The sequence below is a fragment of the Azospirillum sp. TSO22-1 genome (genome assembly GCF_003116015.1).
Classification (GTDB): domain Bacteria; phylum Pseudomonadota; class Alphaproteobacteria; order Azospirillales; family Azospirillaceae; genus Azospirillum.
Map to the genome: position 1 here is coordinate 1 of NZ_LGQZ01000107.1, position 57,671 is coordinate 57,671.

Annotated in this window: 46 protein-coding genes and 1 tRNA gene (1 of these 47 running past the window's edge); 26 read left to right on the forward strand and 21 right to left on the reverse strand. The window is 69.9% G+C overall.

Going from position 1 to position 57,671, the window contains the following annotated elements; all coding sequences use genetic code 11:
* The 4 genes from TSO221_RS25230 to TSO221_RS25245 all read left to right on the forward strand — a co-directional run.
* The coding region (locus TSO221_RS25230; protein WP_109121275.1) for a deoxyribodipyrimidine photo-lyase at positions 1-1,282 on the forward strand (1,282 nt) is incomplete at its 5' end.
* 79 nt (positions 1,283-1,361) lie between these two features.
* Entirely contained in the window at positions 1,362-3,356 is a 1,995-nt protein-coding gene (locus TSO221_RS25235; protein WP_109121276.1) for a PhoX family phosphatase, read from the forward strand.
* Positions 3,357-3,613: 257 nt separating this feature from the next.
* Positions 3,614-4,099, forward strand: coding sequence for a Fur family transcriptional regulator (locus TSO221_RS25240; RefSeq protein WP_109121277.1), 486 nt, complete (start codon positions 3,614-3,616; stop codon positions 4,097-4,099).
* Between the two features lie 8 nt (positions 4,100-4,107).
* Positions 4,108-5,259 carry a GTP-binding protein gene (locus tag TSO221_RS25245; protein ID WP_109121383.1) on the forward strand — a complete coding sequence of 384 codons (1,152 nt, stop codon included), beginning with the start codon at positions 4,108-4,110 and terminating at the stop codon, positions 5,257-5,259.
* 172 nt (positions 5,260-5,431) lie between these two features.
* Here TSO221_RS25245 and TSO221_RS25250 read toward each other — a convergent pair whose 3' ends face one another.
* The 9 genes from TSO221_RS25250 to TSO221_RS25290 all read right to left on the reverse strand — a co-directional run bounded on the left by TSO221_RS25250 (position 5,432) and on the right by TSO221_RS25290 (position 17,344).
* Positions 5,432-6,415 carry a kinase gene (locus TSO221_RS25250; RefSeq protein WP_109121278.1) on the reverse strand — a complete coding sequence of 328 codons (984 nt, stop codon included), beginning with the start codon at positions 6,413-6,415 and terminating at the stop codon, positions 5,432-5,434.
* A complete protein-coding gene (locus TSO221_RS25255) occupies positions 6,412-7,131 on the reverse strand; it encodes a nucleotidyltransferase family protein (RefSeq protein ID WP_109121279.1) in 720 nt (239 codons plus the stop codon). The genes TSO221_RS25250 and TSO221_RS25255 overlap by 4 nt, the downstream gene beginning before the upstream one ends.
* A 20-nt stretch (positions 7,132-7,151) precedes the next feature.
* Positions 7,152-8,669: a radical SAM protein gene (locus tag TSO221_RS25260; protein ID WP_109121280.1), complete on the reverse strand. Its 1,518-nt coding sequence runs from the start codon at positions 8,667-8,669 to the stop codon at positions 7,152-7,154.
* A 10-nt stretch (positions 8,670-8,679) separates the two neighbouring features.
* Positions 8,680-9,624 carry an NAD(P)-dependent oxidoreductase gene (locus tag TSO221_RS25265; RefSeq protein WP_199229620.1) on the reverse strand — a complete coding sequence of 315 codons (945 nt, stop codon included), beginning with the start codon at positions 9,622-9,624 and terminating at the stop codon, positions 8,680-8,682.
* A 25-nt stretch (positions 9,625-9,649) separates the two neighbouring features.
* Entirely contained in the window at positions 9,650-10,819 is a 1,170-nt protein-coding gene (locus tag TSO221_RS25270) for a DegT/DnrJ/EryC1/StrS family aminotransferase (protein WP_109121281.1), read from the reverse strand.
* 195 nt (positions 10,820-11,014) lie between these two features.
* Entirely contained in the window at positions 11,015-12,103 is a 1,089-nt protein-coding gene (locus TSO221_RS25275) for a transketolase C-terminal domain-containing protein (protein ID WP_109121282.1), read from the reverse strand.
* Positions 12,084-13,055 (reverse strand): thiamine pyrophosphate-dependent dehydrogenase E1 component subunit alpha, encoded by a 972-nt coding sequence (locus tag TSO221_RS25280; protein ID WP_109121283.1) that lies wholly within the window; start codon positions 13,053-13,055, stop codon positions 12,084-12,086. The genes TSO221_RS25275 and TSO221_RS25280 overlap by 20 nt, the downstream gene beginning before the upstream one ends.
* Before the next feature lie 97 nt (positions 13,056-13,152).
* The gene (locus TSO221_RS25285; protein ID WP_109121284.1) at positions 13,153-14,979 is read right to left on the reverse strand and encodes a HAMP domain-containing sensor histidine kinase; all 1,827 of its coding nucleotides are present in this window, start codon (positions 14,977-14,979) and stop codon (positions 13,153-13,155) included.
* Between the two features lie 112 nt (positions 14,980-15,091).
* Positions 15,092-17,344: a helicase-related protein gene (locus TSO221_RS25290; protein WP_109121285.1), complete on the reverse strand. Its 2,253-nt coding sequence runs from the start codon at positions 17,342-17,344 to the stop codon at positions 15,092-15,094.
* Between the two features lie 319 nt (positions 17,345-17,663).
* Here TSO221_RS25290 and TSO221_RS25295 point away from each other — a divergent pair, with 319 nt between their 5' ends.
* The 5 genes from TSO221_RS25295 to TSO221_RS25315 all read left to right on the forward strand — a co-directional run bounded on the left by TSO221_RS25295 (position 17,664) and on the right by TSO221_RS25315 (position 26,014).
* Positions 17,664-18,431 (forward strand): WecB/TagA/CpsF family glycosyltransferase, encoded by a 768-nt coding sequence (locus TSO221_RS25295; RefSeq protein ID WP_247878270.1) that lies wholly within the window; start codon positions 17,664-17,666, stop codon positions 18,429-18,431.
* A 3-nt stretch (positions 18,432-18,434) separates the two neighbouring features.
* On the forward strand, positions 18,435-20,810 hold the full coding sequence (locus TSO221_RS25300) for a polysaccharide biosynthesis tyrosine autokinase (protein ID WP_247878271.1): 2,376 nt from the start codon (positions 18,435-18,437) through the stop codon (positions 20,808-20,810).
* 129 nt (positions 20,811-20,939) lie between these two features.
* Positions 20,940-22,169 (forward strand): endo-1,4-beta-xylanase, encoded by a 1,230-nt coding sequence (locus TSO221_RS25305; RefSeq protein ID WP_109121287.1) that lies wholly within the window; start codon positions 20,940-20,942, stop codon positions 22,167-22,169.
* A gap of 127 nt (positions 22,170-22,296) precedes the next feature.
* The gene (locus TSO221_RS25310; RefSeq protein ID WP_247878272.1) at positions 22,297-23,217 is read left to right on the forward strand and encodes a class I SAM-dependent methyltransferase; all 921 of its coding nucleotides are present in this window, start codon (positions 22,297-22,299) and stop codon (positions 23,215-23,217) included.
* A 334-nt stretch (positions 23,218-23,551) separates the two neighbouring features.
* Complete coding sequence (locus TSO221_RS25315; RefSeq protein WP_109121288.1) at positions 23,552-26,014, forward strand: carbohydrate-binding domain-containing protein; 2,463 nt, start codon at positions 23,552-23,554, stop codon at positions 26,012-26,014.
* Positions 26,015-26,065: 51 nt separating this feature from the next.
* Here the strand turns inward: TSO221_RS25315 and TSO221_RS25320 are convergent, their stop codons facing one another.
* A complete protein-coding gene (locus tag TSO221_RS25320) occupies positions 26,066-27,388 on the reverse strand; it encodes an RsmB/NOP family class I SAM-dependent RNA methyltransferase (RefSeq protein WP_109121289.1) in 1,323 nt (440 codons plus the stop codon).
* Between the two features lie 283 nt (positions 27,389-27,671).
* Between TSO221_RS25320 and TSO221_RS25325 the strand changes: the two genes are divergently transcribed.
* The 3 genes from TSO221_RS25325 to TSO221_RS25335 are packed head-to-tail and all read left to right on the forward strand — an operon-like array spanning position 27,672 to position 30,151.
* Positions 27,672-28,892, forward strand: coding sequence for a murein transglycosylase A (locus tag TSO221_RS25325; protein WP_247878273.1), 1,221 nt, complete (start codon positions 27,672-27,674; stop codon positions 28,890-28,892).
* Positions 28,893-28,898: 6 nt separating this feature from the next.
* Entirely contained in the window at positions 28,899-29,414 is a 516-nt protein-coding gene (locus TSO221_RS25330; RefSeq protein ID WP_109121290.1) for a GNAT family N-acetyltransferase, read from the forward strand.
* Positions 29,411-30,151, forward strand: a complete 741-nt coding sequence (locus TSO221_RS25335; RefSeq protein ID WP_146208904.1) for a polysaccharide deacetylase family protein — start codon at positions 29,411-29,413, stop codon at positions 30,149-30,151. Before TSO221_RS25330 ends, TSO221_RS25335 begins: the two co-directional genes overlap by 4 nt.
* Before the next feature lie 139 nt (positions 30,152-30,290).
* Here TSO221_RS25335 and guaB read toward each other — a convergent pair whose 3' ends face one another.
* From guaB to TSO221_RS25350, 3 genes are all read right to left on the reverse strand, one after another.
* The gene (gene guaB, locus TSO221_RS25340; protein WP_109121292.1) at positions 30,291-31,769 is read right to left on the reverse strand and encodes an IMP dehydrogenase; all 1,479 of its coding nucleotides are present in this window, start codon (positions 31,767-31,769) and stop codon (positions 30,291-30,293) included.
* A gap of 267 nt (positions 31,770-32,036) precedes the next feature.
* Positions 32,037-32,753, reverse strand: coding sequence for an RlmE family RNA methyltransferase (locus TSO221_RS25345; RefSeq protein ID WP_109121293.1), 717 nt, complete (start codon positions 32,751-32,753; stop codon positions 32,037-32,039).
* Between the two features lie 21 nt (positions 32,754-32,774).
* Entirely contained in the window at positions 32,775-33,734 is a 960-nt protein-coding gene (locus tag TSO221_RS25350; protein ID WP_247878274.1) for a Ppx/GppA phosphatase family protein, read from the reverse strand.
* A 274-nt stretch (positions 33,735-34,008) separates the two neighbouring features.
* Between TSO221_RS25350 and TSO221_RS25355 the strand changes: the two genes are divergently transcribed.
* From TSO221_RS25355 to TSO221_RS25385, 7 genes are all read left to right on the forward strand, one after another.
* A tRNA-Gln gene (locus TSO221_RS25355) sits at positions 34,009-34,082 on the forward strand.
* 253 nt (positions 34,083-34,335) lie between these two features.
* The gene (locus TSO221_RS25360; RefSeq protein ID WP_109121295.1) at positions 34,336-35,376 is read left to right on the forward strand and encodes a LacI family DNA-binding transcriptional regulator; all 1,041 of its coding nucleotides are present in this window, start codon (positions 34,336-34,338) and stop codon (positions 35,374-35,376) included.
* Positions 35,370-36,380, forward strand: a complete 1,011-nt coding sequence (locus TSO221_RS25365) for an ABC transporter substrate-binding protein (RefSeq protein ID WP_109121296.1) — start codon at positions 35,370-35,372, stop codon at positions 36,378-36,380. The genes TSO221_RS25360 and TSO221_RS25365 overlap by 7 nt, the downstream gene beginning before the upstream one ends.
* Positions 36,381-36,514: 134 nt before the next feature.
* Positions 36,515-37,300 carry an ABC transporter permease gene (locus TSO221_RS25370; RefSeq protein ID WP_109121297.1) on the forward strand — a complete coding sequence of 262 codons (786 nt, stop codon included), beginning with the start codon at positions 36,515-36,517 and terminating at the stop codon, positions 37,298-37,300.
* A 5-nt stretch (positions 37,301-37,305) separates the two neighbouring features.
* On the forward strand, positions 37,306-38,106 hold the full coding sequence (locus TSO221_RS25375; protein ID WP_109121298.1) for an ABC transporter permease subunit: 801 nt from the start codon (positions 37,306-37,308) through the stop codon (positions 38,104-38,106).
* On the forward strand, positions 38,103-39,152 hold the full coding sequence (locus tag TSO221_RS25380; RefSeq protein WP_109121299.1) for an ABC transporter ATP-binding protein: 1,050 nt from the start codon (positions 38,103-38,105) through the stop codon (positions 39,150-39,152). Before TSO221_RS25375 ends, TSO221_RS25380 begins: the two co-directional genes overlap by 4 nt.
* A gap of 5 nt (positions 39,153-39,157) precedes the next feature.
* Complete coding sequence (locus TSO221_RS25385; RefSeq protein ID WP_109121300.1) at positions 39,158-39,976, forward strand: phosphodiesterase; 819 nt, start codon at positions 39,158-39,160, stop codon at positions 39,974-39,976.
* A gap of 47 nt (positions 39,977-40,023) precedes the next feature.
* Here the strand turns inward: TSO221_RS25385 and TSO221_RS25390 are convergent, their stop codons facing one another.
* On the reverse strand, positions 40,024-40,980 hold the full coding sequence (locus TSO221_RS25390; protein ID WP_109121301.1) for a LysR family transcriptional regulator: 957 nt from the start codon (positions 40,978-40,980) through the stop codon (positions 40,024-40,026).
* Positions 40,981-41,192: 212 nt separating this feature from the next.
* On the opposite strand from TSO221_RS25390, the gene leuC reads away from it, so the two are divergent.
* The 4 genes from leuC (at position 41,193) to TSO221_RS25410 (ending at position 45,860) form a co-directional block, all read left to right on the forward strand.
* The gene (gene leuC / locus TSO221_RS25395; protein WP_348770293.1) at positions 41,193-42,611 is read left to right on the forward strand and encodes a 3-isopropylmalate dehydratase large subunit; all 1,419 of its coding nucleotides are present in this window, start codon (positions 41,193-41,195) and stop codon (positions 42,609-42,611) included.
* Positions 42,612-42,623: 12 nt separating this feature from the next.
* Positions 42,624-43,235 carry a 3-isopropylmalate dehydratase small subunit gene (leuD, locus tag TSO221_RS25400; RefSeq protein ID WP_109121303.1) on the forward strand — a complete coding sequence of 204 codons (612 nt, stop codon included), beginning with the start codon at positions 42,624-42,626 and terminating at the stop codon, positions 43,233-43,235.
* Positions 43,236-43,312: 77 nt separating this feature from the next.
* Entirely contained in the window at positions 43,313-44,653 is a 1,341-nt protein-coding gene (locus TSO221_RS25405; protein WP_199229623.1) for a 2-hydroxycarboxylate transporter family protein, read from the forward strand.
* Positions 44,654-44,735: 82 nt separating this feature from the next.
* Positions 44,736-45,860: an AbrB family transcriptional regulator gene (locus TSO221_RS25410; protein WP_109121305.1), complete on the forward strand. Its 1,125-nt coding sequence runs from the start codon at positions 44,736-44,738 to the stop codon at positions 45,858-45,860.
* Positions 45,861-45,959: 99 nt separating this feature from the next.
* Here TSO221_RS25410 and TSO221_RS25415 read toward each other — a convergent pair whose 3' ends face one another.
* Together TSO221_RS25415 and TSO221_RS25420 are read right to left on the reverse strand one after the other, a co-directional pair.
* A complete protein-coding gene (locus TSO221_RS25415) occupies positions 45,960-47,441 on the reverse strand; it encodes a PAS domain S-box protein (protein ID WP_109121306.1) in 1,482 nt (493 codons plus the stop codon).
* Positions 47,438-48,781: a globin-coupled sensor protein gene (locus TSO221_RS25420; RefSeq protein ID WP_109121307.1), complete on the reverse strand. Its 1,344-nt coding sequence runs from the start codon at positions 48,779-48,781 to the stop codon at positions 47,438-47,440. Before TSO221_RS25420 ends, TSO221_RS25415 begins: the two co-directional genes overlap by 4 nt.
* A 278-nt stretch (positions 48,782-49,059) precedes the next feature.
* Between TSO221_RS25420 and TSO221_RS25425 the strand changes: the two genes are divergently transcribed.
* Positions 49,060-50,187, forward strand: a complete 1,128-nt coding sequence (locus TSO221_RS25425; protein WP_158284206.1) for a helix-turn-helix domain-containing protein — start codon at positions 49,060-49,062, stop codon at positions 50,185-50,187.
* 282 nt (positions 50,188-50,469) lie between these two features.
* Here TSO221_RS25425 and TSO221_RS25430 read toward each other — a convergent pair whose 3' ends face one another.
* Together TSO221_RS25430 and TSO221_RS25435 are read right to left on the reverse strand one after the other, a co-directional pair.
* Entirely contained in the window at positions 50,470-50,808 is a 339-nt protein-coding gene (locus TSO221_RS25430; RefSeq protein WP_109121309.1) for a cupredoxin family copper-binding protein, read from the reverse strand.
* 11 nt (positions 50,809-50,819) lie between these two features.
* Complete coding sequence (locus TSO221_RS25435) at positions 50,820-51,764, reverse strand: metallophosphoesterase (RefSeq protein WP_109121310.1); 945 nt, start codon at positions 51,762-51,764, stop codon at positions 50,820-50,822.
* A gap of 157 nt (positions 51,765-51,921) precedes the next feature.
* Between TSO221_RS25435 and TSO221_RS25440 the strand changes: the two genes are divergently transcribed.
* Positions 51,922-52,506 (forward strand): sigma-70 family RNA polymerase sigma factor, encoded by a 585-nt coding sequence (locus TSO221_RS25440; protein WP_199229624.1) that lies wholly within the window; start codon positions 51,922-51,924, stop codon positions 52,504-52,506.
* A complete protein-coding gene (locus tag TSO221_RS25445) occupies positions 52,503-53,345 on the forward strand; it encodes a zf-HC2 domain-containing protein (RefSeq protein WP_199229625.1) in 843 nt (280 codons plus the stop codon). Before TSO221_RS25440 ends, TSO221_RS25445 begins: the two co-directional genes overlap by 4 nt.
* 66 nt (positions 53,346-53,411) lie before the next feature.
* Here TSO221_RS25445 and TSO221_RS25450 read toward each other — a convergent pair whose 3' ends face one another.
* The 3 genes from TSO221_RS25450 to TSO221_RS25460 all read right to left on the reverse strand — a co-directional run.
* A complete protein-coding gene (locus tag TSO221_RS25450; protein WP_109121312.1) occupies positions 53,412-53,663 on the reverse strand; it encodes a hypothetical protein in 252 nt (83 codons plus the stop codon).
* A 32-nt stretch (positions 53,664-53,695) separates the two neighbouring features.
* Positions 53,696-54,568, reverse strand: a complete 873-nt coding sequence (locus TSO221_RS25455) for a DUF4344 domain-containing metallopeptidase (RefSeq protein ID WP_109121313.1) — start codon at positions 54,566-54,568, stop codon at positions 53,696-53,698.
* Positions 54,569-54,850: 282 nt separating this feature from the next.
* A protein-coding gene (locus tag TSO221_RS25460) for a transporter substrate-binding domain-containing protein (protein ID WP_158284207.1) crosses the window boundary here: on the reverse strand, positions 54,851-57,671 show its 3' portion. 164 nt of this gene lie beyond the right edge of the window; the window shows 2,821 of its 2,985 coding nt (coding positions 165-2,985); its start codon lies off the right edge, out of view; it ends in the stop codon at positions 54,851-54,853.

Consider the following 57,671-nt stretch of genomic DNA (forward strand, 5'->3'; position numbering starts at 1 on the left):
GGGCGCCGCGCCCCGCCGCTGGCTGCACCGCAGCCTGGAGGCGCTGGCCGTCGGCCTCGCCGCGCTGGGCTCGCCGCTGGTCCTGCGCCGCGGCGAGCCTTCGGCGGTGCTGGCCGAGCTGGCGGCCGAGACCGGCGCCGGCGCCGTGCTGTGGAACCGCCGCCCCGACCCCGCCGCGGAGGACGCCGACCGCCGCGTCGCCGCCGCGCTGGAGGCCCGCGGCGTGCGCGGCGAGGGCTACGACGCCGCCCTCCTGTTCGACCCCGCGGCGGTGCGCACCAAGGCCGGCGAGCCGTACCGCGTCTTCACCCCGTTCTGGCGCGCCTGCCGCGCCCTGCCCGAGCCGTACAGACCGCTGCGCGCGCCGGAGCGGCTGCCCGCCCCGCCCGCTCCCGTCCGCTCCGACCGCTTGGCCGACTGGGATCTCACCGACGGCGCGGACGACGGCTGGACGCCGGGAGAGGCGGCGGCGCGCGCGCGGCTCGCCGGCTTCCTCGACGGCCCGGTCACCCGCTACGCCGCGGACCGCGACATCCCCTCCCTGGACGGCACCTCGCGGCTGTCGCCGCACCTGCATTGGGGCGAGATCGGCCCACGGCAGGTCTGGCACGCCGCCCGCCACACCGCCGACGCCCACCCCGAACGCGCGCCCGGCATCGAGGCCTTCCTGCGCGAGCTGGGCTGGCGCGAGTTCTGCCAGCACCAGCTGCGACAGGCCCCGGACCTCGCCGAGAAGCCGCTGGACCTGCGCTTCACCGCCTTCCCCTGGCGCGAGGATCCGGACCTGCTGTCGGCGTGGAAGCACGGCCGCACCGGCTATCCGCTGGTCGATGCCGGCATGCGCCAGCTGCTGGCGACGGGGTGGATGCACAACCGGGTGCGCATGGTGGTGGCCTCCTTCCTGGTGAAGGACCTGCTGCTGCCCTGGCAGGCCGGCGAGGCGTGGTTCCGCGAGGCGCTGGTCGATGCCGACCCGGCCAACAACCCGGCCAACTGGCAGTGGGTCGCCGGCAGCGGCGCCGACGCCGCGCCGTTCTTCCGCATCTTCAACCCGGTCGCCCAGGGCGAGAAGTTCGACCCCGACGGCGGCTACGTCCGCCGCTGGGTGCCGGAACTGGCCGAGATGCCGGAGGAATGGATCCACAAGCCCTGGCAGGCGCCGGCCCCGACGCTGGCGGCGGCCGGCGTGCGGCTCGGCGTCACCTACCCGCGCCCGGTGGTCGACCACGGCCTGGCGCGCCAGCGTGCGCTGGCCGCCTTCTCCGCCATCCGCGGGAATTAACCGGGGCGTCACCGAGCCGCAAAGAAACCGTCATGCGCCGCCGCTAACGTGCCGCTCAAGCAACAAGGGAGAGGCACACATGGACACCCGCGGCAGCAAGTTCCTGGCCGCCGACGCCCTCGAGGACATCGGCAGCAACCCGACCGGCAACCCGACGCTGGCGGACGTGCTGGAGGAACGCTTCGGCCGCCGCGACGTCATGCGCGGCCTGTTGGCCGGCGCTCTGGCCGGCCCGGCGCTGCTCTCCGTCCGCCCGGCCGAGGCCGCCGAAAAGGGCATGGCCGCGGCCGAGGGCAAGCCCGCCTTCACCTTCACCGAGATCGCCCACGGCGTCGACGCCACCCACCACGTGGCGCCGGGCTACGACGCCCGCGTGCTGATCCGCTGGGGCGACCCGATCCTGCCCGGCGCGCCGGCCTTCGACCCGATGAAGCAGACCGCCGCCACCCAGGCGCAGCAGTTCGGCTACAACAACGACTTCGTCGGCTTCGCGCCGCTGCCGCGCGGCTCGAAGAGCGCCGACCGCGGCCTGCTCTGCGTGAACCACGAGTACACCGACGAGGAGGTGATGTTCCCCGGCCTCGGCGGCGAGCAGGGCAAGGCCAACTTCGCCAAGATGACCAGGGAGCTCGTCGACATCGAGATGGCCGCGCACGGCGGCTCGGTGGTGGAGATCCGCAAGGTCAAGGGTGTGTGGACCTACGACGCCAAGTCGCCGTTCAACCGCCGCATCACGGCGGAGACGGAGATCGCCGTCAGCGGCCCCGCCGCCGGCCACGCGCTGCTGAAGACCGCCGGCGACCCGACCGGCCGGCGGGTGCGCGGCATGCTGAACAACTGCTCCGGCGGCGTGACGCCGTGGGGCACCTGGCTGTCGTGCGAGGAGAACGTCAACAGCTACTTCTGGGGCAAGCTCGCCGACGACCACCCGCAGGCCAAGGCGTTCAAGCGCTACGGCATCCCGGCCAACGTCTTCAACTGGGGCCAGCACCACGACCGCTTCGACGTGAACAAGGAGCCGAACGAGGCCAACCGCTTCGGCTGGGTGGTGGAGATCGACCCCTACGACCCGAACGCCACGCCGAAGAAGCGCACCGCGCTCGGCCGCTTCAAGCACGAGGCGTGCACGCTGGCGGTGGGCAAGGACGGCACCGTGGTCGCCTACACCGGCGACGACGAGCGCTTCGACTACGTCTACAAGTTCGTCGCGAAGAAGAAGTTCAACGCGAAGAACCGCGCCGCCAACATGGACCTGCTCGACGAGGGCACGCTGTATGTGGCGAAGTTCGGCGCCAACGGCACGGTGGACTGGCTGCCGCTCGTCCACGGCCACGGCCCGCTGACCGCAGAGAACGGCTTCCCCGACCAGGCCACGGTGCTGGTGCACGCGCGCCTCGCCGGGGACGCGCTCGGCGCCACCAAGATGGACCGCCCGGAGGACATCGAGGTCAACCAGAAGACCGGCCGCGTCTACGTCGTGCTCACCAACAACGACAAGCGCAAGCCGGAGCAGATCGACGCCGTCAACCCGCGCGCCGCCAACGAGTGGGGCCAGATCGTCGAGATCCTGCCCATCGACGGCGATCACGCGGCGATGAAGTCGGAGTGGCGGATGCTGGTGCGCGGCGGCTCACCCGCCGTGGGCGGGCAGTTCCACGCCGAGACCACGGACAACGGCTGGTTCGCCTGCCCCGACAACCTCGCGGCGGACAACCATGGCCGCCTATGGGTCGCCACCGACCAGGGCACGGCCTGGGCCAAGGCGTCGGGCACCGCCGACGGCATCTGGGCGATCGAGACCGACGGCCCCCGCCGCGGCCTGTCGAAGATGTTCTTCCGCGTGCCGGTGGGTGCCGAAATGTGCGGCCCCTGCTTCACGCCCGACGACAGGACGCTGTTCGTCGCCGTGCAGCACCCGGCCACCGACGGCGTGGATCTGTGGGAAGGCTTCAAGGGCAAGGTGTCCACCTTCGAGGACCCGGCCACCCGCTGGCCCGACTTCAAGGACGGCACGCCGCCGCGCCCCTCGGTGGTGGCGATCACCAAGACGGGCGGTGGTGTGATCGGGTCGTAAGTTTTTTCAAGGACGGCGGAACAACCGCCGCGAAGGGCGAAGGGCGGCTCCCTGTGGGGGCCGCCCTTTCACGTTTGAAGGGTGGACAGCCGGGAGGGCTCTCTTCCGGGCGTGCACCCGGCACCTCCACGCGCTCACCGGCAAGCCGGGACTACGGCCGAGAGTTTCACCGTGTTTCGGCCGCCCACGAAAAGCATAGCACGGTTCCGCTGCTTGTGTGCTGTCGCCGGCCGCATAGAGTGTTATATCATAACACCATGCTGCATGCGCACGACCACGCCCACTGCATCGCCGATGCCCTCACCCGCGCCGACGCCCTGTGCGCCGAGCGCGGCGCGCGGCTGACCAGCCTGCGGCGCCGGGTGCTGGAACTGGTGTGGTCGGGCCACCAGCCGCGCGGCGCCTACGCCATCCTCGACGACCTGACGCAGCGCGACGGCAAGCCGGCCGCGCCGCTGACCGTCTACCGCGCGCTGGAGTTCCTGGTCGAGCAGGGGCTCGTGCACCGCATCGAGAGCCTCAACGCCTACATCGGCTGCGCCGAACCGGGTGCCATGCACGCCGGCCAGTTCCTCGTCTGCGAGGCCTGCGGCAACGCGGTCGAGCTGGACGACCCGCGCGTCGACGACGCCATCCGCACCGCCGCCTCCGAACGCGGCTTCCAGGTCCGCCGCCCGACCGTCGAGGTCCGCGGCACCTGCCCCGATTGCCAAAAGCCTGACTTGCAGGAGAAGTCCCCGTGAGCGACGCCATGACGCCCGCCACCCGTTTCCCCGTCTCGGTGCTGACCGGCTTCCTCGGCAGCGGCAAGACCACGCTGCTGCAGAAGCTGCTGCACCACCCGGGCATGGCGCGCACCGCCGTGGTCATCAACGAGTTCGGCGAGGTCGGCCTCGACCACCTGCTGGTCGCCAAGGCGTCGGAGAACATGGTGGTGATGGACAGCGGCTGCGTCTGCTGCACCATCCGCGGCGACCTGGTGGACACGCTGCGCGACCTGTTCCTCAAGCGCGTCAAGGGCGTGATCCCGGAGTACGACCGCGTGGTGGTGGAGACCACCGGGCTGGCCGACCCGGCGCCGATCATCCACACGCTGATGAGCGACCCGCTGCTGGCCGCCCGCTTCCGCCTGGACGGCGTCATCAGCACGGTGGACGCGGTGCACGGCTCCGACCAGCTCGACCGCAACCCGGAGAGTGTCAAGCAGGCCGCCGTCGCCGACCGCATCGTGCTGACCAAGACCGACGCGGCATCCCCGCCGGCGACGGCCGAACTGCTGAAGCGTCTGGCGGTCATCAACCCGGCCGCCCCGGTGATCCCCGCGGCGTTCGGCGACGTGGACCCGGCGCAGCTGTTCGACGCCGGTCTCTACAACCCCGCCACCAAGGCCCCGGACGTCGCCCGCTGGCTGAAGGAGGAGGCCTACCGCGCCGAGGGGCACGGCCACCATCATCACCACGAGCATGACCACGAGCACGGCGAGGCCTGCGGTCCCGACTGCGGGCATGACCACGATCATGACCATGGGCACGACCATCACCACGATGTGAACCGCCACGACGACCACATCCGCGCCTTCTGCATGGTCGAGGAGCAGCCGATCCCCTGGGACCGCTTCGTCGATTTCATGGAGGCGCTGATCACCACCCGCGGCCCCGACCTGCTGCGCATCAAGGGCATGCTGAACGTGCCGGAGAGCGAGCTGCCCATCGTCGTCCACGGCGTGCAGCACATGTTCCACCCGCCGGTGCGGCTGGACGCGTGGCCGACCGACGACCGCCGCTCGAAGATCGTCTTCATCACCCGCGACGTCGGCCACCAGGTGATCGAGGATCTGTTCAACGGGTTCGTGCGCGGCGAGGGAACGGCGCCGGAGGTGCCGGAAGGCGCACGGCCGGAGTAGGCCGTCACCACGTTTAACCCTCCCCCGCCTCCGGCGGGGGAGGAAGGGGCCCGCGCCGCAGGCGTGGGAAGGTGGGAGCTACGGCGGAGATGGCAGGCATTGATTCTCGGGCACGCCGCTACCCCCACCCAACCCTCCCCCACCAGAGGCGGGGGAGGGCTTTGGCAAAGCCTTACGGCTCGTACACCACGATCTTCGAGCCGCCGTCGAAACGGAAGTTCACGGCGATCAGGTTCTTCAGCCGCTCGCGCACGCGCGCCTGCGCCGCGGGCGGGGCGTAGACCAGCAGGAAGCCGCCGCCGCCCGCCCCCAGCAGCTTGCCGCCCAGCGCACCGGCCGACATCGCCGCCTCGTACAGCTCGTCGATCTTGCCGTTGGACACCGCGGGGGAGAGTTCGCGCTTCAGCAGCCAGCCCTCGTTCAGCAGCTGGCCGAGCTGGTCGAGCGGCTGGTTGGGCGAGCCGAGGATCGCCGCCGCCTCGTCCACCATGGCGCGCAGCGTGTGCAGCTGCGTCTTGCGCTGGCCGAGGTTCTTGATCTTGTCCTTCTCGATATCCGACGCGATGCGCGAGAAGCCGGTGAAGTACAGCGTCAGGCTGTCCTCCAGCTCGGCGCGGCGCTCCGGTGTGATGATCAGCGGGTTGACGTCGATGCCGCCATCGGTGCGGAAGTCGATGCGGTTCAGCCCGCCGTACGCCGCCCACACCTGATCCTGCGAACCAACGCTCTCGCCGATCACCTCCTGCTCGATGCGGATGGCGGTCTCGGCCAGCTCCTTCTTGGTCGCCATGTGACCGCGGTAGGCGTACAGCGCGTTCAGCAGCCCCACCGTGAACGACGAGCTGGACCCCAGGCCGGAGCGCGCCGGCAGGTCCCCGTCGTGGTGGACCTCCAGCCCCTCGGTGATCTCCATCTCGCGCAGCACGGCGCGCACCGAGGGGTGGCGGATCTCGCCGATCTCCTTCACCAGCTCGATGGCGGAATAGACGATGCGGTGCTTGTGCTCGAAGAAGGGCGGCAGCGGGCGGACGTTGATGTAGCAGTACTTGTCGATGGCGCCGCCGATCACCGCGCCGCCGTGCTTGCGGTACCATTGCGGGAAGTCGGTGCCGCCACCGAACAGCGACACGCGGAACGGGGTGCGGCTGATGATCATTTGCCTTCTCCGGCGATGACCGCCGGCGCCCGCGCCAAGCTGTCCGGGGTGCCGATGTCGATGAAGCGGCCATGCACCACGGCGGCGTGCAGCGTTCCCGCCGGCAGCTTTTCCAGCACGTCGCGCTCCAGCGACACCGCCTCCGACGCGGCGAGGCGGTCGAGGAAGGCGGCCGAGAACAGGTAGACGCCGGCGTTGACGGTGCCGTGGCCCGGCGCCTTCTCGGCGAAGCGGATCACGCGGCCATCGGCGCCGATCTCGACGCGGCCGTAGCGCGCGGCGTCGTCCACCTCGACGCACAGCACGGAGGCCTCGGCGCCGGAGAGCCGGTGCGACGCGACGAAGGCGCGCAGGTCGGCGTCCAGGAAGGTGTCGCCGTTCATCACCATGACCGGGTCGGTGGTCAGCTCGCCGCGCACGAAGCGGATGGCGCCGGCGGTGCCGAGCGGCCGCGGCTCGATCTCGCAGACCACGTCCAGGCTGTGACCGCCCTGCGCCAGCCACGCGGTGACGCGGTCGGCGAGGTGGCCCAGGCACAGCACCACGCGCTGCGTGCCGAACTGCGCCAGATAATCCAGCAGGTGGCCGAGGAAGGCCCGGCCGGCGATGGGGGCGAGCACCTTGGGCGTGTCGCCGAGGACGCCGCGGATGCGGGTGCCGAGGCCGCCGGCCAGCACCGCGACGTCGATGTTGCTCAGGGCCTCTTTGGGCTGCACCGCCGGTCCTTTCCCCCGGGTTACGCCGGAGCGTCCACCGGTTCCAGCAGCTTGCGGCGCAGCGAATGGCGCGTCATCTGCCGGATGTGGACGCTGGTCGAGGCGCCGAAGCGCTGGTCGACCATCTTCAGGTACCGCGGATTGGTGAAATATTCGTTGAAGGCGCTGTCGCGGAACGCCAGCACCTCGGCCGCCGACGCCTTCTCGGTCGCCAGCGGCTTGCAGTCGTAGCTGTGCTGCGAGAAGCCGCTCCAGGCGTCCGGCAGCTCCCAGCCCTTCTCCACCGCGGTGTTGTAGAGCGGCGAGCCGGGGTAGGCCATGGCCGAGTAGAAGTTGGCGAACTCGCAGTTCAGCTCCTTGGCAAGGTCCAGCGTCTCGCGCATCGACTGCGCGTCGTCGTCGGGCAGGCCGAAGATGTAGTTGCCGATGACGTTGATGCCGGCTTCCTGGATGGCGCGGACGATGCCGACGATGTCCTCGCTCTTCAGCGCCTTCTTGGCGCCGTCGCGCACGTGCTTGGAGCCCGACTCGATGCCCAGCGCCAGCCAGCGGAAGCCGGCGCGGCGCAGCATGTCCAGCATCGCCGGCTTCACCGTGTCGACGCGGGCGTAGGCCCAGAAGTTCAGCGCGCCGCCGAGCTTCTCGTTGCGCGGGATCAGCCCTTCGCAGATCGCGGTGACGTGCTTCTCGTTCAGCACGAACATCTCGTCGACGATCTTGAAGGTGCGCACCCCGAATTTCTCGATCAGGATGTCGATTTCCTTCAGCACCGCCTCCGGGCTGCGGAAGCGGTAGCCGTTCTTGCCGAAGGGCGCGTTGATGCAGCAGAAGCTGCATTTGTACGGGCAGCCCAGCGTCGTGTAGATCGACGCGTACGGCTTGCGCGATCCCAGGTCGCCGAAGCACTGCCAGTTGTGCGCCCGGTAGCGGTCCATCGGCAGCAGGTCCCAGGACGAGCCCGGCAGGTCGCGGTCGAGGTCCTCGATCAGCGGCGCGCCGGGCGTGCGGCGCACCTCCCCGCCGTCCCAGTAGACGATGCCCGGCACCTGGGACACATCGGGGACCTCGTCGCCCAGCGCGCGCAGCAGCGTCTCCACCGTCACCGGCCCCTCGCCGGTGCAGGCGAAGTCCACCGCCTCCTCGCGCAGCGTGCGCTCGGGCAGCGCGGCGACGTGGCCGCCGACGATGATCACCGGCACCTCCGGCGCCTCCGCCTTGATGGCGCGGCAGGCCGGACCGGCGGCGGTCATCATCTGGGTGGAGGCGGAGGGCTGGTGCCCGTAGACGATCATGCCGACCAGCCGCGGCTTCAGCTCGGCGACCTTCTTCGCCACCGTCTCCGGCCCCCAGCGCTCCGCCTCGCTGTCGATGATGGCGACGCGGTGGTCCTTCAGGCGGCAGTAGGTGGCGATCAGGCCGGCCCACAGCGGCGGCTCCACCGCCGTCAGCTCCTCGCCCAGCTCCTGGTAGATGGCGTCGCGGCCGCCGGGGGTGATCAGCAGAAGGTCGAGGGGCTGGCCGGAAATGGGCGTGGTCATGGCCGTGGTCCTAGACGTTGCCGTGCACGGCGTTGCGGATCATCCGGTAGCCCTTGATCAGCTCCCGGATGCCGTCGTCCAGCGAGAAGGCGGGCTTGTAGCCGGTGCCCTCGATGCGCTCGTTGGAGACGATGTAGTCGCGCTTGTCCGGGTCCTCGCCGATCGGCGATTCGATGAAGACGAACTTCGGCAGGTGCTCGCGGATCTTTTCGCACAGCTCCCACTTGGAAATGTTCGCGTCCGACAGGCCGACGTTGTAGGGCCGGTCCTTCATGGTCTCGAAGTTGTCGAGGCCGTGGACGAAGGCGCGCGCCACGTCGCGGATGTGGATGTAGTTCCGCTTGAAGTGCGGCTCGAACAGGATGACCGCGCGGTCGAACACGGCGCGGTAGACGAAGTCGTTGACCAGCAGGTCGATGCGCATGCGCGGCGCCATGCCGAACACGGTGGCGAGGCGGAAGGAGATGGCGTTGCCGCGCTCCAGCACCGCCGCCTCGGCCTCCACCTTGGTGCGGCCGTACAACGAGATGGGACGCAGCGGCGTCTCCTCGGTGCAGAACTTGCCCTTCTCGCCGACGCCGTAGCCGGAGTTGGTGACCGGCATCATCAGGCGCTGGTCCTTCGACAGCAGGCGGATCAGCGTCAGCACCGCATCGCGGTTGGTGGTGGTGGCCGCGGTCTTGTCGATGTCGCACAGCGGCGCGCCGACCAGGGCGGCCAGCGGGATCACCACGTCGGCGCTCTTGATGAGCGGCGCCAGCGTCGCCTCGTCGCGGCAGTCGCCGCGCGCCACGTCGAAGTTGGGGTGCGCGCAGACATGCGCCAGCGGGTTCTGCTTGAACATGAAGTTGTCGAGCACGGTCACCTTATGACCGGCGTCGAGCAGGGCCGGCACCAGGATGGAGCCGAGATAGCCGGCGCCGCCGGTGATCAGGATGTTCATCGTCTCAGCCATATCAGCGCCCTCAGCGGCCAGAAAATTAACGGCAGGTGGTGTCGAGGACCTCGCGCAGGCGCGTGATCTGCGCCGAGAGGTCGTGCGGGTGGTTGCCGACGAAGAAGCCCAGGTCGTGCGCGAGGTACGCGTTCTCGATGGGGCCCACCGTGTCGTAGTCGTAGTGCTTCAGCACGTCGTGGCGCAGGAAGCAGCCGCCGGTGATGATGCGGAAGCCGATGTCGGCGTCCTTCAGCGCGGCGAAGACCTTCTCGCGGTCCGGGTTGCGGGCCGGGTTGAGGATGATGGTGAAGCTGAACGACGAGGACTTCCCGTTCTCGCGCTGGATGATGAAGCGCTCGTCGCCGGCGAACAGCTCCTGGAACAGCTTGAGGTTCTTCCGGCGCGCCGCGGTCATGGCCGGCAGTTTCTTGAGCTGCTGGCGCCCCACCGCGGCCTCCAGCTCCAGCGGGCGGACGTTGTAGCCGGGCAGGATGAAGCGGTACGCCTCGAAATGGTCCGACGAGCGGCGCTCGTACAGCGGCGTGTCGGCCGGCAGATCGCGGGTCCAGCCGTGCGCCCGCATGGAGCGGCAGAGGTGCGCCAGCTCCGTGTCGTCGGTCAGGATCATCCCGCCTTCCATCGTCGAGATGTGGTGCGAGAAGAAGAAGCTGAAGGTGTTCAGGTCGCCGAAGGTGCCGGTCTTGCGGCCGTCCAGTTCGGCGTCCATGGATTCGCAATTGTCCTCCAGCACATACAGGCCGTGCGCGTCGGCGAAGGCACGCACCACGTCGAGCCCGGCCGGGTTGCCGAGGATCGACACCGGCACGATGGCCCCGGTCCGCGGCGTCAGCGCCTCTTCCAGCTTGGAGACGTCCATGTTGAGCGTGTCCAGCTCGACATCGACGAAGCGCAGCTTCAGCCCGTACTGCTGAAGCGGATGGTAGGTGGTGGCCCAGGAGATCGCCGGGACGATGACCTCGTCGCCGCGCTGCAGCGGCCGGTCCTTCTTGTAGGCGAGCGCCGCCACCCCGACCAGATTGGCCGAGGAACCGGAATTCACCATGATGCCGTGCTTCATGCCGAAATAGGCGGCGAACTCGCGCTCGAAGGCCGCGACCTCCGCCCCCATCGTGAACTGGCCCGACGCGATGACTTTTTGCATCGCCTCGACTTCTTCCGGTCCCCAGGAGGACGCCGCCAACTCGTAGAACATCCGCACCACCCCTGCACGTCGGCCGCGGGCCTATTACCCGCCGCGGAACGGTAGGGGAATATTGGTCAAGAGATCATTAATGGGGCGGAGAGTGCTCGCACCGATCCCCCATCCCGACCTTCCCCCGCTGGGGGGGAAGGAGATGAAGCTCTCCCCCGCCGAGCGGGGGAGGGTTGGGTGGGGGTATTCCTCGTCTCAGAACGGCCCGCGGAACTGCGTCTGGTAGGCCAGCTTGGTGCGCTCCGGATCCGGCGTCCACGGCGCGTCCTTCGGCCGCACCATGGCGTGGATGGTGGCGGCCACCGTGCCGGGGTTCGGGTAGAACTTCGCCTCCAGCACCGGCGACGGCGGGCAGGTCGTCGGCTCGAAGCCGATGCGCTTCACCGCGATGCCGGCGTCGCCGGCGCGCTCCAGCACCTGCGCGACGATCTCGGCGCTGGCGCCGCAGCTGGTCCAGCCATTGTCGGCGACCACCAGCCGCTTGGTGCGGCGAGCGGACTCGACGATGGTGTCGATGTCCAGCGGCGCCAGCCAGATCGGGTCGATGACCTCGGCCGAGACGCCGGCCTCGGCCAGCAACTCGCGGGCGCGCAGGCACTCCACCACCATGTTGGAGATGCCGACCACCGTCACGTCCTCGCCCGGCGCCACCACGCGCGCCTTGCCGGGGCGCACCTCGTAGGCGGCCTCGGGCACGTAGGCCTCGGTCGGGTAGAGCAGGCGGTGCTCCATGAAGATGACCGGGTTGTCGTCGCGAATCGCCGCGATCATGCAGCCCTTGACGTCGTGCGCGTTGGAGGGCGCCACCACCTTCAGCCCCGGCACGTGCATGAACATGGAATGCAGCGCCTGCGAGTGCTGGGCGCCCTGCCCCCAGCTCTTGCCGATCATCGAGCGCACGACCAGCGGCACGCTGACCGAGCCGCCGTACATGTAGCGGGCCTTGGCGGCGATGTTGACCAGCTGGTTCATGCACAGCAGCAGGAAGTCCATGCGGATGTGCGTGTGGACCGGGCGCATGCCGGCCATGGCGGCGCCGATGGCGACACCGGTCATGGCATCCTCGGACAGCGGCGTGGTGAACACGCGCTCCGCCCCGAACTCCTGCAGCAGGCCGCGGGTCGAGCCCTGGATGCACTTGTGGTCGTCGACGTCGAGGCCGAAGACGAAGACGCTCTCGTCGCGCCGCATCTCCTGCGCGAAGGCCTCGCACAGGGCGTCGACGTAGCGGAGCAGGCGCCCCTCACCCGGATTAGGCCCCTTTTCAGGCGTAGACGTGGTCATAGAGATCCTCGGGATCCGGGAAGGGGGTTTCCTCCGCGAAGGCGAAGGCGGCGGCGACGGCCAAGCGCACCTCGGCGTCGATGCGCTCGACCACCGACGCGTCGAGCATGCGGGCGAGGCGCGGCACCTGGTCGTCCTCGATCCAGGGGATCAGCTCGGCCTGCGAGCGGTAGCCCTGGTCGTAGTCCTGGTTGGGGCCGACGTGCTCCTGCCAGCGGTAGCAGTCGACCTCCAGGAACACCGGACCGCCGCCGCCGCGCATGGCGCGCACCGCCTCCTCGGCCCGCGCGCGCACCTCGAAGACGTCGCCGCTGGTGACGTGGTGGGCCGGCATGCCGTAGGTGGCCGCCCGCTCGCACAGGCGGTCGGTGGCCCAGCGCTTGGCGCGCGGCTCGTGGATGGCGTAGCCGTTGTTCTCGCAGACGAACAGCACCGGCAGCTTCTGCAGCGCCGCGAAGTTCAGCGTCTCGGCCAGACAGCCCTCCTCCGAGGCGCCGTCGCCGAAGAAGCAGGCGACCACGCCACCCGTCCCCTTGCGCCGGTCGGCCAGCGCGAAGCCGGCGGCGATCGGAATGCTGGTGCCGACCACGGCGGAGCCGCCGATGACGCCGGCCTTGCTGTCCACCAGGTGCATGGAGCCGCCGCGGCCCTGCGCGCAGCCGGCCTTCCGGCCGTACATCTCCGCCACCATGGCGGCCATGTCGCCGCCCTTGGCGATGTAGGCGGCGTGGCCGCGGTAGGTGATGGAGACGTGGTCGCGCGGCTGCAGCACGTCGCAGACGCCGACGGACACGAACTCCTGCCCGATGGACAGGTGGACCGGGCTCTTGATCTTGTCGGTGGGGTAGACCCGCGCCACCTCCTCTTCGAGCACCCGGATCAGGCGGAGCTGGTGGTACAGGCGGGTCACCGTCTCCAGCGACGGCGTGCCCGCGGCGACTGCGTTCTGCATTGGCGACACCCGGAAGTTCAGGCGCAGTATACCGGGCTACCCCGAAGGAACAAGTCTTCGCCCCGTGTCTTCTGGGGGACTTCGCGCTGGAGGAGGCTCAGGCCGCGCTGTCGGCCTCGACCGGTTGCGGCGCCGGCTGCGGGGCGACGCGCGGGAAGCGGACGACGAAACGCACGCCGGCGCGCGCCGGGCTGTCCAGCTCGATCCAGCCGCCCAGCCGCGCCGTCACCAGATTGAACACGATGTGCAGGCCGAGGCCGGTGTTGCCGGAGCTGCGCTTGGTGGTGAAGAACGGGTCGAACACCTTGGCGCGGCAGTCCGCCGGGATGCCACGGCCGTCGTCGGTGTAGACCACCTCGACCGTCCGCGGATCCGGCGTGGAGACGGTGACCAGCAGGTTGCCGGTCTGCCCCTCGGCGAAGCCGTGGTCGAGCGAGTTCATCACCAGATTGGTCAGCACCTGCGCCAGCGCGCCGGGGTAGCCGTCGATCTCGACGCCGTCCGGGCAGTCGATGGACATGACGTGGCCGGCCTTGCGCCACGCCGGCTTGAGGCCGGTCGCCAGATCCTCCAGCCACTCCCGCAGGCGGAAGCGGCGGCGGTCGTCGGCGACCTGATCGCTGGCCAGCTGCTTGAAGCTCTGCACCAGCCCGGCGGCGCGGGCGATGTGCGACTGCACCAGCCCGGTGGTCTCGCGCGCGATGCCGACGTAGCGCTCGAAGTCCACCTTGCGCAGCCGGGCTTCGCCGGACAGCTTCTCCAGCTTCACCGTCTCGTCGCCGAGGTGCGAGGTGGCGGTCAGCGCGATGCCCAGCGGCGTGTTGATCTCGTGCGCCACGCCGGCCACCAGGGATCCCAGCGAGGCCATCTTTTCCGCCTGCACCAGATGCGCCTGCGCGGCCTTCAGCTGCTCGTGCGCCACCCGCTCGCTGTCCAGCGCGGCGGTCAGCGCCTCGGTCTGCTCCGCCAGACGGGTGTTGGCGGCCGACAGCTCCTCGGTCGAGCGGGTCACCGACGTCTTCCACTGGGTGAACAGCTGGTAGCCGAAGTACGAGGCGAAGACGATGATCACCGTCATCACCCAGTAGATCGCCCGGGTCGACTCGACCAGCGTCGCCGCCCCGGTCGCCGCCCCGGTCGCCAGTGGCCTCTCGAATGCATCGACGTTCAGGCGCACCGACAGGTAGAGGAACAGCAGCACGCCGCCGAGGATCAGCGCGGCGCCGCCCAGCGTGTGGCGCGCCGTCACGTCGGCGTGGCCCGCGCCGGTCCAGCGCGCCGAGCGCCAGCGCGTCACCGCCGGCCCCAGCAACGCCAGCACCGGCGCCACGATCCCGAGATTCTGCAGGAAGGCGCCCAGCCACCAGCCCTGCCAGATCGGCAGCACCTGCTGGGCACCGACGTTGCTGGTGGTGATCCAGATGAACGACCCCGTCGAACCGAACACGCCGCCGACGAAGGACAGCAGCACGAAGAACAGCACCGCGTTCAGCGAGCGCAGATCGTGCGGCACGGGAATCGCCCGGTAGGCGATGGCGAACACCGCCAGCCCGACCGGATCGGCGAAGGCGAAGATCAGCGACCACCCCACCGGCATGCCGGAATACAGCGCCAGCGCCAGCGTCGACAGGTAGGCCGGCAGGAAACCCCACCAGAAGCCGAACCACAGCACCCAGAAGGCGGCGAAGACCAGCGGCGGGTAGATGGTGACGTACACGTCGGTGCCGCCGAAGTGCAGTGGCACGCCCGACCATTCGTAGATGATGGAGGCCAGCCCCAGGCCGATGCTGGCGGCGATGGTGGCGAGCCACAGCGCGACGACCAGGATCCGGTCGGGAAGACTCCCACCGTTCCGGAACCCCCGGAGGGACACCGGCCGGTAGATGGTCAGCGCGCTCGGATCTTCCCCGCCCCGCTCGAACATTGTCCCCCGAATGCCAGCGCCGGACGCGATCCGGCGTGCCGCAACGCGTGCGGAACGTGTGCGGCAATACTACTCATATTCAGAAAGGGGATCAAAGGCTTTGCGGGCCGTACTACGGCTGCGTGCCTTTGCCGCCGCGCCGACGCGAGGGCGGACGGCCGCGCCCCGGCTGGGCCGGCGGCGGCTTCTGGGCGTGGTGGAAATGCGGATGCGCCGCCCCGCCGGCCTCCGCCGGGCGGCCGCGGCGGTCGCCGCGCGGCCCCGCCGAGCGGTCGACTCGCTGCCCGTAGCACGAATCGCACACGCGGAACCGGTGGTTCGCCTTCAGCCGGGTGCCGCACACCGGGCAGGCGCGGGCCAGGCTGCGCTCGGCCAGCGTGCGCTCGATGAAGGCGTTCAGCATGGCCCGGCGCTCCAGGCACAGGTCCATCTCCGGGTACGCCTCGGGGAAGCGGTAGGACAGCCACGCGTAGGCGGTGAGGTCCTTCACCGCGCGCTCCGCCGCCTCCAGCTCGACGTCGGTGCCGACGCGGTGGTGGAAGCGCTCGGCCGCCTCCGGCGCGGTGTTGGGCTTTTCGCGGCCCTGGTTGAACGCCCACTGCGCCAGCAGGCGCAGCTGGTTCTGGTCGCGCACGTCCACCGGGCAGCGCGCCAGCATGTCGCGGGTGGCCAGCGGCAGCTTCGCCTTGTCCACCGCGGCGGCGGCCTGGATGCGCTGCTCCAGGTCGGTCATGCGGAAGGTCTGGCTGGCGCGCAGCAGCTCCTGCCCGGCGGTGCGCAGCACCTTGGTCAGGCTGTCGGTGTCCAGCTCGCGGGCGATCGCCTCGACGTGGATCAGGTTGGGCGAGATCCAGGAGCGCGGGTCCTCCGGCGGCACCGGCGGCGAGGTCAGCGCGCGGCGGACGGAATTGATGCTCTCGCCCTCCAGCACGGCGACGCGGCCCTCCTCGTGCATGCCGAAGCGCCCCGCCCGCCCGCCGATCTGGCGGATCTCCGAGGCGTTCAGCTCGCGCTCCTCCCGCCCGTCGTACTTGCGGGTGACCGACAGCACGACGCGGGCGATGGGCAGGTTGAGGCCCATGCCGATGGCATCGGTGGCGACCAGCACGTCGGCCTGCCCCTCGCGGAACCGCCGCGCCTCGGCGCGCCGCACCTCCGGCGACAGCGCGCCGTAGATCACCGCCACGGTGTGGCCGCGCGCCAGCAGGTCGCGGCGCAGCCCCATCACGTCGCGGCGCGAGAACGCCACGACGGCGTCGTTCTGCTTCACGGCGGAGAGCGCGACCGGTTCCTCCTGCACGCGCAGCGGCGACTTGCGGGTGAACTCGACCACCTCCAGGTCCTCGCCCATGGCGTCGGCGAGGCGCTTGACGTAGGGGATGGCGTCGGCCGAGCCGGTCATCAGGATCTCCGGCGCCGCCACGCCGGCCACCGCCTGGGTCCACGCCCAGCCTCGGTCGGGATCGCCGATCATCTGGATCTCGTCGATGACGCAGGCGCCCCAGACGCGGACGGTGTTGACCATCTCGATGGTGGAGGACACGAAGGTCGCGCCGGGGCGCACGTCGCGCTCCTCGCCGGTGACGAGGCTGCACGCCTTGCCGCGCGTCTCCAGCGCCTCCTGCCCCTCCAGCGCCAGCAGGCGCAGCGGGGCGAGGTAGCAGCCGCTCTCCGCCACCGCCAGCCGGTCCATGGCGGCGTGCGTCTTGCCGGAATTGGTCGGGCCGACGAACAGCCGCAGCTTGCGCACCATGGCGCGGGCGGCGGCGAAGCTGTCCAGGTAGACGCCGAGGCCCGACGCGTTCTCCAGCTGCTGGCGCCGCACGCGCTGGCCGATGCGCGCGGCGGCGGTGGAGAACCCCTCCTCCAGCGCGTCGAGCAGCGCCTGAAGCCGGGGAATGCGCCCGCCGAAGGTGGCGGCGCGGCCGAGGTCGTCGGCCACCGCCTTGGGCCGCCACGCCTCACCGAAGCCGGCGGCGCGCTCCTCCATGGACCGGAACCAGGCATCGACGCGCGCCTTGGCCTTGGCGATGGCGGAGGAGCCGAGCACCGCCGTCTTCACCTGCTTGCCGAGCAGCTTGGCCTGCGGCCGGCCGAAGCCCTCCGGCGCCACCAGCAGGCCCCACAGCTCCGCCTCGACGTCGGGCAGCGGGCCGACCGGCACGCGGAAGCGCAGGCGCAGCCGGCGGTCGGTGCCGGGCACCGTCACGTCGTGCACCACGGTGACCGACCAGCGCGCCGGCGTCGAATCGGCGTCCACCTCGATGCCGTCGCCGCGCACCACCGCGGCGACCGCGCGCAGCGCGTCGCGCCGGTCCCATTCGTCGGCGGTGCCGGGAGTCTTCGGGGTGTCGTCGGAAGCCATTTTTCGTCCTTGGGGCGCGGCCGGGTTGCCCGCGGAAAGTAACCCTATATGGGCGGCGGACGCACGCGCAGCAAGCCGAATCCCGCCGGGGTAAGCGGGACCTCCGCCGCGGGCTAACCCGCAAGTCCCCGGGTTTCGCCGATCCCGCCGCGGCACCGGAGCCGCCCCTTCCCAACATGACGCCCGGTGCGGCCGACCGACCGGCGCGATCGAAGGGGGTAGTAACGAATCCCGTCTCTCCGAACGCGGCGGCGTCATGCAAACTTGAGTAATTGGGACAAGAACACAGTGGGCGCGACTGATTGGTCAGGAGATGCGAATGACAAATCCGCGTGAGGTCCTGACGCTGATCGACAACATCCGGCTTATACATTCGGACGAGCAGCGGCGCGACTTGATTAGATCGTTGGGAAAGGTGGACAGGCCGACGATCCTGTCGTTCGTCAATGTCCACGCGGTGAACCTGTGCTGGTCGTCGGCGACGGTCTACGACGCCTTCCGGGCGTCGGACGTGGTGCTGCGCGACGGCATCGGCCTGTCGGTCGCCCTCAAGGCGCTGGGCATCGGGCCCGGGCTGAACATGAACGGCACCGACTTCATCCCGCTGCTGCTGCAAACCCTGCCCAAGCGCCGGCTCGCCGTCTACGGCACCGCCACGCCCTGGCTGGAGCGCGCCCGCATCCACCTGGAGAACACCACGCCGCACATCATCGCCGACATGCTGCACGGCTTCCACCCGGCCGAGCGCTACCTGGAAAGCGCGCGGCGGCACCGGCCGGACGTCATCGTGCTGGCGATGGGCATGCCGCGCCAGGAGGAGATGGCGGTGCGGCTCCGCCAATCCCTGGACCACCCCGTGCTGATCGTCAACGGCGGGGCCATCGTCGATTTCATGGCGCGCCGCTTCGACCGCGCCCCGGTGGTCTTCCAGCGCCTCGGCCTGGAATGGGCCTACCGCATGGCGCAGGAGCCGCGCCGCCTCTACCGCCGCTACGTCCACGGCGGCTTCCGCTTCGCCCGCAATCTCATGCTGCTGCGTCGCGCCGCCAGCGCCCGCCAGAGCGGCGCCCAAGCACAAGGAGTCTGAGCCTTGGAACAGCTTCCCTCGCCCCACCGCGGCGGCCTGCCGTCGATGCAGTCGGCCTGGCCGGCCGCCCCGATGCCGTACCAGCCGGGCGCTGCTGACCAGACGCCGCCGGCGGCCGGGCCTGACATGCGCTTCATCGGCCGGGTGCTGGCCGGGCGCAAGTGGATGATCCTCGGCCTGATGACGGCGGTGACCGGGCTGACCGCCTTCGGCGTGTCGACGCTGTCGGACACCTACACCTCCGAGGCGCTGCTGCTGGTGGACAGCCGGCAGGTGCGCATCGTGCGCGAGACCGAGCAGGTGGTCGGCGCCATGCCGGCCGAGGACGCGGCGATCCTCTCGGAGATCGAGATCCTCAAGTCCGACCACATCCTGAAGACGGTGGTCGCCGACCTCGGCCTGATGGGCAATCCCGAGTTCATCAAGCCCGCCAGGGAGGAGGCGCAGGGCGAGCCGCTGGCCGCGCAGGCGCTGGGCTTCGTCCGGGGCAAGGTCGGCGAGGTCTGGGGCGACGCCCCGCCGGAGCAGGTGAAATCGGCGCTGGACTGGACCGGCGGCTACATCGCCACGCTGCGCGAGCGCGAGCAGAAGGCGGAGGAGCCGGCCGGCAACCCCGACCGCATCCTGGAGCGCCTGCACCGCAAGCTCGAGGTCGGCATCGTCGGCCGCTCGCGCGTGATCCGCATCGCCTACACGGCGAAGAACCCGGAGCTGTCGGCGGCGATCGTCAACGACATCGTCAAGCGCTACATGGAAACCCGCCAGCAGATGGACCGCGAGCTGGCGACCGGCGCCATCGCCTGGCTGGACGAGCGCATCACCAAGCTGCGCCAGGAGGTCTCCACCGCCGAGACCGAGGCCGAGCAGTTCCGCTTCAAGTCCGGCCTGCTGAAGGGCGCCACCGGCCCGCTGGCCGTGCAGTCGTTGGAGCAGACCCGCCTGCGCCTGACCGAGGCCGAGGCCAACCGCGCCCGCGCCGTGGCGCAGGCCGACGCCCTGGACCGCGCCGTGCGCGCCGGCAACTGGAACGCCATCGGCGGCTCCATCGTGTCGCCGGTGGTGGCGCAGTTGCGCGCCACGGTGGCCACGCTGCAGACCGAGCTGGCGCAGATCTCCAAGCAGTACGGCCCGCTGCACCCGCGCGTGAAGGAGCTGCAGGCCCGCCTCGGCGAGGCCACGGGGGCCATGCAGAACGAGATCCGGCGCGAGATCAACGGCGTGCGCGAGTCCGCCAACGTCGCCGTCGAGCAGGAGAAGGCCCTGCGCGACATGATCGAGAAAATGGAGGGCAAGTACGCCGGCAACCTCAGCGACGAGGGCGTCAAGCTGCGCGCGCTGGAGTCCAACACCACCGCCAAGCGCCAGCTGCTCGAACAGCTGATGGGCCGCCTGGAGGAGGTGAAGGCGCAGCAGGACAACCGCGCCTTCCCCGCCGGCGTCAAGCTGGTGTCGCAGGCCCAGGTGCCGCACGAGCCGTCGGGGCCGATGCGGGTGCTGCTGATCGTCGCCGGCTTCTTCGCCTCGATCCTGCTGTCGGTGGTCGCGGTCTTCGCGCTGGAGCTGATGCAGCGCCGCGTGCACACCCCGGAGGTGATCCGCCGCGTCCTGGGCGCCGCCGCCATCCACGTGGTGCCGCACCACCCGGTCAAGAAGAAGCGGAGCGCGCGCCTGTACGAGGTGTTCCAGCGCCATCCCTTCTCGCTGTTCAGCGAATCGCTGCGCGCGCTGTTCCGCAACCATCTGGCGGACCTCGGCCCGGTCGGTTCCATCGCGGTGGCCTCGGCCCGGCCGCAGGACGGCAAGACCTCGATGAGCCTCGCCATCGCCCAGGTCGCCAGCCAGGCCGGCCGGCGCGTGGTGGTGGTGGACACCGACTTCCGCCGCTCGCGCATCGACCACCTGTTCGACACCGGCGGCAAGGCCGGCCTGTCCGACTGGATCGCCGGCAACGTCGCGCTGGACGAGATCATCCACCACAACCCGGAGGTCCCGTTCGCCCTGGTGCCGGCCGGCAAGCTGATGTCCTCGACGCTCGACAAGTTCAACGTGGACTGCGTGATCGAGCTGATGGCGGGCCTCAGCCCCCACTTCGACCTGGTGGTCTTCGACACCGCGCCGGTGCTGGCGGTGTCCGACGCCCGGGTGGTGTGCGCGGCGGCGTCCAAGGTGCTGTTCGTCACCCGCTGGGGCCACACCACCGCCGGCGACTTGCAGGGCGTCGCCGACCTGGGGCCGATCGACTACGAGAAGTTCGTCTGCGTGCTGACCGACGTGAACCTGAAGAAGGCGGCGAAGGGCGGCTACGCCGGCCCGTACCGCAACTACGAGGCCACCAAGAAGTACTACGGCGAGCCGACCCGCCTGCGCGCGGTGCGGTGATCATTAAGCCCCTCCCCCCTCGCGGGGGAGGGGTTTGGGGAGAGGGGGAAAGTTACCTTTTACCACCCTCTCCCCCAACCCCTCTCCCGTCAAGGGAGAGGGGCTTTCCGTTTCTAGAGGAGCCCCCACATGGACACCTCCTTCAGCCGCCGCGACCTGTTCGGCGTGCTGGCCGGCGTGCTGTGGACCGCCGGCTGCGCCCAGGCCTTCGACGGCGAGGCGCTGCAGCCGCCGCTGGTGCCGGTCGCCGGGCCGGGGCCGACCCTGCGCGACATCTGCCGCAGCCGCGGCATCCGCCACGGCGCCGCCCGCGACCACGTCGTCCTGCCCGACGATCCCGAACTCGACCGGCTGATGGCGCAGGAATGCGATCTCGTGGTGCCGGAGAACGGCGGCAAGTGGGCGGTGCTGCAACCGCAGGAGGGCAATTGGGACTGGCGCCGCTTCGACCGCGCCGTCGCCGACGCCCGCGCCATTGGCGCCGTCCCTGCCTGGCACTGCATGCTGTGGCAGCACATGGGCATGCCTGAGTACATGAAGCTGCCCATCGGCCGCATGCCCGAGCTGCGCATCGGCGAGCCCGCCTACTTCTCCCCCGAGGGCACACTGGCGCCGGAGAACCACTGGCGGCGCTTCACCGGCTACGCCGCCGCGGTGCGCGAGCGTTACGGCGACGCGTTCTGGCGCATCGACGTCGCCAACGAGGTCTTCTTCTGGGAGACCGGATCCTCCCACCCGCACCAGCAGGACGCGCACGGCTTCCGCCGCGGCATGTGGTGGGTGGCGGCCGGCGGGGACAGGGGGCCGGAGTGGCTCGACCCGTTCTTCCACCACGCGCGCCGGACCTTCCCCTCGGCCAAGCTGGTGATCAACGACTTCGGCATCGAGCTGGCGGAGGGCTGGCAACAGCGCAAGCGCGCCTACCTGCTGCGCTGGCTGACCGACGCGGTGAAGCGCGGCGTGCCCATCGACGGGCTGGGCCTGCAGAGCCACCTGTTCGCCGGCAAGCCCTACGACCGCGACGGCATGCGGACGTTCCTGCGCGCGGTGGACAAGCTGGGCATCCCGGTCCACGTCACCGAGCTGGACGTCGACGAGCGGCACCTGCCCCGCCACTGGAGCCGCGAGGACAAGGACCGCGCCATCGCCTGGACGGCGCAGGAGTACCTGCGCGACGTGGCGGCCAACGCCACCCTCGTCGAGGTGACGTGGTGGCACCTGCGCTCCGACCTCAACTGGCTGGCGTCGGAGCTGCGCGAGCTGAAGCCCAACCCTTCGCCCTTCGACGCCACCTCGCAGCCGCTGCCGCTCTACCACGCCGCCGCCCGCGCGCTGGAGGGCGCGGCGCGGCGGGCGTGACGGGGTAACCCGGGGGCTCCCCTACCCCTCTCGATTTCGCCGCTCCGGTGCTCCACGAGAGGGACGCAGCCGGCGCGAGAGGCTCCCATTTAAGGTTGCATCGGCGAATTCGCACGAGAGGCAGACCGTGAGCACCCAGAGCGGCCATCATCTTGTCGAGCGTTACAAGAGGAAGTTCGGCCTTTCCCCGCAGCATCCGCTGAACGAGCAGATGGTGCTCGGCCACTGGGACCTGGAGCGCCGGCTGGCCGGCGAACTGCTGGCCTCCAGCCCGGAGACCCGCTGGGACGTGTTCGAGCGCTGCTACACCACGCTGTACAGCGAGTGCCCCTGGCTGAACGACGGGGTCGACACCTCGGACCACGACGACGACCTCGACTTCGGGCACTTCCTCAAGCTGCTGGACGGCGTGCAGGACGTCTACGAGATCGGCTCGGGCAAGGCGCGCCTGCTCAGCTACCTGGCGCGGCACGGCCTGCGCTGCGTCGCCACGGAGATCACCCGCGAGCGCGGCGCCCGCTACGTCGATCCTCAGGCCACCGTGCAGTGGCGCACCACCGACGGCGTCAACCTGACGACGTTCGAGCGGCCCGGCAGCTTCGACGCGGTGATCTCCACCCACGTCATCGAGCACTACCACCCCGACGATTTCCTGCCGCATCTGAGGAACGTGCACGCGCTGCTGCGCCCGGAGGGACGCTACGTCTTCAGCATGCCGCACAAGTTCGCCGGCCCGATGGACCTGTCGGAGGTGTTCGGCCTGTACGAGGCGGTGTGCATGCACCTGCGCGAGTACACCTGGGCCGAGACCGTCACCGCCTGCCGCAAGGCCGGCTTCACCCGGATGGAGGCGGTCTACGTGGCACCCCGCGGCCTGCGCCGCCGGCTGCCGGTGAAAAGCTTCTCCGGCCCCGGCTACCTCGCCTACGCGCGCGCGGTGGAGGCGATGCTCGGCCTGCTGCCGGTCGGCGTGCGGCACGCCGTCGCCAAGCGCGGCTCCGCCTTCCTGTTCCGCCCCGAGGTCTTCATGGTCGCCCATAAAGGCTGACGCGCGGACCGCAAGGCCGGCCGGACGCCATCCCGTCCGGCCGGCCTTTGCGCCGTTAACCGTAATGACCCTTTAAAGGCAAGTGTCCACACCGCTTCGAGGCGCTGCGGAACAGGCGGCGGCCCTCACCTCACGCCGTGCTGTGACCAAAAAAGGCGCGGAAATCCTGGCCTGAACACCACACCGTGGCAAATCCGCCATAGCAAAGCGCCGTCGCTCCAGCCCCTTTTTTACCACAACTTCGAGCTGCTTTTTCCTAAAATTTGAAAGATCGCGTTAACCATTGGGGTCCAGTCTGCCCTCACCCGATCAACGGAAAGAAGGGCATAGACCCATGGCCACCACCTCGACCAAGTTCGTCATCAACGCCTATGGCCAGTCCGCTGGGGGCGTGTTCCCCCACCTGCGCCTGCTGGTCGATGGCAAGGAGGTCGGTCAGGCGACCGTGAGCGCCACCAGCCCGACCGCCTACACCTTCACCGCCGATGTCGAGGCTTCGCAGGCCCACAAGGTGCAGGTCCATTACGACAACGACGCCACCGTGAACGGCCAGGACCGCAACCTGTACGTCAAGTCGATCTCGGTGAACGGCAACACGCTGGCGCCGACCCAGGCCACCTACGACCGCTACGCGCTGGACGGCAAGGACGTCGTCGCCGGGCAGGAAGGCATGTGGTGGGAGGGCGCGCTGACCTTCAGCACCCCGTCCAGCTATTACCCGGCCCCGGTCGTCACCAACCCGACGCCCCCGGCCACCGGTGCCTCGACCATCGTCGTCAACGCGCAGGCCAACGTCGCCAACGGCGTCGGCGCGCACTTCAACCTGCTGGTCGATGGCGTGAAGGTTGGCGAGGGCACCGCCTCCGCCACCGCCAAGGACTACAGCTTCACCACCAACGCCACCGCCGGCGCCGGCCACAAGGTGCAGGTCCAGTACGACAACGACATGGCCGGCCGCGACCTGATCGTCAACAAGGTCACCATCAACGGCCACGCCCACACGGCGACCGACAGCATCGTCACCTATGACAAGGGCGCGCTCGACGGCAAGGACGTCACCGCCGGCCAGTCCGGCATGTGGTGGAACGGCACGCTGGTGTTCAACGCCCCGGCCAGCGACTTCCCGGCCGGCAGCACGCCCACCACTCCGACCACGCCCACCACCCCGACCACGCCGTCGCTGACGGTGAGCGACGTGACGGTGACCGAGCCGGGCATGACCACCGGCGGCACCGGCATCGCGCCGGGCTTCCTGTCCACCAAGGGCAGCCAGATCATCGACAGCGCCGGCAACGCGGTGAAGCTGACCGGCGTCAACTGGTTCGGCGCCGAGGGTTACGCCTTCGCCCCGCAGGGCCTGTGGATGGACAGCTACCAGAACCACATGGACAAGATGAAGGAGCTGGGCTTCAACGTCATCCGCCTGCCCTGGTCCGACGCCATGCTGGACGCCGGCCGCATGCCGACCGGCATCGATTACTCGAAGAACCCGGATCTCGCCGGCAAGACCTCGCTGGAGGTCTTCGACAAGATCATCGACTACGCCGACAAGATCGGCATGAAGATCATCCTCGACCATCACCGTTCGGGTGACGGCGCCTCGGCCAACGAGAACGGCCTGTGGTACACCGACGCGTACCCGGAATCGAAGATGATCGCCAACTGGAAGATGCTGGCCCAGCGCTACGCCGGCAACGACGCGGTGGTCGGCGCCGACCTGCACAACGAGCCGCACGGCTCGGCCACCTGGGGCACCGGCAGCGCCTCCACCGACTGGGCCCGCGCCGCGGAGCGCATCGGCGACGCCATCCAGACCGTCAACAAGGACTGGCTGATGATCGTCGAGGGCGTCGAGGTCGTCGGCTCCAACTGGTACTGGTGGGGCGGCAACCTGCTGAACGAGGCCAACTACCAGGTCAAGTTCGACACGCCGAACAAGCTGGTCTACTCGGTGCACGACTACGGCCCGTCGCTGTACATGCAGAGCTGGTTCCAGGCCTCCAACTTCCCGAACAACATGCCGGCGAAGTGGGACCAGATGTGGGGCCACTTCCTGAAGGACAACGAGAGCCCGATCCTCGTCGGCGAGTACGGCTCGAAGATGCAGACGGCGATCGACCAGAAGTGGATGCCGGCGCTGGTCAAGTACATGAACGGCGACTGGGACGGCAACGGCACCATCGACCTGGCCGCCGGCCAGCAGGGTGCGAGCTGGACCTACTGGGCCTGGAGCCCGGGGTCGGGCGACACCGGCGGCATCATGACCGACAACTGGCAGGTCGACTACACCAAGTACAACGCCATCAAGGACGGCCTGTTCAAGGGCTCGACCGCCACGCCGGGCCAGACCGACGCGGTGTTCACGGTGAAGCTGTCGGCTGCCTCGACCGGCACGGTCAAGGTGAATTACGCCACGGTGGACGGCACCGCCAAGGCCGGCTCCGACTACACCGCCGCCTCCGGCACGCTGACCTTCAACCCGGGCGAGACCTCCAAGACGGTGGCCGTCAAGGTGCTGGGCGACAGCGTGAGCGAGGGTGCCGAGACCTTCTCGCTGAAGCTCTCCGCCCCGACCTCGGCGACGCTGGCCGACGACACCGGTGTGGGCACCATCAACCAGGCAGCGTCCGCGGCCGCCGCGTCGGTGGAGCAGTTCCTGGTGGCCCAGGCCGCCCAGGAGGCCCCGGCGGCCACCCACGACGCGACGCTGGCGTCCGCCGCCTCCACCCTGCCCGCGGGCATGGAGGCCTTCCACATCGACGCCCTGCACGACGTCGATCCGATCTACACCCACTAAACGCGGGCAACCGCAGGAGGGCCGGCAGCTCCAGGGCTGCCGGCCCTTTTCCTATGCGGTCTCCTCGTCCTCGCCCTTGCGCTCCAGCACGGCGGCGAAGAAGCCGTCGGTGTCGTGCCTGGCCGGCATCAGGCGCAGGTACGGCCCCTCGGCCGGCGGGGTGCCGTGGTTCTCCTCGGCCCACACCTCGGCGACCGGCTTCACCGTGAAGTCCGGGTGCGTCTCCAGGAAGGCCGCCACCTGGTTCTCGTTCTCCTCGGCCAGCAGCGAGCAGGTGGCGTAGACCAGCCGCCCGCCCGGCTTCACCAGCCGCGCCGCGCTGTCCAGGATGTTCGCCTGCAGCGGCAGCAACTGTTCCAGCCCCGGCCCGAGCTGGCGCCAGCGGCTGTCCGGGTTGCGCCGCCACGTGCCGGTGCCGGAGCACGGGGCGTCCACCAGCACGCGGTCGAACTTGCGCTTGTGGCGCTTGACCCAGGGATCGCGCTCGCTGGTCAGCGGGTGCGCCTCGATGTTGTGCAGGCCGGCGCGGCGGAAGCGCTCGGCCGCCCGCTTCAGCCGCTTGTCGAGCACGTCGCAGGCGACCACCCGGCCCTTGTTGTTCATCAGCGCCGCCATGGCCAGCGTCTTGCCGCCGGCCCCGGCGCAGAAATCCACCACCTGGTGCCCCGGCTTCGGCGACACCGCGAAGGCGACGAGCTGCGAGCCCTCGTCCTGGATCTCCACCAGCCCGTTCTTGAAGGCGTCGGTCGCTGCCAGCGCCGGCCGCCCCTTGACCCGCAGGCCGAGCGGCGACCACGGCGTGTCCTCCGCCGCGATGCCCGCCTTCTCCAGCGCCTTCTTCGCGCTCTCGCGGTTGGCCTTCACCGGATTGATGCGCAGGTCGAGGGGGGCGGCGTCCAAGAGCGCCGTCATCTCCCGCTCGAAGCGGTCGCCCAGCGCGCCGCGCATCGGCTGCTCGGCCCAGGGCGGGCACTCGACGCGCACGCACTCGGGCATCGCCGGGTGCTCCAGCGTGTGGGTGTCCAGCGCGTGGACCAGCGTCTTCTCGTCCGGCGCCAGCGCGGGCGGCGCGAACTTGCCGCCGCTGAACAGCTCGTCCACGGTGGCGGCGCGCTTGCCGTCGGCCAGGATGGCGTTGGCGATGACGCGGGCGCGCGGGTCGGCCTCGTGCCCTTCCTTCTCCAGCCACCAGCCGAGCCGGGCGTGGCGGCGCAGGATGGCGTAGACGGTCTCGGCCACCGCGCTGCGGTCCTTGGCGCCGATGAAGCGGCGGGCGCGGAAGAACGCGCTCATCACCGCGTCGGCGGGACGGGGGGTGGCGTCGATCTCGGTCAACAGGTCGATCACCGCCTGGAGGCGGGCAGCGGGCGTCATAAGGGCTCCTTTCGGGAAGGGCTTCTCGATAACCCGTTTGTCCGCGTCTTGTCATCCCCCGAGTCGACGGCGCCGGCCTCCGCCCCGCGAACCCCGAAAAATTGAAGTGGATGCAACCATTTCGTTCGTGGTAACACGAAATAAGGAAAATCAACGGGTTGCACAGCAGCACCGGAAACAATCGTCAGGCCTGGTCTGTGACATCGTCACCCGTAGACTGCGTTCCGCCGCGCTTCGTTGACGATTATTAAACCTCCCCCGTAAAAAAGATGGGCAACGCCGGTTGCCGCCAGACGAGCGGCAAGACGACGGCGGCTTCTCAACGCTGGAACCGGCGCTGGCCGGCAAGGGGATCGCGATGGCGCAATCGGCGGGATGCGGGGTGCGGCGTGTTCTGGCGCGGGTGTCCTGCCTTCTGGCGATGGGCCTCGCGGCGTGCACCACCACGGGCGAGCGCCCGGTCGCGCAGGGCGGGGCCTCGGCGCACCCGCCGGTCAGCCTGGACATGATCGCCGCCGACTTCCGCACCCTGCCCGGCTGGGCCGAGGACGACCACGCCGAGGCACTGGCCGCCTTCCACCGCAGCTGCGACTGGATCCGCGGCCAGTCGCCCGACCGCCGCCTGGGCAAAGCCGGCACGGTGAGCGACTGGCAGCCGGCGTGCGCCGCCGCCCGCTCCCTGCCCGCCGGCGACCGCGAGGCCGCCCGCACCTTCTTCGAGACGCACTTCACCCCCGTCTCGCTGGGCGGCGGCACCGAGGGGCTGTTCACCGGCTATTACGAGGCCGAGCTGCACGGCTCCTGGACGCGCACCGACCGCTACACCGTCCCGCTCTACCGCACCCCGCCGCGGACCAAGCGCGGCATCCCCACGCGCGAGCGCATCGTCAACGGCGCCTTGAAGGGCAAGGGGCTGGAGATCCTGTGGGTGGACGACCCCATCGACGCCTTCTTCCTGGAGATCCAGGGCTCCGGCCGCATCCGCATGACCGACGGCAGCGTCGTCGGCGTACACTACGCCGGGCAGAACGGCCGGCCCTACTACCCCATCGGCCGCCACCTGATCGACGAGGGGATCGCGACGCCGGAGCAGGTGACGCTGCAGCTCATCCGCTCCTGGCTGAAGGCCAACCCGGGCCAGGCGAAGCGCGTGATGAACATGAACCAGAGCTACGTCTTCTTCCGCACCCGCGACAGCGACGTCGGCGCCCGCGGCGCGCTGAACACGCGCCTCGTCCCCGGCCGCAGCCTGGCGGTGGACCCGAGCCACGTACCGCTCGGCGTGCCGCTGTGGCTGGAGGCCAAGGACGTGCCGGTGCCCGGCGGCGAGATCAAGCGCCTCGTCGTCGCGCAGGACACCGGCGGCGCCATCAAGGGCGAGGTGCGCGGCGACCTGTTCTGGGGCCCCGGCGCCGAGGCCGCCGACGCGGCCGGCGTGATGAAGGCGCGCGGCCGTTACACCATGCTGGTGCCGCGCCGCTCGGTGCAGACGGCGCAGCGGTAGCCTCCGGTGCTCGTCCGCCTGACCAAGCTGCCCGACCCGTCGGCGGCATTGCGCGCGCTGGAGGAGATCTTCTTCCTCTCCGCCGCGCGCACCGAATTCGCGTCGCCGGAGGCGCGGACGTCGTTCTTCCGCACCTGGACCGGCTGGTACGTCGAGAACGCGCCGTGGGACATCTGGTTCTGGCGCGACGACGACGGTTCCTTCGGCGGCTACCTGACCGGCTGCCTGGACAGCGCGGACGCCGAGGGGCTGTTCGAGACGATCCCGCGCTACGACACCTTCGACGACCTGTTCCCGCGCTTCCCCGCGCACCTGCACGTCAACGTTCGGCCGGAGCGCCGCGGCCAGGGCATCGGCCAGCAGCTGGTCGGGCGCTTCGTCGAGGACTGCGTCGCCGAGGGCATCCCCGGCGTGCACGTCGTTACCGCCGACGGCATGCGCAACGTCGGCTTCTACAACCGCCTGGGCTTCACCGAGGCGGTGCTGCGCAAACCCCTGCTGTTCCTTGGGAGAGCCCTGTGAAACGCCGAGCGTTCCTGGCCGGGATGGCCGCCCTGTCCGCCGCTCCCGCGCACGCCCGGGAGCTGAGCTGGGTGGCGACGCATGGCCACGCCGGGTTCCTGACCGCGCAGCTCTACCCCGGCGCCGGCCTGACGCTGCACCCCGAGGGGCTGACCGAGAACATCGTCGCGCTGACCTTCGACGACGGCCCCGACACCGCCTACGACCCGGAGATCCGCCGCATCCTGCGCGCGTACGGGGTACCGGCGACCTATTTCCTGGTCGGCCGCAACGCGCAGCGCCACGCCCGCCTCGCCGGCGAGATCGCCCAGGACGGCCACGAGATCGGCAACCACACCTGGAGCCACCGTCGGCTGATCCACTGCACGCCCGAGGAGCAGGCCATCGAGCTGCGCCGCACCAACGCGCTGCTGGAGACGGTCACCGGCCGGCCGACGCGCTGGTTCCGACCGCCCTTCGGCTCCTACGACGACCACACGCTGGGCATCGCCCGGGCCGCCGGCCTGGAGACGATCCTGTGGACCGTCGACAGCCAGGATTACCGCGACCATCCGCCCGCGGTGATCGAGGAGCGGGTGATGCGCGGCCTCACCCCCGGCGCGGTGGTGCTGATGCACTCCAACCACGCCGGGACGGTGGCGGCTCTGCCGCGGATCCTGGAGCGGGCGAAGGACGAGCGGTTCCGCTTCGTGACGCTGACCGAGTGGAAGGCGCAGATGGAACGCGCGGCGGCGTAATCATTGGGGAATCCCTCCCCCGCCTCCGGCGGGGGAGACTAGGAGGAGGCAGCGGCCTGCGTGGAGACCGCAGCTTCCCGGAGGCGTCGTTGCCCCCACCCAACCCTCCCCCGCCGGAGGCGGGGGAGGGCTTTAAAAATCACCCCTGCCGGTAGTTCGGCGACTCGTTGGTGATGGTGATGTCGTGCACGTGGCTCTCGCGCAGGCCGGCGTTGGTGATGCGCACGAAGTTGCACTTCGACTGCATCTCCGGGATCGTGCTGTTGCCGGTGTAGCCCATGGCGGCGCGCAGGCCGCCGATCAGCTGGTGGATCACCGCCGACACCGGGCCCTTGTACGGCACGCGGCCTTCGACGCCCTCCGGCACCAGCTTCATGGTGGAGACTTCCTGCTGGAAGTAGCGGTCGGCCGAGCCGCGCGCCATCGCCCCCACCGAGCCCATGCCGCGGTAGCTCTTGTACGAGCGGCCCTGGTACAGGATGACCTCGCCGGGGCTCTCGTCGGTGCCGGCGAACAGGCTGCCGAGCATGGCGCAGTCCGCCCCCGCCGCGATGGCCTTCGCCAGATCGCCGGAGAACTTGATGCCGCCGTCGGCAATCACCGGGATGTCGTGCTTCTGGCACTCGTCCACCACGTCCATGATGGCGGTGAGCTGCGGCACGCCGACGCCGGCGATGATGCGCGTGGTGCAGATGGAACCCGGGCCGATGCCGACCTTCACCGCGTCGGCGCCGGCGTCGATCAGCGCCTTGGCGGCCTCGGCGGTCGCCACGTTGCCGGCGATCACCTGGGTGTAGTTGCCCATGGCGCGCGCGGCGCGCACCTGGTCGAGCACCTTCGACGAGTGGCCGTGCGCGGTGTCCACCACCAGCACGTCGACACCGGCGTCGAACAGCGCCTCGGCGCGGCGCAGGCCGTCCGGCCCGGTGCCGGTGGCGGCGGCGACGCGCAGGCGGCCCTTGTCGTCCTTGCAGGCGGTGGGGAAGGCCTGCGCCTTCTCGATGTCCTTCACGGTGACGAGGCCGATGCAGCGGTAGTCCTCGTCCACCACCAGCAGCTTCTCGATGCGGTGGTGGTGCAGCAGGCGCTTGGCCTCGTCCTGGCTGACGCCCTCACGCACCGTGACGACCTTCTTGGTCATCAGCTCGGCGATCGGCTGCTTGGGATCGGTGGCGAAGCGGACGTCGCGGTTGGTGATGATGCCCACCAGCTTGCCCGAGCCGCGGGCGTCCACCCCCTCGATCACCGGGATGCCGGAGATCTTGTAGGCGGCCATGATGCCCAGCGCGTCGGCCAGCGTGGCGTCGGGCGCGATGGTGATCGGGTTGACCACCATGCCGCTCTCGTAGCGCTTGACCTTGCGGACCTCTTCGGCCTGCCGCTCGATGTCGAGGTTGCGGTGGACGACGCCGATGCCGCCGGCCTGCGCCAGCGCGATGGCGAGCGCGCTTTCCGTCACCGTGTCCATAGCCGAGGACAGCAGCGGAATGCCCAGCCGGATGGTCTTGGTCAGCCGCGAGCGCGTGTCGACGTCGCCCGGCAGCACCTCGGAGGCGCCGGGGACCAGCAACACGTCGTCGAAGGTCAGGGCTTCGCGGATGTTGGATACACGCGACATCGGCCATCTCCCGCAAAATTTGCGGCACTATACACAAGAAGATGCGCTTGTGAAGGGCCGCGACCCACTACACCTCGGAAGGACCGCGGCGACGGGCGCAGGACTGCCATGCCGGGCGCGGAGGGCGCGGCACACCTTCCTTGACAATATTCCTATAAACGGCAATCATGCCGCACGGAGGGTGCCAAGCCGGGCCATGCCGGCCCAACGGACGAGCACCGCATGAAACACACCACCGAAACGCGTTTCACAGCGTCGCAAACCGTTTCATTCCTCGTCCCGCTTCGCCCCGCCGCGGAACCCCGTCGCCACCACGTAGGTCTCCGAGGAGTCCTGGCGGCTGGCCGGCGGCTTGGCGTGCTTGACCACGGCGAAGTCCTGCTTCAGCCGGGTCAGCAGGTCGCGCTCGGCGCCGCCCTGGAACAGCTTGCAGACGAAGGCGCCGCCGGGGGCCAGCACCTCCTCGGCGAAGTCGTAGGCGGCCTCGGCCAGCGCCATGATGCGCAGGTGGTCGGTCTGCTGGTGCCCGGTGGTCGGCGCCGCCATGTCGCTCAGCACCACGTCGGCCGGGCCGCCCATGACGGCCTTCAGCCGCTCGGGCGCCGCCTCGTCGAGGAAGTCGGCCTGGAAGGTGGTGGCGCCGGCCAGCGGCTCCATCTCCAGGATGTCGAGGCCGACGACCTGCCCGCCGGTCTGCTCCGGCTTGACGCGCTCCACCGCCACCTGGGTCCAGCCGCCGGGGGCGGCGCCGAGGTCGACGATGCGCTTGCCGGGCGCCAGGATGTGGAACTTCTCGTCGAGCTGCAGCAGCTTGAATGCCGCGCGCGAGCGGAAGCCGCGCCGCTTGGCGTCGGCGACGTAGGGGTCGTTGAGCTGCCGCTCCAGCCAGCGCGCCGAGGAGTTGGAACGCTTGGCCGCGGTCTTGACGCGGACGGTCGTCTGCCGGCCGCCCGGCCGCGTCGACGAGGACTTCTTCTGGGTCATGGTACCTTATTTACAAATCCGTCAGCCCTGTGTCGACCCGATGAGATCGACCAGGATGCCCTCGCGCAGGCCGCGGTCGGCGATGCGCAGGCGTTCCACCGGGCAACAGTCGCAGATGGCTTCCAGCACCGCGCAGCCCGCCACCACCAGGTCGGCGCGCTCCAGGCCGATGCAGGCATGCCTGGACCGGCCCTCGAAGTCCAGCGCCACGAGGCGGCGGATGATGTCGCGGGCGTGATCGACGCGCAGGAAGCTGCCGTCCACCGCCCGCCGGTCGTAGCGCGCCAGCCCCAGGTGCACCCCCGCCAGCGTCGTCACCGTGCCCGAGGTGCCCAGCATCTGCACGCCGCCGCGCTCCAGGTGGGTGCGGATGCTGTTGCGCTCGGCGAAGGGTTCGATCTGCGCGGCGACCTCCTCGACCATGGCGCGGTAGGCCTCCGGCGCGATGACGTCGCCGCCGTAGCGTTCCGACAGGCCGATGACGCCGCAGCGGATCGAGATCTGGTCGACCAGCCGCGGCCGCCCCCCCGGCCTGAGCGCCAGCCACATCAGTTCGGTCGAGCCGCCGCCGATGTCGAAGACCAGCGCGTGCGGGATGCGCGGGTCGAGCAGCGCGGCGCAGCCGGCGATGGCCAGCCGCCCCTCCTCCTGGCTGGAGATGATCTCGATGGCGATGCCGGTCTCGTCCTCGACGGCCTCCAGGAAGGGCGTGCAGTTGCGGGCGTGCCGGCAGGCCTCGGTGGCGACGGCGCGCACGGCGGTGACACCGCGGCGCTGGATCTTGCCGCCGCACACCCGCAGCGCGGCCAGCGTGCGTTCCATGGCGGACTCGGACAGGCGCTCACTGCTGAACACGCCCTCGCCCAGGCGGACGATGCGCGAGAAGGCGTCGATCACGCGGAACCCGCTCTGCGTCGGGCGGGCGATGAGGAGCCGGCAATTGTTGGTGCCGAGGTCGAGGGCCGCATAAACCGGGCGCACAGGGGCCGTCGACCGCGTCCGTTCGGACTCGCAGGACCGATCGCTGTGCAGGTAAGCGTCCACGACTCCTCCCATATCCGGCGACTCTCATGGACGCCGCGGAATGGTGGACATACTAACCGCTTCCGTGGGCCGGGCGAAGCCTTGCTTTCGAGGGGGGAGCCGTGCGTATTCCGATGGACAGCGCAATTCGGGGCTTCACAACGTGGGAATCCGGTGCTAAAAGGGCCGCCCACGACGGGTGCGCGACCAAGCGTCGCTCCCGGCGACGGTCTGGGGGATCGTCTAGCGGTAGGACAGCGGACTCTGACTCCGCCAGCCTAGGTTCGAATCCTAGTCCCCCAACCAACCCTCACGACTTCCCTTTAAAATCAACCATTTGGCTCCGCCGCCCCTGCAACGATCCGCAGGTGGTCACGACCATGCGGGACGAAACCGTCGACGGTGGGCCTGCCCACCGCGGCCCCCGGCTGCCGCCGGATTTGGGCCGCCAATGTTCATGAAAACGTTTTCAACCCGTCACGGACCTGCAATCGCTCTCTCCGATCATCGCCCCGACGGCCGACAACGGTCGCTGGAGGATGTGGGAGGTTCGGGGGAGATGGCGAAGGGCACAACGATCCGGGACGTGGCCGCACGCGCCGGCGTGTCCATCTCCACGGTGTCGCGCGTGCTGAACGGCTTCACGTCCATCGCGCCGGACACGTCGGAGCGCGTGCGCGACGCCATTGAGGCCCTGGGGTTTCGACCCAACCGGCTCGGCCGCAGCCTGAAGGCGGCGCGCACGCACACCATTGGCGTGCTGGTCCCCTCGCTGCGCAATCCGGTCTTCGCCGATTGCGTCGCCGGTATCCAGATCGCGTGCGCGGTCGCCGGCTATTCCGTGCTGATCGCGTCGTCCGACTACGATGCCGAGCGCGAGCGCGCCGCGGTGGAGACGTTCCTGTCGCATCAGGTGGAGGGGCTGATCCTCACCGTTGCCGATGCCGACGACAGCCGCTGTCTGGACGCGCTGGACGAGGCGGAGGCGCCCTACGTCCTGGTCTACAACCAGCCATGCGGTCCACGTCCCTTCGTGTCGGTCGACAACGTGGCCGCCGCCCGTGCCATGGTGGAGCGCATCGTCGCGCTCGGCCACCGGCGCGTTGGCATGGTGGCCGGCCGCTTCCTGCAATCCGACCGCTCGCGGCTGCGGCACGAGGGCTATCGCGCTGCGCTTGCCGATGCCGGGCTGCCGTCCGGGCCGCTGGTCGAGGTGGACTTCGCCGACACCCGGCTGGCGCAGCACCTCGCCCACCACATGACGACCGCCGACCCGCCGACCGCCCTGTTCGGCTCCAACGACATGGTGGCGCTGGCGGTGATCCGGGCGTTGCGCGACCTCGGCCTGTCGGTGCCCGACGACGTCTCGGTCACCGGCTTCGACGGCGTCGAAATCGGCGCGCTGGTCTCCCCCAGCCTCGCCACGCTGGTGCAGCCGTCCCGCGCCTTGGGCGAAGCGGCCTTTGCCCGCCTGCTGGACCAGCTCGCCGGCAATCCGGCCGGGGAACCGTCACTCCTCGCCTTCACCTTCCGCCCGGGGGAGTCCCTGGGACCCGCGCCGACGCGCGCGCAACCGCAGAGAGGACACGCCGCATGCTGAAACCGATGTTCCTGGGGGCCGCGCTGCTGGCCGCCGGCCTCGCCACCGCCGCCCCGGCCGCCGCGCAGCAGGCGGCGATCTGCTACAACTGCCCGCCGGAGTGGGCCGACTGGGCGTCGCAGCTCAAGGCGATCAAGGACGACCTCGGCATCACGGTGCCGTTCGACAACAAGAACTCCGGCCAGTCGTTGTCGGCCATGCTCGCCGAGAAGGACAGGCCGGTCGCCGACGTCGTCTATCTGGGCGGTCCGGTCGGCATCCAGGCCAAGGCCGCGGGCGTCGTCGCGCCCCACAAGCCGGCGCACTGGGACGACATTCCGGCCGACCAGAAGGACACCGAGGGGCACTGGTTCACCATCCACTCCGGCACGCTCGGCCTGTTCGTCAACACCGCCGCCCTCGCCGGCAAGCCGGTGCCGCGCTCCTGGGCCGACCTGAAGAAGCCGGAGTATGCCGGCATGGTCGGCTACCTCGACCCGACCAGCGCCGCCGTCGGCTACGTCGGCGCGGTGGCGGTCAACCTGGCGCTGGGCGGCGGCTACGACAGCTTCGACAGGGCGATCGTGTGGTTCCAGGAACTGCAGAAGAACCAGCCCATCGTGCCGAAGCAGACCTCCTACGCGCGCGTCCTGTCGGGCGAGATCCCGATCCTCATCGACTACGACTTCAACGCCTACCGCGCCAAGTACACCGACAAGGCGCCGGTGGAGTTCGTCATCCCGGCTGAGGGCTCGGTCTCGGTGCCCTACGTGATGAGCCTGGTGAAGAACGGCCCGAACCCGGACAACGGCCGGAAGGTGCTGGACTACGTGCTGTCCGACAAGGGGCAGGCGCTGTGGGCCAACGCCTTCATGCGCCCGGTGCGCGCCGGCGCCATGTCCGCCGAGATGGCCGCGAAGTTCCTCCCCGACGCCGAGTACGCCCGCGTCAAGCCGGTGGACCTCGCCAAAATGGCGGCGGCGCAGAAGGGCTTCATGGACCGCTACCAGGCGGAGGTGCGGTGATGGCATTGCCCCCCTCCCAACCTCCCCCCGCTTCGCAGGGGGAGGCGTTTTTCCCCTCCCCTGCGAAGCGGGGAAGGGGTCAGGGGTGGGGGCAAGTCCTTCTCCGCCGCGATCCTCTCCCCCTGGCCGCGCTGATGGCGCCGGCCGCCGTGGTGTTCGGCGCCTTCTTCCTGTTGCCGATGGCGCGGCTGTTCGTCATCGGCGGCTCCGGCGCGGAGGGATGGGCGGCGTACGCGTCCATCCTCCTCAACCCGCGGCACCTTCAGAGCCTCGTCTCCACCGTGCTGCTGTCGGCCGGGGTCACCGCAGTGACGCTGGCGGTGTCCACGGTGACCGGGCTGTTCCTGGTGCGCCACCGCTTTCCCGGGCGCAGCGTGCTGGTCGCCATGCTGACCTTTCCGCTGGCCTTCCCCGGCGTGGTGATCGGCTTCATGGTCATCATGCTGGCCGGGCGGCAGGGGCTGATCGGCGACGTCACGCAGGCGCTGACCGGCTCGAAGCTGGTGTTCGCCTATTCCATGGCCGGCCTGTTCCTCGGCTACGTCTACTTCTCGATCCCGCGCGTCATTCTCACCGTCATGGCCTCCGCCGAGAAGCTCGACCCCTCGCACGAGGAGGCGGCGCGCTCGTTAGGCGCCCGGCCGTGGCAGGTGGTGGCGCACGTCATCCTGCCGGCGCTCAAGCCCGCCTTCCTGTCGGCCGGAGCGATCTGCTTCGCCACCGCCATGGGCGCCTTCGGCACCGCCTTCACGCTGGCCACCCGCATCGACGTGCTGCCGATGACCATCTACACCGAGTTCACGCTCCAGGCGAACATCGCCACGGCGGCGGCGCTCAGCTTCGTGCTGGGCGCGGTGACCTGGGCGGCGCTGGCGACGGCGCGCAGCTTCGCCGGCTCCTCGGTCGCGGCGGCGGGGTGACGGCGATGACCCACCGCCGCGGCCCCGCGTTCTGGGCGCAATTGACCTTCACGCTGCTCGTGTGCGCTCTGCTGGTGGTGCCGGTGGTGCTGTCCATGCTGGCCGGCGTCACCGTGAACTACTTCGTCGGCATCAAGAGCGGGCTGACGCTGAAATGGGTCGATGAGGTCTGGCGCCTGTATGCCGAGACCATCGGCCTGTCCATGCAGATCGCCTTCGCCTGCCTGGCGTGCACGCTGCTGCTCGGCGTGCCGGCGGCCTATGTGCTGGCGCGCAAGCAGGGCGCCGTCGCGCGCGCCATCGAGGAGCTGCTGGTCATGCCGGTCGCCGTGCCCGGCCTCGCCACCGCGCTGGCGCTGATCGTCACCTACGGCGGCTTCGGCGATTTCCGGCGCAGCTGGCTGTTCATCCTGGCCGGGCACGTGCTGTTCACGCTTCCCTTCATGGTGCGCTCGGTGCTGGCGGTGCTGCACTCCATCGACTTCGCGACGCTGGAGGAGGGCGCGGCCAGCCTGGGCGCCGGTTTCATCCAGCGCTTCGTCCACGTGGTGCTGCCCAATTGCCTGTCGGGCATCCTCGCCGGCTCGCTGATGGTGCTGACGCTGTCGATGGGCGAGTTCAACCTCACCTGGCTGCTGCACACGCCGCTGACCAAGACGCTGCCGGTCGGGCTGGCGGACAGCTACGCCTCCATGCGTCTGGAGATCGGCAGCGCCTACACGCTGGTGTTCTTCGTCATGATCGTCCCGAGCCTGATCCTGCTGCAGATCCTCGCCGGCCGCGGGCGCCCCAGGAGTGAGCAATGAGCGGTTCCTTCCACCTCGACGCCGTGCCGGTGCGCCTGCGCCGCTGCGCCAAGACCTTCCACGGCGGCGTGCGCGCGCTGGAGCCGCTCGACCTCGACATCCGCGGCGGCGAGACGGTGGTCTTCCTCGGCCCGTCGGGCTGCGGCAAGACGACGACGCTGCGCATCCTCGCCGGGCTGGAGCGGCCGGACGAGGGCGGGCGGGTGTTCTACGGCGAGGACGACGTCACCGCCCTGCCGATCGAGCGGCGCAACGTCGGCATGGTCTTCCAGAGCTACGCCCTGTTCCCCAACATGAGCGTGGCCGAGAACGTCGCCTACGGCCTGCGGGTGCGCGGCGTCCCCAAGGCCGAGCGCCGGGAGCGGGCGGAGGAGATGCTGGCGATGATGCACATCGCCGACCTCGCCGGCCGGCGCATCGACCAGCTCTCTGGCGGGCAGCGGCAGCGCGTCGCGCTGGCCCGCGCGCTGGTGGTGCGCCCGCGGGTGCTGCTGCTGGACGAGCCGCTGACCGCACTGGACGCCAAGCTGCGCGACAGCCTGCGCCTGGAGATCGACCGCCTGCTGCGGGCGCTCGGCATCACCGCGATCTACGTGACCCACGACCAGGCCGAGGCCATGGCGCTCGGCGACCGCATCGTGGTCATGTCGAAGGGCCGGGTGGCGCAGGTCGGCACCCCGCGCGAGATCTATCACCGGCCGGCCGACGCCTTCGTTGCCGACTTCATCGGCACCATGAACCGCCTTCCTGCCGTGGCGCAGGACGGCCGCCTCCTGCTCGGCCGCGGCGAACTGCCGTGGTCCGGACCGCAGGGCCGCATCGAGGTTCTGGTGCGGCCGGAGGACGTCGCGCTCACCGCGTCCGGCGGCCATGTGGACGCCCGCATCGCCGCCACCGTCTTCCTCGGCGACCGCACCCGCGTGGTGGCGGAGACCGCCGACGGCCTGACCCTCACCGTCGACGCCCCCGGACGCACCGATCTCGCCCGCGGCGACGCCGTATCGCTGGGCTTCGACCCCGCCCGCCTGCTCACCCTGCCGGAATGACGCCGATGCTGATCGCCCAGCTCTCCGACCCGCACATCAAGCCGCGCGGCCGCCTCGCCTACCGCCGGGTCGACACCGCGGCAGCGCTGGCCGCGGTGGTGGACACGGTCAACGCCCTCGTCACCCCGCCGGACGTGGTGCTGGTGACCGGCGATCTGGTGGACGCCGGCCGGCCGGAGGAATACGGCCTGCTGCGCGAGATCCTCCAGCCGCTGAAGGCCCCGCTGTTCGCCGTGCCCGGCAACCACGACGACCGCGCCGCCATGGCCGCCGCGTTCGGCGACGCCCTCCACCTTCCGCAGGATGGCGGTTTCCTGCATTTCGCGGTGGAGGACTGGCCGGTGCGGCTGATCGGGCTCGACACCGTGCTGCCCGGGCAGGGAGGCGGCCTTCTGTGCCCGGAGCGGCTGCGCTGGCTCGGCGAGCGCCTCGCCGAACAACCGGACCGGCCGACGGTGCTCTTCCAGCACCACCCGCCGTTCCGCACCGGCATCGGCCACATGGACCGCATCGGGCTGGCCGGTGCCGCCGATCAGGCTGCGGTGGTGCGCCGGCACCCCCAGGTGGAGCGCGTGCTGTGCGGCCACCTGCACCGCCCGATCCAAGTCCGCTGGGCCGGCACGCTTGCGTCGACGGCGCCGGGCACCAGCCACCAGGTGGCGCTCGACCTGCGCGACAACGCTCCATCGGCGTTCGTGCTGGAGCCGCCCGGATTCCAGCTCCACCTGTGGACGGAGGAAAACGGTCTGGTCAGCCACACCGCAACCGTCGGAGCGTTCGAAGGGCCGCATCCGTTCTTTGAAGACGGCAAGCTGATCGACTGACCGCACGACTCGGGACACGATCCATCCAGCTCCGCCGACACACGCGTTCATGTCACAGGCAGACTGTTGTCCGAGACTGGGCCAAGCTTCGAGGCTGCAATCGATTCGAGGTGCGACCAAAAGCGTTCGGCGGTCAGGGATTGCCGGGCGCGCGAGCGGTACAGGTGGATCTGGATCGGGATATCCCAGCGGCTGTCCCCGGCCCGCACCAGATCTCCCGTCTCGAGGGAATCCTCGATCAGGCTTTTCGGCGCCCATCCCATGCCCCGTCCGTCCAGAGCCATCGTGACCAGCAGCTTCGCCAGATGCGACGTGAAGGTCGGCTTGAGCCAGATCTTAGAGGGGAAGCTCCCCTGCGCGGCCGCGACGATCCGCCCCATGCCGGACTCCGGCCGGTAGGAAACATAGGGGACGGGCAATTCCGGACTGCCCGGCAGAGCGAACAGCGGCTCGCCGCCGCCGTCCGGCCGGGGAGCACTGATGGGCAGCAGAACATCGTCCCCGACGTGCAGGGAGCGGAACTGGTTGTCGTTCAACTGTGCCTTGGCGGCATCGTGATGATGGCACAGCAGGAACTGGACCTGGCCGGCGATCATCATGCGCTCGCAGGCCTCCATGTGGTTGGCGACCAGTTGAACGTTGATGCCGAACGGCAGGGTCGCCTCGACGCGGCGCAGCCACACCGGAAAGAAGACCCAGGACAGGGCGTTCGTCGAGGCGAAGCGCAGCAGATCGGACGCGCCCTGGGCCAGTTCGAGCGCCTCGGTCCGTCCCGCCGCGAGGCGCCGCAACGTCTCCTCCGCCGTGGCCTGGAACGCCTCCCCCGACGGCGTGAGCCTGACGGAGTGGGTGGTGCGGATCAGCAGCGGCGTGCCGACCCATTCCTCCAGCGCGCGGATCCGGCGGCTCAGCGCCGACTGCGTGATGTGGCGGGCCTCCGCCGCCCGGGAGAAGCCGCCGTGCTCCAGCACCGCGAGAAAATCCTCAAGCCATGCGATTTCCACAGCTCTCCTCCCCTGCGTCCGGCGGCCGCGCACCACAAGCGAGCGATCGTCCCGGACGGGCGGGCGGGCCGCCCTTCCTGATTAGCGGCGAACGGGCCGGCGTGCCAGCCGCTCATAAGTTTATTCGCAAACAGCATTGGGAAAGCCCTCCGGGTGCCGCCCACAATAGCGCAGCGAAAGTTCTGGCGCGACGAAGATCCGGCGCATTGGGGATGGGTATGGAAAAGCCGAAGACGCTGTATGACAAGATCATCGATGCGCACACCGTGCGCAGCCTTGATGGCGACGGACAGATTCTCCTGTATATCGACCGCACGATACTCAACGAGTACACCAGCCCGCAGGCGTTTTCCGGACTGCGGGAGGCCGGGCGCAAGGTCTGGAACCCGTCGGCGGCGCTGATGGTGGTCGATCACGTCAACCCCACCGCCGCGCGGCGCACCCGGCGGATGCCGGACGCCGGCGCCGCCCGGCAGGTCGAGTACTTCGCCGAGAACGCCCGCGATTTCGGGATCGAGCTGTTCGACGTCCTCGACCCCCGGCAGGGGATCGAGCACGTGGTCGCCCCCGAGCAGGGACTCGTGATGCCCGGCATGGTGATCGCCGCCGGCGACAGCCACACCACCGCCTACGGCGCGCTGGGAGCGCTGGGTTTCGGCATCGGCACCTCGGACATCGAGCATTACCTGGCGACCCAGACCCTGGTCTACCGCCGCCTGAAGACGATGCGGATCACCGTCGACGGCCGGATGCCGTTCGGCGTCACCGCCAAGGACGTGGTGATGGAGGTGATCCGCCGCATCGGCGCCGACGGGGCGACAGGCTATGCCGTCGAGTTCGCCGGGTCCGCCATCGACGGGATGAGCGTCGAGGGGCGCATGACCGTCTGCACGATGATCGTTGAGGCGGGGGCCCGCGGCGCGGTGATCGCCGCCGACCGCAAGGTGCTCGACTACATCGAGGGGCGCCCGCGCGCGCCCAAGGGCGAACTCTGGGGCCGGGCGTGCGAGGCGTGGCTCGCGCTCGGAAGCGACCCCGGCGCCGTCTTCGACTGCGAGGTGACGCTGCGCGCCGGGGAGGTCTCGCCCATGGTCACCTGGGGCACCAGCCCCGACCAGGCCGCGACGGTGGACGGCCGGGTGCCCGCCCCGGACGAGGCGCCGGACCCGGTGCGCCGGGGCGCCATGCTGCGTGCGCTGGACTACATGGGCCTGACGCCCGGCATGCCACTCGCGGCGATCACCATCAGCCACGCCTTCATCGGCTCCTGCACCAACGCGCGCATCGAGGACCTGCGGGACGCCGCGCGCGTGCTGCGCGGGCGCCGGGTCGCCGAGGGGGTGCGGGCGATGATCGTTCCCGGCTCCAGCCAGGTGCGCCGCCAGGCCGAGGCCGAAGGGCTCGACCGGGTCTTCACCGAGGCCGGCTTCGAGTGGCGGCAGTCCGGCTGCTCCATGTGCCTCGCCATGAACGACGACATCCTGGAGCCCGGCGACCGCTGTGCCTCCAGCACCAACCGCAACTTCGAGGGGCGCCAGGGGCCAGGTGCCCGCACCCACCTGATGAGCCCGGCCATGGTGGCCGCCGCGGCGGTCGCCGGGCGCCTCGCCGACGTCCGCCAGTTCGCCTAGGAGGCCAGAGCCATGCAACCCTTCACCCAGGTCAGCGGGCGCGCGGCCCCCTTCGCCGCTCCGAACGTCGATACCGACGTCATCATGCCCAAGCAGTTCCTGAAGGGCGTGGACCGCAGGGGCCTGGACCGCGGCGTCTTCCACGCGCTGCGCTTCCACGCCGACGGCCGCCCCAACGGGGACTTCATCCTCAACCGGGAGGCCTGGGCGGGCGCCCGCTTCCTCGTCGTCGGCCCCAACTTCGGCTGCGGGTCGAGCCGCGAGCACGCCGTGTGGGGGCTGTCGCAGCTGGGCATCCGCGCGCTGATCGGCACCAGCTTCGCCGGCATCTTCAACGACAACTGCCACCGCAACGGCGTGCTGACGGTGAGCCTGCCGTCCGCGGTCGTCGAGGATCTCGCCGCCCGCGCCGGCCGGCCGACCGGCAACGCGCTGACCATCGACCTGCCGGCGCAGACCATCCGGGTCGAGGCCGACGGCCTGGAGATCCCGTTCGACATCGGGCCGCTGCGCAAGGACGCCCTGGTCCGCGGCCTGGACGCGGTCAGCGCCACCTTGCAGCACGCCAACGACATCCGCGGCTTCGAGGCGCGCCACCACGGCGCCAATCCCTGGTTCCGCTGAACCCTTTCCCCAGCCGCACCGCACCGAAGCCGCGCCCGTCCCGGCGCCAGGCATACGAACAATATTGGAGGATCGCCGTGTCAGACGTGCAATTGACTGCCGAGAAACTGGAGTGCGCCGCGCCGCCCATCGGTTGGCGCCGGCTGCTGTCCGTCAGGGTCGGGCCGCTTCCGCTCCCGGTTTACGCGGCGCTCAGCGCCGTGACGATCGCGGCGGCGCTGACCGGAAAGCTGCCCAACGACATCATCGGCGGCCTGTCGGTCATGCTGCTGATGGGCTTCCTGCTGGGCGAGCTGGGCAGCCGGCTGCCCGTCCTGAAGCAGATCGGCGGCACCGCCATCCTGTGCCTGTTCGTGCCCGCCGCGCTGGTCGGGTACAAGGTGATGGATCCGGAGATGCTGAAGGCGGTGTCCACCACCTTCAAGGTCGCCAACTTCCAGTATTTCTACATCGCCTGCCTGGTCGCGGGCAGCATCCTCGGCATGCCGCACCGGGTCCTGGTGCAGGGCTTCCTGCGGATGTTCGTGCCGCTGCTGGGCGGCACGCTGGCCGCCATCACGGCCGGCATCCTGGTGGGCCTGTTCTTCGGCTACGATCCCCTGCACACCTTCTTCTTCATCCTGATCCCGATCGTCGGCGGCGGGCTGGCGGAAGGGGTGCTGCCGCTGTCGATCGGCTATTCCGAGATCATGCAGCGGCCCCAGGGCGAGCTGGTGGCCATGATGGTCCCGGCCGCCCTGCTCGGCAACGTGGTCGCCATCATCGCCAGCGGCCTGCTGCATCGCCTTGGCCAGAGGTACCCGCAGCTGAGCGGCAACGGCATGCTGGTGCGCTCCGGCGACGACCGCGAGCTGCTGGCCGAGAAGGGCGCCGACCGGCCGCTCGAGTTCCGGCTGATGGGCGCCGGCCTTCTGCTGGCCTGCGGCTTCTTCACCCTCGGGGCGCTGCTGGCTCCGGTCACGGGCATTCCGGGGCCGATCCTGATGATCATCTGCGCCGCGGTGCTCAAGGTGAGCAAGATCCTGCCGGCCGAGATGGAGGCGGGCGCCTACCAGATCAACAAGTTCATGTCCACGAACCTGACCTTCGGCATCCTGGTCGCCATGGGCAGCCTGCTGGTGTCCTGGCCGCAGCTCGTGGCCTCCTTCACCATCGGCTACTTCGCCATCTGCGGCGTCACCGTGCTGGCCATGATCGCGGCCGGGTTCGTAATCGGCGCCCGGCTGCGGATGTTCCCGGTCGAGTCCGCCATCGTCACCGCGTGCCACAGCGGGCTCGGCGGCACCGGCGACGTCGCCATCCTGTCCGCCTCGGACCGCATGGGCTTGATGCCCTTCGCGCAGATCTCGACCCGCATCGGCGGCGCGGCGATGATCGTCATCGCCACCCTGCTGGCGCGGCTGGTCTACGGCGGCTGACGCGGGTGGCCCGGGGCGCTGCGGCGGACGGCGCCCCGGGTTTCCCGGGTCCGGGGGTGATGGGGGAAGGAGCGGGTTGCGCATGCCTCGTGACGGCAAGGAACGCGGAATCGGAGATGGCCGCCTGGCGACGCTCGGCAAGGGCGCCGCCAGCGTCGCGTCGACGCTGGCCATCGGCGCGGCCGGCGGCGCGCTGTTCGCCTGGGCCGGCATGCCCGCCGCCTGGCTGGCCGGCGCGATGATCGCGGTGGCGGCGGGCGCCATCGGCACGCGGGTGCCGTTGCACGTCCCAGCCTGGATGCGCGAGGTGGCCTTCGTGCTGATCGGCATGTCCATCGGCGCCGGGGTGACCCCCGACACGCTGCGGCTGATGCACACGTGGCCCCTCAGCATGGCGCTGCTGGCGGTGTCCATCGCCGCGACGGTCGCCGCCTGTTCGGTCTATCTGGAGCGCGTGCACCGCTGGGACCACGCCACCGCCCGCTTCAGCGCCATCCCCGGCGCCCTGGCCGCGGTCCTGGCGATGGCGGCCCGCAGCGGCGTGGACCTGCCGCGGGTCGCCCTGGCGCAGAGCCTGCGCCTGTTCATCCTGGTGGCCGTCATGCCGTTGATCCTGCGCCTGACGACGCCGCTCCCGGCGCCCGGCGCGCCGATGGCGGCGGGCGGCGGCGACGGCATCCTGGGTGTGGCCGGGCTGCTGGCCGCCAGCGGCGCCGGCGCGTACCTGTTCCACCGCTTCCGCCTCCCCGGCGACGCCCTGCTCGGCGCCATGCTGGTGAGTTCGGTGCTGCACGGCGCGGATCTCGCGCACGGCCAGTTGCCATCCGGGCTCCTGGTCGCCGGCTTCCTGGTGGCCGGCGCCGCCATCGGAGCCCGCTTCCGGGGAGTACCGCTGGCGACCCTGCGGCGGGCGCTGGGGCCGGCCGTCGGCAGCGTCGTGATCGCCTTGTGCCTGTCTGCCGCCTTCGCCGGGGCCGGCTCGGCATGGCTGGGCATGCCGTTCGGGCAGTTGTGGATCGCCTATGCTCCCGGCGGGCTGGAGGCCATGACCATCGTCGCCTTCGCGCTCGGCCTGGACGCCGCCTTCATCGGCACGCACCACGTGGTGCGTTTCCTTGGCATCGGCGTGCTGACCCCGGTTTGGCAGCCGCGGACCGGTGCGCCGGCGGAGAAGCGCGCGGAGGAGACGGTCACGCCGTCACGGTGACATCTCTTGGGCCAGCGGGTTCCCTTTGGGTCGGGAGCTCCTGTATGGGCGGCCGCGGTGACCTGACGCAAACCTCCTCGCGCTCACGTCGGGACGGGTTCAAATCCACACCGGCAGCGTGACAATGAAGGCGGAGCCGGAGCCGGGCGTGCTGGCGACGCGGATCGCGCCGCCGTGCAGGTCCACCAGACGCTTGGCAATCGCCAGCCCAATGCCGAGCCCACCGTGCTCGCTCGCCAGCAGCGGTTCGGTCCCATGGAAGGGGATGAACAGACGGTCGAGCTTGTCCGGCGCGATTCCCATCCCGGTGTCCGCCACTTCGATCTCGACCAGCCCCTCGCGGCGACGGCGTGTCGTCAGCGCCACCGTTCCGTCCGGCGGGGTGAACTTCACCGCGTTGTCGAGCAGGCAGAACAGGATCTGGATCAGAGCCCCGCGCTCACCCGACAGCCGGTCATCGCGGTCGTGCAGCCCCACCCGCAAGGCGATCCGCTTCTCGCGGGCGCGACGATCCAGCATGGCCAACACGGTTTCGACGACCTCGTCCAGCGCGACCTCGGCCACGTCGATGGTTTTTCGGCCGAGGTCGAGGAGCGCGTACTCCATCATGTCGTCCAGCATGCGCAGCAGCGCGTTCCCGTTCTGGTGGATGGCGCGGGCGTAGTGCAGGTGCTTTTCGTCCACGCCGCCGCGCTCGAAGGCCATCTCCAGAAGCTGGCTGAAGCCGTTGATGGCGTTGAGCGGGGTGCGCAGCTCATGGCTGAGGGTGGAGAGGAAGCGCGTCTTGGCGCGGTCGGCTGCCTCGGCCGCCAGCCGCGCCTCGATGAGCGTATGCTCCGTCCGCTTCATGTCGGTGATGTCGATCAGCGTACCGACGAAGCGCCGGGTCCCGTCGATCCGCGGCGGCATCTCGGCGACCGCCAGGTGGGCAGGAAAGGTCGTGCCGTTCTTGCGCCGCGCCACCACCTCGCGCCCGCGGCCGATCACGGTACCGACGCCGCTCGACAGGTAGCGATCGACATAGCCCTGGTGGGTGGCGCCGGCGTCCGCCGGCATCAGCCGGGTGACCGGGCCGCCGACCACCTCGTCGGCGCGGTAGCCGAAGGCCTCCTCCGCCGCCCGGTTGAACGAGCGGACGACGCCGGCGCCATCCATGGTGACGACCGCGTTGCGCATGGCGTCCAGCACGGCGGCGAGGTCGGCCACGGCGTCCGCCATCGCCCGCTCGGCGTCCCGGCGGTGGGTCACGTCGCGCACGGCAAGCGCGTGGACGACCGCGCCGTCCGGCGCGGCACGCCGACGGCTTTCGATCTCCGCAACGAAAGCGCCGCCGCCCTTGCGGCGGACCTCGGTCACGACGGGGGCCGCAGCGTCGAAACAACGGGCGGCGTCGGCGCGGTGCCGAGGCGCCAGCAGCTTGGTCCACGGCCGGCCGATGATCTCGCCAGGCTCGAAACCGGTCAACCGGAAGAGCGCCGGGTTGGCCTCGGTGCAGCGCCCGTCCTCGACGAGCAGCAAGCCTTCCGCGGTCAGAGTGGCGAACAGGGAGTCGGGCCACGCGTTCGGGCAAGGAGTCGTCATGCGGCCATGCGCAGCGACAGGAGGTGATCGAGGAAGCGCCGCAGGGCGGCGCCGAGTGCGCCCGACGCCTCGGTCAGTTCCCGACCGGCGCGAGCCGCGTCGTCCACGCCGGTGCGGGCGGTGCGCAAGCTGCCCGAAACGCCGCCGATCCGCCGCGAGATGTCCTCGACCGCGCGCGCCCCGGCGGCGATGTTGCTGGAGATGTCGGCGGTTGCCGTTTCCTGCTCGCGGATGGCGTCAAGCGCCCGGCCGCTGGAGGCCTCCAGACCGGCCACCGATTCGTCGATGCGGCCGATGCCGCCGGACATGCGCGCCGCCTCGCCGCGGATCCGGCTGAGCAGTTCGGCGATCTCCTCCGTGGCGTTCGCCGTCTGGCGGGCGAGCTGCTTGACCTCCGTGGCGACGACGGCGAAGCCCTTGCCGGCATCCCCGGCGCGCGCCGCCTCGATGGTGGCGTTGAGCGCCAGCAGGTTGGTCTGGCTGGCGATGGTGCCGATCAGGCGCAGGGCGCCACCGATGCGTTCCACCGTCTCGTTGAGGCCGGCGACGGCATCGCGCGTCGCGTCGGCGGCGGCGCGGGCGTCGGTGACGGCGCCGGACACGGTCCGCACCTGCGCTGCGACGCTACCGATGGAGCCGGCGAGCTGCTCCGCCGCCGAGGCGACGACCTGGACGCGCCGCGAGGATTCGTCGGCGCGGGTCGCCACTTCGGTGCTCTCGCCGGCGGTCGCCTCCACCTCACCGCGCAGGTTGGCGGTGGCCGACGCGACGCGCGACGCCACGCCGTCGACCGTTCCGATGGAGCCCAGCACGGTGTCGCGGAAGCTCTCCGCCAAATCGCACACCAGATCGTGCGCCTGGTGCAGCGCGGCGTCGAAGTAGACGTCGAAAGCGAGATCCATGTCGAGGAAGACGGCGGCGCGCACCGCGGCCATCAGCCGTTCGCAGCGCACCGCGTCGCGGCGCAACGTCTGCGCGACGATGGCGCCGATGCGGTCGAGAAAGAAGCTGTAGGCGGCGATGTACCAGCGCGGTTCGAGCCCGATGCGGTGGTGGGCACGGCCGATGCGCTGCACGCGCGCCACATAATCCTCGTCGAACTGGCCGGTGAACAGCGCCCGCCAATGCTCCGTCTGCGCGGCCTTCAGGCGGTCGAGACTCTGCGCCTGCAGCTTGTCCGCCAGTTCTGGCTGCGCCGTCAGGCGGTCGTAGAACGCGTCGAGAATCGAGCGCAGGTGCGGCTCGACCAGCGTCCAGGCCTCCCGCGTCGCGGTACGGGCTTCAGCGTCCAGGCCAAGGTGATCGATCCGCGAACGCGTCGTGCCGATGTCGAGGGACATGGGGATTCCATTGGAGATCACAGATGAATGGCTAAATTATGTCACCGAACACGCTGCGCTGACCAAGATCAGCGCGACGCTCTTGCGGCAAAATTCAAGTTATTGTCCTAGTGCATATTTATAAGACGCGAACGTCAACCTTTTATTGCCCATTACGATAACAGTTGAATGCGCCTTGACGCGCGGCAACCATATTTTTATGTTTTGCCTTCTAAGTGTATTTTGCGCAAGCGGTGTGGGCCATCGTTCGGATGGCGTGGACGGAGAGGCAAACGTTCGTGGACGCACGATCAAAATTGGCCGGGCCTGCCAAACCCGGAACAGCGGATCGGCGTTCCGCCGGCCTCGCCGCAAGCGCCGCTCCGGTCGCCGTCGCCCGATTCACCACCGAAGGGCTGGCGCCACAGGACCGCTTCGCCATTTGGAAGGACAGCATCTCCGTCCTGTTCGAGGTGCAGCGCCGCACACCCGCGGCCGACCAAGCGGACGACTTCCACGCCAGCCTGACCACCATCCAGCTCGGCGGCATGCTGCTGGCCGAGACGACCGCCAGCGCGCAGATCTTCCACCGCGACCTGCGACGGATCTGCGCGGACGGGGTCGACCACTACATGATCCAGCTCTATTGCGCAGGAGAGGCGCGGGCGCGCTTCCACGAGGAGGAGCAGACGATCGCCGCCGGCGACCTGCTGTTCATTGACGCGGCGCAGCCGTCGAGCTTCGTGTGCGACGATTTCAGCAACCTGACCCTTGTGGCGCCGCGCGTCCTGTTGGATGCGCGGCTGCCGCACGCGGAACGCCTGCACGGCAGCGTGCTGCACCGCGATCAGCCCATCACGCGGCTGGCCGGCGAGACTCTGCGGCTGCTCAACCGGCTCGGGCCCGGCTTCGACGGCGATACCGCCGAGCCCGGGGCGGAAGCGGTGCTGGATCTGGTGGTGCGTTGCCTGACGCTGGCCGGGTCCGGCCATCCGGCTGGCACGCCGGCGCAACGGATGGCGATGCTCACGGCGATCAAACGGTTCCTGGAAATGCGCCTCGCCGATCCGGCGCTTGGTCCGGACGCCGTGCTCGGCAGCTTCCGCATGTCGCGGGCCTACCTTTACGAACTGTTCGAGCCGCACGGCGGGGTGGTGCGCTACATCCAGCAGCGGCGATTGGTCCGCTGTCTGGCGATGCTGCGCGATCCGTCCAGCCGGCGCCGCAAGATCGCGGACATCGCGTTCGCGCATGGCTTCACGAGCGAGAGCCACTTCAGCCGCGCGTTCAGCCGCGCGTTCGGGATGACGCCGCGCACGGCCCGCAATCACCCGGCGCCGGCGTGGCTGGGAGAGGAAAACCCGCCCGCAATGGATGATCTGATCGACCGGCGCTACGAGGCGTGGCTGCGCGCCATCGGTGCCTGACCCCGGGCCGCGGGCCACCCGCTGCGGCAGCGTCGGAAGGCGTCCGGAACGCCATGGCCCCCTGGCCGCTCGGGCAGCGATTCCAGCGCGACCTCCAGCAGGCTGGATAGAGAGGATGCCGAGGGCAGACTGAGGGGTTTGGCCGACCTGAGAGCGAAGAAGCTCATCAAGGAAGCCGAGTACCAGGACTGTGTGCGAGCGATCCTTGCATTGATGCAAAGGGAGGGATCACGCGGGCCGGACCTTCGAAGCGCCTGCCAGTGGCCACCTGTTGCCCGCAGTTTATGGCCCTGCCACCACGACCACTCCGACCATGCGCGGATGCAGCGAGCAGAAGTAGGCGTAGCTGCCCGGCTTGGCGAACGTGAAGGAGAAGCTTTGCCCGGTGTCGAGCACCGGCGACTTCCACGAACGGTCGCTGGCCGCGACGGTGTGCGGAATGTCGTCGGCGTTGCTGAAGGTCACGACTGTCCCCGGAGCGACGGTGAGGCTCGGCGGGTTGAAGGTGAAGTTGTCGATGCGCACCTCGGCCGGTTCGGCGGCGAGGGCGGCGGCGGCGGTCAGCGGTGTGGCGAGCGCGGCGGCGAGCGCCGCGCCCGGCAGATGGCGGTATCGTGCCATGGCGCCCTCCTTCAGGCGCCGCCGGCCAGCGGCGCGTCGATGAGCGCCAGCGGCGCCTTGCCCGGCACGTACTCGACCCGGCTGATGCCCAGCACGCGGCGCAGCCGGTCGGCCGGCACCTTCATCGGCCCCGGCGAGGGCGCCGCGCCGGGCGCCGGCTGCGGGAAGGCGGTCGACATGGCGGTGTGGAAGGCAATGGTGCCTTCGACCTTCTGCATCGCCTGGTGGATGTGACCGTTGAGCACGGTCACCGAGCCGAAGCGCCGGAGCGCCGCCAGCGCCTGCTCGGAATCCGCGGTTCCCCAACCCCATTCGGGATAGACCGACCACAGCGGGATGTGCGCCAGCACCACGATGGGCGTGCTGGCGCTGCGCCCGCGCAAATCGTCCTCCAGCCAGGCGAGTTGCTCCTCGCCGAGGTTGCCGAGACCGCCGGCCTTGAGGTCCACGACGTTGACCAGCGCCAGGAAATGCACGCCGCCCTCGTCGAGGCTGTACCAGCCGGCGCCGCGCGACTCCCGGGCGTAGCGCCCGCGGAAGGCGGTGCCGCCCTCGTCCAGCACGTCGTGCTCGCCGGGCACCGCATGCACGGGACCGGCCTTCAGTCCGCGCAGGAGCTGGTCGGCGTCGTCGAACTCGGCCGGTTTGGAAAGATGCGTGACGTCTCCGGTGTGGACGACGAACGCCGGCCGCTCCGGCAGGGCGTTGATGGCCTCGACGGCGCTGCGCAGTGTCGCGCCGACGTCGGGGTTGGCCTCCTTGTTGAAGCCGATATGGCTGTCGCTGATCTGCACGAAGGTGAAGCCGCCGGGCGCCGCGGCCCGCGCCGCGCCGATCAGGCCGGCCGAGCGCGGCACGCCGCCGGCAACCGTCCACACCACCCCGGTGCCAGCCCAGGCCATGCATTTCAGCACCGTGCGACGGTCGAGGCGTCGAGCATCGTCGTTTCGGGACATGGCTGATCCTCCCTGTCTGGATGCGCTGTGCGCTGTCCTACCGAGACGCCGGCCGCGGTATTCCCGGCGCGCGCTGGGATTGCCGCAGCCCCTGCGGTAGCGTGGTCGGGAATAGACGCGCCTCGCCCCCGGTAGGACGGAGACCGGGAGCCACGCCGTGGTGCAGACCGAGGGGCCGCCCTTGCCAAACCGCAGTCCTGCAACGCGTTTCGAAGAGACGGTGCTGCCGCACCTCGATGCCGCCTACAATCTGGCGCGCTGGCTGACCCGCAACCACCACGACGCGGAGGACGTGATGCAGGACGCCTTCCTGCGCGCCCACCGGTTCTTCGGCGGCTGCCGCCCGGGCGACGCCCGGCCGTGGCTGCTGCGCATCGTGCGCAACGCGGCGTACGACTGGCTGCGCGCCAACCGGCCGGCCGAGGTGAGCGGCTTCGCCGACCACGACCCCGCCGACCCGGACGGCGCCGCCTGCGTCGAAGACGCCTTCCACGGCCCCGCCGAGGACCCGGAGACGCTGGCGATGCGCGAGGCGGAGCGCCGGCTGGTCAACCACCTGATTGCCGACCTCCCCGTCGAGTTCCGCGAGGCGATCGTCCTGCGCGAGCTGGAAGGCCTGTCCTACCGCGAGATCGCCGATATCGCCGGGGTGCCGATGGGCACCGTCATGTCGCGCCTGTCGCGGGCGCGGCACATGCTGGCTGCGGCATGGACCGCGAAAAGTTGCGGAGGGCTCCCGTGAACTGTCAGGAAACCCGGCATCTGATCGACGCCAGCATCGACGGCGAGCTCGATCTCACCACGCAGATGGCGCTGGACGCCCACTTGGCCGGCTGCGCCGCCTGCCGCGCGATGCACGCCGGGCGTGCCTCCCTGGTCCGCCGGTTGCGCGCCGGTGCCGAGCGCTTCGACATGCCCGACGCGTTGCGCAGCCGCCTGCTTGCCACACGACCCGGCGCCCCCGCGGAGCCGGCCGCCCCCGCCCCGCCATGGCGCCGACCGTGGCGATGGCCGTGGAGCGACGCGACCGTCGCGGACCAGGGGCCGCGCCGGACATCCGGGCCGGCCTGGGCGCTCGGCGGGCTGTCGCTGGCCTCAGCCGCTGCGGCGATGGTGCTGACGTTGCTCGTCGTGTCGCCCGACCACCGGAACCAGCTCGCCGAGGAACTCGTCGCCGCGCACGTGCGGTCGCTGATGGCCGAGCACCTCACCGACATCCCCTCGTCGGACCGGCACACCGTCAAGCCATGGTTCAACGGCCGCGTGGACGTCTCGCCACCGGTGCCGGATCTCGCCGAGCAGGGCTTCCCGCTGGCCGGCGGCCGGCTCGACTACGTGGGCGGACGGCCGGTGGCGGCGCTCGTCTACCGGCGCAACCGGCACGTCATCAACCTGTTCGCCTGGTCCGAGCCGGCGACCACGCCCGGCGCGGTGCGCCTCACCGAGCGGCACGGCTACGCGCTTCTGCACTGGGGCCAGCCGGGTCTCGCCGTCTGGGCGGTGTCCGACCTCAACCGCAGCGAACTGGAGGACTTCCAGCGGCTCTGGACGCAGGCCGGCGGGACCGCCTGGCCGCGCTGACCGTCTCCCCTGGATTTCGCCGGACGCTGGCGAACCAGCCGCCGATGGCGATGGGCTTGATACGGCTCACGAAGCGCCCGACTTGATGGCCTCAATCATGGCGACGAAGACGGCTTTCGCCTCGTCGGCACTTCTCGACGGCAGTTCCCCACGACCGGCCTCGTGGATCAACGAACTGTCCGGAGCCGAGAGCATCACGTCAAGCAGCGCATCAACGACTTCTTCGGGCGTCGTCGCGCCCGACACGACGGCCGGAGCCGACGACCGGACCCACCGGGCCAGCCGTTCCCGCATCGGCTTCTCATGCAGGGTGCTCATGGTCTCCTCCGTTGGCGGATTTTGCCCTCGGGTTACCGGTTCGGCGCCTTCGCCCCCTTCAGGTGTGGTGCAACCAGCCGTTCGAAGGCGAACTTGACCTGTCGGTATTCCTCTTCGCACAGTTCAGCCCGTTCGGCCGGCAAATACCCCTTCTCCACGAAATCGCCAAAGGTCTGTCTGTCCGAACCATAGGCCATGCATAAGAGATTGTAGAAACGCTGGGCAGGCAAGCTGTGCTCGTTGGCGAAGTCCTTTAGTTCCGTCGGAGCTTCCTTCACCTCGCTCGCATACATGACGGCGATGCTGGCGATGACCCGGCGGACCTCGTCCTTGCCCAGACGCAGCAGCGTGTACGCAGCCACCTGGTCGGCGGCATCCTCCTCGCGCCCCAGGATCGGCACCTTCTTCAGATCGAAGATGGCGTGCGCCAACTCGTGCAGGACGACTTCCAGAAAGGGACCGACGATGTAGTTGGCTGGCGTGAGGCCCTCTGCGACGCCCGCCGGCGGGATGCTCCGACCGAGTTCCTGGATGTAGGCGAGGTATTCATAGCAGATGGTCACCGTTGCGTTCGAGGTCTCGTATGAGGCGTCCACCTCGCCATCGCACCCCGCTACCGTCATGGTCAGCACGCGCGGCAACCGCAGGCCATCGATGCGGCTGCGGACACGTTCAAGGACCCGCTTTTCCCGCAAGGTCCGGTACAGAGGCTCGTGCGCCGGATTCCTCGGCGCGGCATAGACGACCTGCACATTGCTTTGGCGCGCGACCGCCGGATTGCCAGCCAAGCTTATCATGGCAATGAGAAATGCCCAGAAGCAAAATTGAAACGGTCCCAACGGCATGGACAGCATCTTCGCAACGATGGTGCAGACACCAAGAGTACCGCCATAGTCCTGCCTCATAATCCCTCCTGGCCGCGTCCCGTCTGTGGTGTCTGAGGCGTGAGGCCGGCCCGCCGGAGCGCTCCCTCTGGCTGGCGCAGGCGGGCGAGCCGTTCGGAAGCGGGCGGCCACCGTGCTCTTCGGCTCAGTTGAGGTTGCCGGACGACCATCAACCGGGGTGGAGATCACGACGACCGAGCACAGGATCGCTCTTCAGGAGCTTATTGAGAAGAGCCCCGAAGGAGGTGGCTCACCGCCTCGCTGCAACGGCGCCCAAGGGAACATGAGCTTTCAGCGGACCGGTCAGTGGCGAAGCACGCTGGCCGTGCCGGTACGGTTCTGGACAAGGGCGGTGAGGGTCCCGAACAGTTCGTCGACATCGATCGGCTTGGCGATGTGTGCGTCCATTCCGGCCTGCCGCGACTGCTCACGGTCGCTATCCATGGCGTTGGCCGTCATGGCGATAACCGGAAGGGCGGTCATGCCCATCGTGCGGCGCACGATCCGGGTCGCCTCATAACCATCCATTCCCGGCATCTGCACGTCCATCAGCACGGCGTCGAAGCGCCCTCCGGCCCGCTGCAGCGCCGCGATGGCGGCCTCACCGGAATCGACCGCGTCGACGATCGCTCCCGCCCGCTTCAGGATGGTTGCCGCGACCTCCTGGTTGATCGCGTTGTCCTCGACGAGCAGCAGCCGCATGCCATCGAGGCGGCCGGCCAACCGTGACGCCACCGTGGTATCCGCCGCAGCCGGCTTGCCGCCCAGGCGTGCCCGCGCCACCGCGTCGAGGATCATCGACGGCGTCGCCGGCTTGCACAGGATCGCGTCCACGCGCAGGCCGTTCAACGCGCGCGAGACGTCCTCGACGCCGAAGCCGGTGATCATGAGGATGGTCGCGGGCAGCCGGATCGCCGGGTCGGCCGCCGCCGCCCGCAGCATGTCGATGCCGTCCATTCCCGGCATCCGCCAATCGACGAGGAGCGCGTCCGGCACCGCCCCCTGCGCGAAGGAACGCCGCAGGCAATCGAGTCCCTCCGGGCCCGACGCCGCCGTGGTCACCGCCCAACGGAACGACCGGCAGGTGCCTGCGGCGGCCTCGCGGGCCGCGGCGTTGTCCTCGACGATCAGCACCGACAGTTCGCCCAGGTCTTCGGGCGCGCGCCCGGCAGCGGCGGCCTCTCTGCCGGCGCAGCCGAAGGCCGCGGTGAAGCGGAACTCGCTGCCCTGCCCAGGTTCGCTGGTGAAGTCGATCGAGCCGCCCATCAATGCGACCAAGCGGCTGCAGATCGCCAGGCCGAGGCCGGTGCCGCCGTAACGGCGGCCGGTCGAACTGTCGGCCTGGGAGAAGGCCTGGAAGAGGCGTTCCTGCCGCTCCCGCGGGATGCCGATGCCGGTGTCCCGGATCGAAAACGCCAGCATCACGCCGTTCCCGTCCTCGCTCCGTTTCCGCACCGAGACGATCACCTCGCCGGTTTCGGTGAACTTGACGGCGTTGCCCGCCAGATTGATCAGCACCTGCTCGAGCCGCATCGGGTCGCCCAGCAAGGCGTGCGGAACGTCACGGTCCACGGCGAAGACGGTTTCGATCCCCTTGTCATGGGCGTTGGCGGAGACGATCACGGCGATGTGGCGCAGCACCTCGTCGAGCGAGAAGGCGGTGTGTTCCAGTTCCAGGTGCCCCGCTTCGACCTTGGAGAAGTCGAGGACATCGTTCAGGATGCCCAGCAGCGACTGCGCCGACTGCCTGATCTTGGAGACGTAGTCCCGTTCCTGCCGGCCCAGCGAGGTGTCTTCGAGGAGTTGGGTCAGCCCGATGATGGCGCTCATCGGGGTGCGGATCTCATGACTCATGTTGGCGAGGAACTCGCTCTTCGCCTGTCCGGCGGCCTCCGCCCGCCGCTTGGCCTCGATCAGGGCGGCCTTTGCGGTGTGCTGTTCGGTGATGTCCTGGATCTGCGCGACGAAATGCAGCGGCTCTCCGTCATCGGACCGCACGAGGGCAACGCTGAGGAGGATCCAGATGATGCTTCCGCTCTTGTGGAAATACCGCTTTTCCAACTGGTAGCTCTGGATTCGGGCGGCGAGGAGATCCCGCACGAACTTCAGGTCGGTTTCGAGATCTTCAGGATGGGTGATGGTCTGGAAGTCGGTTGCCAGCAACTCCGTCTCGCTGTAGCCGATCATGCTGCACAGCGAGCGGTTGACCTTGACGAAGCGGCCCTCCGACGACACCAGCGCCATGCCGTGGGCGGCGGTTTCGAACGCGGCCCGGAACCGCCCTTCGCTCTCCCGCAACGAGGCTTCGGCGCGCCAACGGCGTCGCGACGCCGACGCCACCACGAAGGCGATCAGCAGGAACAGCGCACCGGCGACCGTGCCGCCGATCGCCGCGCCCAGCCAGATGTCCCGCTCGTTGAACACATGGACACGACCGGGCGACCAGCGCTCGATGAGCCGCTCCAGCGTGCCGTCACGCTTCATGTCGTGCAGCGCGTCATCGATCTGCTTGAGCAGTTCGGGGTTGGACTTCGGCACCGGCACGCTCACGGCTCGGGTGGCGAAAGGCTGCTCGGCGACGGTGATGCCGCCGATAGCGAGTTCCTCCAGGGCGTACGCGCCGGACGCCGTGATCTGCGCGAAGGCGTCGATCTTCCCGTTCAGGAGATCGCGGATGCCGTCGATGAAATCGCGCGATGGCACAAGCGGAACGTCCGGATGACGGGTGCGGAAATAATTTTCCGAGAATGCCTTCTCCTGGACGCCGATCCGCTGCCCGGCAAGCGGGGCGAGACGCAGCCGGTCCGCGTCCCTGGTCCGCATGAACAGCGAGAAGCTCAGCGTATGGGTCGGCTCGGAGAAGCCCCAGACCTTCTCCCGCTCAGGCGTGGGAGTCAGCATCGTGAGCGCGTGGCCCGTCCCCTCCAGCACCTTGGTCTGCGCCTCGGTCCATGTCGTCAGGCGGATCTCGACGGGCCGCCCCAGCCGGGCGCCGATGGCCCGCAGCAGGTCGACGTTCAGCCCCCTGGGCTTGCCTTGGTCCAGGAACTCGTACGGCGGTGTGTTGTCGTCGCCATAGAAGATCAGCGGCTCAGCCGCCAGGGCCGCGAACGACGCCAGCGTT

Excerpts from the sequence above, each read along its gene's own strand:
- TSO221_RS25235 (WP_109121276.1), top strand. The coding sequence starts at position 1,362 with ATGGACACCCGCGGCAGCAAGTTCCTGGCCGCCGACGCCCTCGAGGAC.
- TSO221_RS25240 (WP_109121277.1), top strand. The coding sequence starts at position 3,614 with ATGCTGCATGCGCACGACCACGCCCACTGCATCGCCGATGCCCTCACC.
- TSO221_RS25245 (WP_109121383.1), top strand. The coding sequence starts at position 4,108 with ATGACGCCCGCCACCCGTTTCCCCGTCTCGGTGCTGACCGGCTTCCTC.
- TSO221_RS25250 (WP_109121278.1), bottom strand. The coding sequence starts at position 6,415 with ATGATCATCAGCCGCACCCCGTTCCGCGTGTCGCTGTTCGGTGGCGGC.
- TSO221_RS25260 (WP_109121280.1), bottom strand. The coding sequence starts at position 8,669 with ATGACCACGCCCATTTCCGGCCAGCCCCTCGACCTTCTGCTGATCACC.
- TSO221_RS25265 (WP_199229620.1), bottom strand. The coding sequence starts at position 9,624 with ATGGCTGAGACGATGAACATCCTGATCACCGGCGGCGCCGGCTATCTC.
- TSO221_RS25270 (WP_109121281.1), bottom strand. The coding sequence starts at position 10,819 with ATGTTCTACGAGTTGGCGGCGTCCTCCTGGGGACCGGAAGAAGTCGAG.
- TSO221_RS25275 (WP_109121282.1), bottom strand. The coding sequence starts at position 12,103 with ATGACCACGTCTACGCCTGAAAAGGGGCCTAATCCGGGTGAGGGGCGC.
- TSO221_RS25280 (WP_109121283.1), bottom strand. The coding sequence starts at position 13,055 with ATGCAGAACGCAGTCGCCGCGGGCACGCCGTCGCTGGAGACGGTGACC.
- TSO221_RS25285 (WP_109121284.1), bottom strand. The coding sequence starts at position 14,979 with ATGTTCGAGCGGGGCGGGGAAGATCCGAGCGCGCTGACCATCTACCGG.
- TSO221_RS25290 (WP_109121285.1), bottom strand. The coding sequence starts at position 17,344 with ATGGCTTCCGACGACACCCCGAAGACTCCCGGCACCGCCGACGAATGG.
- TSO221_RS25295 (WP_247878270.1), top strand. The coding sequence starts at position 17,664 with ATGACAAATCCGCGTGAGGTCCTGACGCTGATCGACAACATCCGGCTT.
- TSO221_RS25305 (WP_109121287.1), top strand. The coding sequence starts at position 20,940 with ATGGACACCTCCTTCAGCCGCCGCGACCTGTTCGGCGTGCTGGCCGGC.
- TSO221_RS25315 (WP_109121288.1), top strand. The coding sequence starts at position 23,552 with ATGGCCACCACCTCGACCAAGTTCGTCATCAACGCCTATGGCCAGTCC.
- TSO221_RS25320 (WP_109121289.1), bottom strand. The coding sequence starts at position 27,388 with ATGACGCCCGCTGCCCGCCTCCAGGCGGTGATCGACCTGTTGACCGAG.
- guaB (WP_109121292.1), bottom strand. The coding sequence starts at position 31,769 with ATGTCGCGTGTATCCAACATCCGCGAAGCCCTGACCTTCGACGACGTG.
- TSO221_RS25345 (WP_109121293.1), bottom strand. The coding sequence starts at position 32,753 with ATGACCCAGAAGAAGTCCTCGTCGACGCGGCCGGGCGGCCGGCAGACG.
- TSO221_RS25360 (WP_109121295.1), top strand. The coding sequence starts at position 34,336 with ATGGCGAAGGGCACAACGATCCGGGACGTGGCCGCACGCGCCGGCGTG.
- TSO221_RS25365 (WP_109121296.1), top strand. The coding sequence starts at position 35,370 with ATGCTGAAACCGATGTTCCTGGGGGCCGCGCTGCTGGCCGCCGGCCTC.
- TSO221_RS25370 (WP_109121297.1), top strand. The coding sequence starts at position 36,515 with ATGGCGCCGGCCGCCGTGGTGTTCGGCGCCTTCTTCCTGTTGCCGATG.
- TSO221_RS25375 (WP_109121298.1), top strand. The coding sequence starts at position 37,306 with ATGACCCACCGCCGCGGCCCCGCGTTCTGGGCGCAATTGACCTTCACG.
- TSO221_RS25380 (WP_109121299.1), top strand. The coding sequence starts at position 38,103 with ATGAGCGGTTCCTTCCACCTCGACGCCGTGCCGGTGCGCCTGCGCCGC.
- TSO221_RS25385 (WP_109121300.1), top strand. The coding sequence starts at position 39,158 with ATGCTGATCGCCCAGCTCTCCGACCCGCACATCAAGCCGCGCGGCCGC.
- leuC (WP_348770293.1), top strand. The coding sequence starts at position 41,193 with ATGGGTATGGAAAAGCCGAAGACGCTGTATGACAAGATCATCGATGCG.
- leuD (WP_109121303.1), top strand. The coding sequence starts at position 42,624 with ATGCAACCCTTCACCCAGGTCAGCGGGCGCGCGGCCCCCTTCGCCGCT.
- TSO221_RS25410 (WP_109121305.1), top strand. The coding sequence starts at position 44,736 with ATGCCTCGTGACGGCAAGGAACGCGGAATCGGAGATGGCCGCCTGGCG.
- TSO221_RS25415 (WP_109121306.1), bottom strand. The coding sequence starts at position 47,441 with ATGACGACTCCTTGCCCGAACGCGTGGCCCGACTCCCTGTTCGCCACT.
- TSO221_RS25420 (WP_109121307.1), bottom strand. The coding sequence starts at position 48,781 with ATGTCCCTCGACATCGGCACGACGCGTTCGCGGATCGATCACCTTGGC.
- TSO221_RS25430 (WP_109121309.1), bottom strand. The coding sequence starts at position 50,808 with ATGGCACGATACCGCCATCTGCCGGGCGCGGCGCTCGCCGCCGCGCTC.
- TSO221_RS25435 (WP_109121310.1), bottom strand. The coding sequence starts at position 51,764 with ATGTCCCGAAACGACGATGCTCGACGCCTCGACCGTCGCACGGTGCTG.
- TSO221_RS25450 (WP_109121312.1), bottom strand. The coding sequence starts at position 53,663 with ATGAGCACCCTGCATGAGAAGCCGATGCGGGAACGGCTGGCCCGGTGG.
- TSO221_RS25455 (WP_109121313.1), bottom strand. The coding sequence starts at position 54,568 with ATGAGGCAGGACTATGGCGGTACTCTTGGTGTCTGCACCATCGTTGCG.